Genomic DNA, 46,737 nt, shown 5'->3' with positions numbered 1-46,737 from the left:
TAATCTGGCTAACATTTAGAGGCGGCTTTTCTACCAATCCAAATTCAGCCGCAGTGGGTTGATGTTGGGGAGGATTGAGTAACCAACGACGATGAGATTCTAACTTTTTGATTTGGGCGTAACCATAACCCGAATAGGTTTGTTTGATGCGTTTAGAAAGAAATAATTGTCGATGTTGCTGCAATATTTTTCCTACTTCTGTCAGGTGAACATAGTCTTTAAACCAGAATAATTCTAAAATATTGGGATTATTATCAATCGCTAATTTTAAGAACTTTCTGAGTTCATAGATACAGGTATCTTTGGCTAAATAAGGAAACGTTTGAGATGGGGTTGTATCCCAGCCTTTATCCTGTTGTTCGATGTGACTTAATCCCAAATAATAGGGTTTTGTCGCAATAAAAATGCCGCGATAGTCATAGTCAGAGGTAGCTGTTTCTAACCCATAACCTCGTGAACCTGTTAAGGCAATTAAAACCGTTCTATTTTCAATGTCTTCACGATTCATTAATTAGTTAAACGAACAACTTCTGCTGATCGTTCCTCACTTGTATAAAACTGTATTATGTTTGTAGTATATCACAAGAATAACGAACCTGCAACTATTCCACATCCACCAATGTAGGGGTTATTGTGTAGAAATCTATGTTTTTGAGGCAGAAACCTGAATCAACCCACCCCACTTGTCTCAGGTTAATTTTTTCGGGTTAAAACAATTCCCGCTAAAATCAGGAAACCTCCGATCAAAAAAAAGCTTATATCGTATATAATAAAGTTGGGAACTTGGCGAATATGATGCAATCTCAAGATCGCATGAAAAACAACACTATCAAATAAATTAAATCCTCCCCAACCTATTAGATTCCAGCCAATAAATGCGCGAGTTGACAGTGAAAAACTGGGATTTTGCTTAATACTTTTCCACAACAAACCTAAACCCGCTACAGTAATTGTAAACATTCCAGCATTAAAAACACCATCCGCAACAGTATTTGTTTCTAATCCGGCGAGGGTATTTGTGGGGACGAGATTGGCGATCATGTGGTGCCATTGCCACAACTGATGCAATACAATTCCATCGATAAACCCGCCCAAACCAAAGCCGAGTAAAAAACTTGCAAAAATTAACATTTTACTTTCGGAAGTAGTCGAGTCTAAGTTTTGCTTGCTTGTTTCATTTGTCATTATTTTATAACTCCTTGTCGCCTAATTTCAGTGAGATTCGGATGAATTAATGATTGTTTGAATGTTTAGAAATATAAGTGATTAAAAACTCCTTCATTTGCGGAAATGTATTGCAATCAAAACCCATTTCTTTACCCTGTTCTAGGATGGTATCTGCCGATATATTTTCTTTAATCGCAATATACATTAACCCCATTGCACCCGAACGCAATCCACTTTTACAATGGAGTAAGACAGGTTTCGGAAGGTAATCAATTTGTTGTATAATTTTATCGGCAAGTTCCTCTGTAATCCCATTAGGTTTGACGGGAAGATTAACATATTCTAATCCGGCTGCTTCTGCTTGTTTCTCCTCATCACTGAGGAAACCTTCTTCTTGAGGAGATCGAAAGTTTAGCACGGATTTAAACCCGGCTTGTGCTGCTTGTTGCAATTGGGTCGGTGTAACTTGATTAGTCGCAATTGAGAGTTGCTCATTAATTTTTTTAAGATTTTCCATGACTGTACTTATCCTTTGTGACTTAATCCCCTAAATATAATACTCCCCCGGAGTTAACCCGAGGGAATCTTCTTTCTACGATTCGACTTTCAATATATCGAGCGTTCAAAGTTAAAGTGTGTGCTAGTTCTTTTAGTTAGAAGACTCAGAACCCCGTAGACGTTCTAACTCGAGTCGCAAAGCGGCAATTTGAGCGGTGAGTTCTTGAAGGTCTTCAGCCGAGTCAGGTTCAGAAACCGAGACTGGGGTTGTAGTCATAGACGATGAAGACGTTGAAGTTGTCGTCTCAGTAGCACCAGAATTGCTTTGTTGCTCTAAGATTGTATCAACAAACTTGCGAGCTTCTTCCTCGGTTTGTTCTCCTTTTTCAGCCCACTCCTGGGCAAGCTGACTCCATTGAGACTGAATTTTTTCTAGATTCTCATTTCGCTTGTGCGAATCTTGTAGCATTTCAATCATAGAGGAGGTTGCGCCGAGTGTGACGCGGAACCCTTGGTGTAAAATTTGAGTTAAGTTATCGGCATTCATGAGAATCAGAACATGAGTGGATAAAAAACTGACCGTCTCGTTAGAAATCAGTCAAGTTGGGTGAACATCTTAACACTAGGTCGCTCATTTGAGCTATAAACTCATTATCTTTTTAGCAGACCTGCTCGATATACTGATTGACATCTTCAATAATCCGAGTCAATTCAGCTTCACTGTTCACCTTAATACGGTCATCTCGGACTGTAATCAGTAACTTCGCAGCAAACGGACTCGGCCAAATATTGGGATTACAAAATACTTCTAAAAATACATCTCCCGTATGTTGATATTCCATTGATTTTTGTGGGGTGGGCTTCCCCGTTGTACCGGAAGTAGACTTCATCGCAACCGCTTTGAGTTGCTGCATCAACTCATCAAGGGCTGCTTTTAAGCCCAGAGCCGCTTCTGGAGTAAAACTAACGGAAACTGAGCCTTGAATTAAATTTAACGTCAGGGGAGCAATGGGCATAAACACAGAATCGAACACTTTTCACAATTGCCCTCTGATTTTACCTGTCCGGCTCCACCTGAAATTTTCACCTCTGGGTTCTCTAGGAAGCCTGAACGCTTACTATCAGGCTATTATCAGCCTCAACTGGGGATACAAAACTTAACGTCTAATAGCGAATCTGCAAAGTAACGGAGGCTTGAACTTGCTGTTCTCCCCCAATAACAGGCGTGTCTGCTTGTTCGGCGACCATATTCGCCTGACGCATCATCAGCGGGCGAGGCGGTGGTGCGCTGGCGTTATTAACTTGAATACCGACAATTTCCCGTTTGGTTAAATTCAGCGTATCGAGAACGGCATCGGCTTGACGTTGGGCTTCTTGAGTCGCCTGTTTCAATGCTTGTTGTTGAGCCGCTTCTATGGCATTATCGGCCGCAACAAAGCTAATCCGATCAATACGGGTTGCTCCGGCTTTGACTGCATCATCCATCAAACTTCCAACTTTGTCGGTGGGCATACGGAAACTAACGGTATTGGTTGCTGAGTATCCCGTTAACTGTTGTTGGTCGTTGCGATAACTATAGTTTGGGTTGAGACGAATTCCGGTGGTTTCTAGTTTCTCAACATTACGCGATCGCAATAACTCTACCACGGCTGAGGTGCGTTTGGCGGCAAATTGTTGAACTTGATCGGCTGTTTTTCCCTGCACTTCTACACCCAGTTGAACTTGAGTTAGAGACGTCGGAATATTAACAGTACCTTGACCACTAACAGTTAATGTTCTCATTTGTTGTTCTTGGGCAATAACGGGCGGGGTTTGGGAAAAATTGACTAAACCAACAAGGCCTATACCCAGTGATAAAGCGGTAAATAGACCCCAGGAAGAAGAAGATAGACGAGCAACGGACATAGTAGGTTTTCTCTCAATCAAATTATCAAGTGAGGTGAGTGGCAAATCTCAGTCTCTGCATCACTCATCTGTTTCAGTTTGCCCTCATTGAGTTCAGGATCTTTCATCAACTCAATGCTGTTTAAAGTTTGGGCAATTTCTTCATAAATAGACGGAAAAAGAACCTGAAAAGATTCCGAATTGTGACAGTTTTTACAGTGACCCGTATAGGGAAAATTTATGAATTGTCCGTACCACTGACCTTACCCAAAGTTAAATGTGGCAATCACCTCTTGGTCTTCCATATACCATTGGCTTTCGTGAACGTATTTAGCACAATTAATATTGAGTTCGCCATAGTCTTCTTTTTCAGAGGTTTGAACGAATGCTTTGAGTTCCTGAAAATAAACTTCACCCACGGGATCAAGAATTCGTCCGAGGGAGATATGTCCGAGATTAGATTGTTGGGGAGAAGCCCAAGGGATTTGTTGAGATAATTGTTCTCGTAGTTGATCAAATTTGACCTATCCTTTGACAATTATGGTGCCATCGGGTGTGATTAAAAATCCCCGATAAGACATTTTAAAAGGTTGAACATTATTTAAGATGGCTTGTATAATTTCTGGGGTTTGAGTCAATAACGTGGGTTCTATTTCTGACTGGGGTCGTTTGATAATAAACAGTTCCCAGTGATAGTTTTGTGGCTGAACTTGATAAAATCGAGTAGAATTAGGAAGCAACTGAATAATTTGATTAAACAAAGATTGAAATTTTGTTGTTAGCGACGGGGGAAGGGGAAGCCCGACTAAGGTTGTCCAAACTTCAAACCGCTTAGGAACAATTCTTCGGTCATTGAAGTCAAAGAGATTGCGAGACGTTTCTAAAAACTCTAAGGGAAAATCATCAAGGTCTAGAAATCGTTGTTTAAGAGTTTGATAGCGTTGATTCAGTTTCATTGTTTAATGTGGCTTTGAAATGATTGGCATCCACTGATTCAATTTTGATAGTATTGTAACTCGTGTATTCCCATTTTAGATGTCTTTTTTTTTAAATTATTTAAACATGACAGAATCTTCTTTATCCTTAGATAGTCGGCGTCGTTCCCGAATTGTTGTTTCTACAAATAACCCCAATGAACCTCGCTCACTTATTCAACCCGGAACAGGTTTTGATGGAGTTGTCGCATGGGGAATGAATGGAGAGATTGACTGTACCGGATCATTGCTCTACACAGGTCGTCATATTCTCACTGTTGCTCACTGTTTTAACAATATTGATGATACACCCAATCTTAATCCTAATAAGAGCGATTATACCGTATTTTTTGATTTACCCACAGGTCGAATTTCTATCCCCGCTAAACAAATTTTTGTTCATCCCAATTGGCGTTCAGACTATGACAATAACTCGGATATTGCTATTATTGAACTCTCTAAAACTGCGCCAATAGAAGCAGATCGTTATCAAATTTATACTCAGTTTAATGAAGTGGGTCAAGTCTTTGAAAAAGTTGGATATGGGACAAGTGGAACCGGATGGACAGGAGAAAATTTTAATGATGTCAATCTAATTAAGCGCAAAGGAAAAAATCGCTATGATGCTTTTAGTGATATTTTTAATGATGATCCTCAAAGTAATATTGTACTCGGATCTCAACTCGCTTATGACTTTGATAATGGTTCGTTTTTCAATGATGCTTTTGGGGTAGAATATGGTATTGTAGACTTAGGATTAGGTGTCGAAGAAGTTGGAATTAGTGGCGGAGATTCAGGCGCACCCGCTTTTATTGATGGAAAAATAGCAGGAATAAGCTCTTTTGGTCAAAGTCCATTTGATCCGACAGTTGACGTTACCGATGAAAATGATACCAGTTTCGGAGAGTTTTTTAGTGATACCCGAGTCTCAATTTATTCAACTTGGATAGAGGAAACGATCGCGTTATCAAATAGTGAAGAAGATTTGATTCAGGGAAGTCAGGAAAGTGATCTTTTAAATGGAAACCAGGGAAATGATCAACTCGAGGGTTTCAGTGGAGAAGATACGTTATTTGGGGGGCGAGATCATGATACCATTAATGGTGGGAATGGCGATGATTTGATTTATGGAAATCGGGGAAATGATAGCCTAGAAGGGGGAAGTGGAAATGATAACTTGTTTGGTGGTCAAGAGGATGATATCCTCAGTGGAGGTGAGGGTCAAGATACGTTGAGTGGAGATAGAGGACAGGATATTTTAACAGGAGGAAATGGTGAAGATTTGTTTATTTTATCCACCTCAACCGCAGTCAGTGGTCTAGCTGAAGTCGATATTATTACTGATTTTAACTCTGGCGATCGCATTGGACTCACAGCCGGATTAACAGCAGAAAACTTAAGTTTAGAATTCTTGGAATTCGCCGGAAATTCAGGTATTTTAATCCGTAATACTTTAGAAAATACAGTCTTAGGATTTGTCCAGAATACCCCCGAAGAAATACTTGTGGATGCTTGGATCTCAATCTAAAATCTCAATTAAGTCTTGATCGGCTTCTACAAATAAGAACACCAATCACTCCAACTTCCCGCATAGAGTTTTCCCTGATGAATTCCAGCCATTTCTAAAGACCATAAATTCACACAAGCAGTTACCCCCGAACCACAATAAACCATAATTTCTTCTGCATCTTTAATTTGAGTCCAACGTTGAGCTTGTTCGTCTATTTTAGCATATCCATCCGGGTCAGAAACCTCTTTCCAAGGATAGTTAACAGCGCCCGGAATATGTCCAGCAATCGGATCAATGGGTTCAGTTTTTCCCAAATACCGATCCGGATCACGAGAATCAATTAAAGCAACTTGAGGCTGATCTTTTCTCGCTTTCACGGTGTCGATATCAACCACTAATTCTGAATTAATTTTCGGGTTAAACTGACCCGATTTAGGAGTGGGTAGAGTATTATTAACGGGATAACCTTGATCTTTCCACTGACCAAATCCTCCGTCTAAAATAGCGACCTTTTCATGTCCCATGTATCGCAATAACCACCACAAACGAGCCGCAAACGCAAAGCGAGAATCATCATAAGCAACCACAAAGGTATCAGAATGAATTCCCATTTCGCTAAAAGTTTGAGCTAATTTGGAGAAATTGGGAAGGGGATGACGACCGCCATGTTGAGCAACAGGACTGGAAAGATCTCGGTTTAGATCAAGATAGTATGCTCCGGGAATATGACTTTCTTGATACTGGCGTTGTCCGAGTTCGGAATCAGCTAATGAAAAGCGACAGTCAACAACAACAATATTAGGATTATCAAGTTGATTGGCTAACCCAGAAGCAGAAACGACTAAAGCATTATCCGTCATATTTTGGTCTCAATTCTGAAGAAAATTAAGGTTCTCAGTTCAGAAACTCCTGATTCGACTTTAATGAGAGTCTAAAATTGCTTTTTCAAATTCCATACGTTGTTTAGCACTGTAGAGGAAATAACCATTCATCATCGCTGAAGCGAGAAGACGACCCAACTGTTGACGATTTGTATTGATATTAACATCAAAATGGTCGGAGGGTAAACCGCCTAAAAGTTGAGCAAGACGATGTTCCATAATTTGAGCAACTTCAGGATCGGGTTGAGAAAGGTGAGAGATAGTTTCTGGGTTCATCGACTGAAGGTATTGTAACAGTTGATTTCCGTCTGATGAAGCGTCTTTGAAAAAATCAGGAACTCGATTCGATACATTTTTATCGTGCATTTTAAATCCTTTTTTGTATTCTGTAAAATTTTAGGCTGACTTGCTTTCTACTCTAGCCACTGATCCTATCCTGTTCTAGTGAGTAAAACCGAACCAAATGGGGGGATGTTTCGACTTTTATCTTTCGTCTTGATTTGATGCTGATGGACGTTGAATAAATTGTTTTAAAATAGTTTGCGGAGAACGATCCCAAGTATCTTCGTGGCGATAGATGAGGGCGTGTTCGGTGAGCTTGTAAGCAGAAGAACCGTTAAAAAATATTTGCGGTTTCCACGGAAGTCGTAGGGTTCCCCGTACTGTCCAGTCAGCGGAAATCAGATCCACTGCGGTTTGTTGAACTCGGTGTAAATCAAAGTAAATTTCACTAAAAAATAAGCGAGCATGAAATCGGAGTGTCCAAAAGATAATTCTGTAGTTAAATTTCCATTTAAATGTATTCACGGGGTCGGTAAAGTAAATATTTGAGGTATAGATATTGTAGGAAATATCTTTTTCAAATAAGGTAGGGAGGTCATTTTTTAGGGTTGTGATCACCGTTTCTATTTGAGCTTGATATTGTTCGGGTGTTAGTTGGGGTGAGGTTGCCGTCATAATTTGCGCTTGCCAAAACAATCCAAAAATAAGCTGTAAAAATAGGGTAACATTTTACTTGAATTTTGGAAAGATTGGGAAATATTGAGTAGACAATTCCCCCTTGAAAACTCAAAAAGGAGGGAATTGTAAGACTTGTTGATTTTTAATCGATTCTACTGATTGTTACATTTAACTCGTTGCTTTTCGATATCCTTATTTCGAGGAATTTCGGAGAGATCAACTCCGGGTTGATAAATGGTTCTAGCATCCCAAAGTTTTGCACCCTCTAAGTTCGCTCCTGCTAAGTTGGTTGTATCATCTATAATGGCTCCACTCAGGTCAGTTTTACTCAAATCAGCACCACTTAAATCGGCTCCACTGAGGTTCGCATCAACAAAGTTTGCGTAGGGAAATTCAGCATTTTCCAGTTGGGATCGGGTGAGATCCGCACAGGTAAAATAAGCGCCTTCAAAATAACCATCACTGAGATTGGCTTCAGTTAAATCTGCTTGGCGGAGTTGAGCATTAACGCGCCGGGTATTACTAAGATCTGCACCTCGGAGATTACATCCTTGACAAGAACTGGCTTGTCCTTTGAGAAAAACGTCAGGATCGTTGGTATTAAACTGAGCGAAACTCGGAGCAATCGCCACCAGGGGAATAAGTAACCCCAGTATTCCTAGTAGTTTAGACTTCATTTAATGTTCCTCCTATTCCTCGGATCAGTTGGTTCTGATACTTCGAGATTTTAACATATTTATTTTGTCGATAGAGAAGCCTAAAAAGTTTCTGAACATGAGAGTATTCTTAAGTTTTAGAAGTTAGTTGATCTCCGTAGTCCGCCCGTTTTATCCTCGAATCAAAGTATCAATTTTTGTAAATAAAATGCACTGTATTCTTATCCCAATCAAACTGAACTCGGGTGATGAATCTATCTGGAGATAGATGTCAACTGATTTCCAAATAGATCCACCTGAAAATTATCACCGCTTTTAATTCGCTTTAATTGTCGTAAACCCGAGCTTCAGCAGCATCTGGATTTTCTTCACAAAAAGCCTCAAAAGCTGTCTTCTCAATCCGTTCTGCTTTTTGGTGCGCTGCTTCTGCTTGTAATTCTTCGACAATATCCCAAGCCGCAGCACATTCTTTTGAAGTTGCGCCTTTTTCTGCACAGGTGGCGCGAGCGTCTTTAATAGCTTCTTGGATACGTTCTTCGAGGAGAATACTTTTCGGTTTTTCGACAAAATCGCCTTTTTTGAGGATGTCATCAATTGAAATCATCCCCATCAACGTTTCTTGAATAACAGGTGCTAAATGAATGTGAGTCTGAGCAAACAACCGAGCAACATATTCTACACCCAAATCAGGGTTAACAACGATGCAGGGTTTGGTCATAATTTCATAAACTCGCATTTGTTTGGGATCTTTACCGAAAGCGGCAACTTTGTAAATGATGTCCGTTTCGGTGACAATACCATAAGCATCCTGTTCGTGACGACGTTCGACAATTAAAGCACGGACTCCGCAATCGTTTATTTTCTTAACCGCTTCAGCAACAGTAGCTGAACCCCGAATGGTGACAACATCAGTCGTCATAATATCTTTGGCTTTGAGCATCATGGCTCTTTCTCCATTAATTCACTGCAAATTCTAGCTTGCCTTGTTATGGGATCAAAAGAAAGGATTGTTAAATTAATTCTAAGCTGTTAAAATATAAGATTTAAAATCTTTAATCTTTTGGGGACAGTCAAAGATTACTCCGCCGTAAAACGACGGAGCCTGCATTGACCGTTGGTGAGGATGACAATTAGCACTTATATGGCACACAAACTCCATTGAGAATAGAGAAAGGCAACCCAACTCACTGAAGGTCTGAAAAGTCAGTTCGATTGCTCTTTAATTCCTCATCAATTCTCAACAAAAGTCAAATAAAATCAATCATAATTGTGAGTTCACAAATCCGAGAATCTGTAGACATCAAATCAACCTTTTCTGGAGTGATTCACTGGGCTGCATTCAAGTCAATCCGTTGATATTGATAGGATTGATCTTCAGCGCCCCAAATCTGATTTCCCTTTTGATCATATCCGCGATCAAAAGTCTCCATACTTTGAGCATCTAAAGTAATCCGATTTGTGATCGTGACTGCACCTTTATAATTGGCAGGACATCCTTCGGGTTGAGTTTGACCAATATATTGAGAACCCGCAGGTTGGAGAAAAACACTACAGCGATAATCTCCAATGTCCTCAATTGTAACCAGACGTTCCGACTCAGGCTGACTACAAAAATTCACCAAAGCCCTGAGGTTAGGAGGAACAAAAGTCGCCGACTCCACCTTTTGGCCATCAGCACTCGGAGAAATCTGTAAAAAACGCTGGCGATAGGGTTTTTGGGGATTACTCGTCATCGCCTGTTCTTGATACAGAAAAATAGCAGGAGATCGCTGGGTAATTTCATCGGCATCAGCAACTTTGACGACACAGGTTGTCATCCGAACACTCGGCGCCCCGGTCACCGCTTGGGCTTGGGCGCTGGTTTCCATCACACCTGTGAGATAAGAGACAACCTCTAGGACTTGACGGGGAGTTGAGTTGAGGATCAAGCCACATCCAAATAAACTAGCAGTAGTGATCAACGTGACGATCGCATAGCCTGTTTTCAGGGGATAACTCACCTGCACCTCCATTGCATAAATTCCAACACCGTTGTTTCTACTATTTGCAACTACTTTAATAAATTTGTCAACATGATCAGGTCAGCCTAATTTTCAGTTAGACCGGAATAGATTTTCAGTTTACCGTTGCAAAATACTATGCCAACTTACACCGGAATTTCAAGTGAAGCGTTTCGCCATCCTCTCGATCGACAAGCAGAAGAAGCCCTCCGCAGCGTTCCAGGGTTTGATCTGATTGCCAGTAAGTTTGTAGAATTTGTCTACGAACGGCCTCAGTACGTTTATCTGATGGGGAATAGTATTCAAGTCGGGCCACGTCAATACGCCAGTATCTATCATCTTTTTCGTGAATGTATTCGAGATCTCGATGTCTTGAATGAACCCGTTTTATTCGTGGCACAAAACCCCCAAGTTAACAGCTATTCTCTGGGACAGGAACGCCCCTATATTGTTCTGAATACAGGTTTATTAGATGTTGTTGATCAAGCCCAATTACGGGCGGTTTTAGCCCATGAACTCGGTCATATCAAATGTGGTCATCCGATTTTAAATCAAATGGCGATTTGGGCGATGGGTGTCGCTTCCACCATTGGAGAAATGACGATGGGGCTTGGAAATTTAGTCAGCAGTGGATTGATTTATGCCTTTTATGAATGGCGACGTAAAGCGGAACTTTCGGCGGATCGGGCGGCGTTGTTGGTTACAGATGATTTGAAATGTGTTATGCACTCAATGATGACGATGGCGGGGGTGAGTGGAAAATACGCTTCCCAATGTTCTCTTGATGAGTTTATTCGCCAGTCTGAACAGTATCACAATCTCGATAGCGATGGCTTGAATCAAGTGTATAAATTTTTGCTGTATAACGGGGGTCAAGGAATGATGCTGACTCATCCTTTCCCGGTGGAACGAATTCAATATTTACGGGAGTGGGCGACTTCTGAAGAATATCGACAAATTCGTTTAGGAAATTATAAACAAAGGGTTTCCGAAGGTGCGGTTGAAGTCGAAGTTGAGGAGTCGAATGATGAAGTCGAGGCGTTACAGCGTCAAATTGAGGAGTTACAGCGAGAAATCAATCAAGTTAAATCGAGTCAAGGAGAAAGCTAAACGGTAAAGGATGAGGAGGTAGCCGAAAATCATTCCTGCGTCCTCCTCGCTTTTTTTTGGATGTTTCACAATTTCCGGAATTGACTAACTCGGAAATGAAGGATAATGTTAAGGTAAAGGATTAAAATCGGGAAAAACTCTAACATGATAGGCACTTTTGATCGGAAAAAAAATAATTCTGGCGGATTTAAACCCAACTGGGGCGATTTTTTGGGTAAAGGCGCAATTGTCTTAGCGATTTTGGCGGGTACTATGTATCTGACTAATCCTTCACGAGAAGAATATTTGAATTATGCTTCCGGTAGATTAGTGACAGAAGCTCAGGAAAAATGGTGTACAAAGTCTAATATACCTGAGTTTTTGAATGGAATTTCCGAATCATTAGTTGATACTTGTCAATCGCTTGTGACGAATAGACGAGAATGGATTCAGGAGAATATTAATCAAGGAACTGACCGTCATAATGCAGTATTGTTCAGCATTTATACGACGGATTTTGATTTTGTAGATAAGCGCTATCGCACGATCGCAGTTTTTGGTAATTTTCTGAGTTTTTATTCAGAAGATCTACAACAAATCGAAAACACAGAAAACACAGAAAACACAGAAAACACAGAAAACGTTAAGCCTATTTCTAAGTAACTCAGTTCATTTCTGTGGTCTGTGAAGTTTTTCTTTTTCTTCACCGTTAGACGGTATTTTTTTGTTTTTTGAGTATAATTGCTTGTTTTCCTCTCTATAAAACCCATCGATAGACACAAAATTATGGGTATAAATTCTATAAATATTGACTTTAAAAATCTAGTTTATCTTTAAAAAATAAGGATGGATTAATAATAACTTAATCCACCCTAAAAACTTGAATTGAACTGAAATTTAACCGAAATAATTGGGTTCTGAACCTGGATGCCATTTAATATTACAGCCCATACTGGCTACTTGATCCAGACTCACCGCTTGATCGCCTAAAACCGCATCCAACGCCGCCCGTAAATCTTTCCCTGTAACTGGTTTTCCATTACTCGGACGACTCTCATCGAGTTGACCCCGATAAACTAATTGGCGATCGCCATCAAATACAAAAAAGTCAGGTGTACAAGCGGCTGTATATCTCTTGGCAACTTCCTGAGTTTCGTCATAGCAGTAAGGAAAATTAAAGCCTAATTCCTGCGCCATTTCTTTGAGTTGATCGGGTGCATCACCCGGATGAGTTTGAACAGAATTAGAACTAATTGCTACAATACCAACTCCTTTGGGAACATAGTCTTTGCCAATTTTTGCGAGTTCATTTTGAACGTGTTTGACAAAGGGACAATGACGACAAATAAACATCACTAACAACGCTTTTTTGTCCGCAAACGTCTCTAAAGAGATCGTTTCCCCTGTGGTGACATCCGGGAGTTGAAAATCCGGTGCCGGGGTTGATAGCGCTAACATCGTAGAAGCCGTTAAAGACATTGTTAAACTTTCCTTAATTACAATCAACAACAAACAGACTTATTGCTATTATCAGGTATCGAGGGGAGATCTTTCAAACTAATCCTTGATTCAACCCACAAAATGCTGATTAAGTTGGAGGGGTTGCCAAGCGGATTGCTAGACTAGAGTTTGCCTTACTTCAGTTGATATCACCATTCATGCACAGGCTGTTAACAGGTTCACTTCGGGTTGAATATCTGACCTTGGCAATAGCCAATCTTCCCGCTTCATTAGACGGAATTCGACTGGTTCAGTTGAGTGATTTGCATTATGATGGGATGAGACTGTCAGATCGTTTATTAGCAGAGGCGATCGCAGAAACAAATCACGCCAAACCTGATTTAATTTTTTTGACAGGGGATTATGTCACCGATGACCCCAAACCCATTCATCGCTTAGTTTGGCATCTGAAACTATTGCGAAGTCAAGCTGGAATTTATGCGGTATTAGGAAACCATGATTATCATTATCCCGACTCCCAAGGGATGATTACTGAAGCATTCACAAAAATTGGCATTCAAGTTTTATCCAATCAAGTTGTTTATCCGTTAGGATATCAGTTAGCAGTTATTGGATTACCGGATATTTATTCAGGTCAATTTAACCCCGAATCAGTGATGGATTTAGTTGACCAAATGACACCCCGAATTGTTTTATCTCATAGCCCAGATACTGCCGAATTGCTCAAAAAATGGCGAATTGATTTACAATTATCAGGTCATACGCATGGGGGTCAAATTGTGCTTCCGGGAATCGGGCCTTTACCGGGTTGGATGCAAGAAGTTCAGCGTCAACTTCCCCAGTCTCTAAAATTTTTAGTGCCGTTAAAATCGGGCTGTAAAAAGGTCTTTAAACATTGGGAATGGGCTTCTGGTTTGCATTCTGTTGGGGCAAATTTTTTATATGTTAATCGAGGGTTAGGAACTTACCCACCCGGACGATTTAATTGTCCGCCTGAAGTCACAGTTATTACTTTAAAAAGCTCTTAGTTGTTGGGTTTCAGCCCTTATTTTCTGCGCTAAAGCGCAACTACAAACTATCAGTTAAATTCGGTCAATTTGAAAATTACTTAAACCAATGGAAGAACTACTTACTCTTAAAGAACTCCTACATCAAGGCAATATAACAGAGGCTCTGTTAATTGTAGAAGAATTAGAAGAAATGAGCAAATCAGATAAACTGAATAAAATATTTAGTTATGGTATTATTTTGCTCCTGCACCTGATTAAGCAATCTGCTGAAAGCCGCACCACGAGGTCTTGGAATCTTTCAATTCGCAATTGTGTCAAGCAAATTCAACGCACTAATTCTCGCCAGAAAGCAAAGGGAACTTATATGACTGAAGAAGAATTAGCAGCAACCCTAGAGGATGCTTATGATTTAGCATTGGAAAAAGCCGCGATAGAAGCTTTTGAAGGAAAATATGAAGCTGAAGAATTAAGTCAATTCGTCCAACGAGAGGAGATTATAAAAAAGGCAATGAATTTAATCTGGGAACGATAAATATAGGACTTGCATAACTGATTGCGAGTCTTTATTCCCGGCTATGTGGTAAGATTAGAATTAGGATTTATAATTAGCAAGAGATTTTTAGAGAATGTTGGCGATCGTGCATTGTTCTAGTTTCCCAAGAATGGCGAGTTAAATTAGGTCAATTATAGCGATGAAAAGAACAGATGAAGTTTGGAAAACAGCCCAACTCGCCCAAACGTTTTTAGAAGGGGTTCGGGGTGCAATTCCTCTGGCGAGTGAACAGTTAGAGATGATGTTGCGAATTATTCAAAGGGCGAAGTCTCAAGTGAATACAGTCTTAGATTTAGGCTGTGGCGATGGGATACTCGGACGAACAATATTAACTCAGTATCCTCATGCAAAAGTTGTATTTTTAGACTTCTCAGAAGCGATGATTTCTGCGGTCAAAGATAAGCTGCAAACACCCGAAAATAACATTGAGTTTGTCTTAGAAGATTTTGGTCAAACAAGTTGGGTTAATTCCGTTCAAAATTTCGGTAAATTTGATGTAATTGTTTCGGGTTTTGCTATTCATCATCAACCGGATGATCGAAAACAGGAAGTGTATCAAGAGATTTATAACCTATTAACTCCTAGAGGTATTTTTCTAAATTTAGAACACGTTAAATCTACTTCTAATTTTGGTGAATTGGTTTTTAATGAAATGTTTATAGATTCGCTGGTAAATTATCATCATCAACGGGTAAATCATCAATCAAGAGAAGAAATTGCCCAACAGTATTATAACAGACCCGATAAAGAAGCGAATATTCTAGCACCCGTTGAACTGCAATGTCAGTGGTTAACAGAGATGGGCTTTCTTGATGTTGATTGCTTTATGAAAGTGTTAGAATTAGCGTTATTTGGGGGAATAAAACCTCAAAACTGAGTCAGTTAATCTCAAGTTTTTCTATTCTCCAAATCGATATCCTTTTCGGTAAACGGTATGAATCAGTTGTCGTTCTTTGGGATCTTCAATTTTGCGTCGGAGGAGTCGAATTTGAGCCGCTAAAACGTTACTACTAGGTTGATCTGAATCTACCCATAAATGTTGATAAATTTGTTGATGAGTGAGTAACTGACCGGAATGACGCATAAAATATTCCAGCAGTTTACATTCTTTTTCCGACAATTCAATCATACGTCCGTTTCGATAAGCCAGTTGATTTTCAATATCTAATTCTAGATCAAAAATTTGCAGCCGAGAATTCGCCGTTGGAGATTCTAATGTGGGTGGACGCCGTAATAAAGCCCGCACCCGTGCTAATAATTCTCGCAGTTCAAAGGGTTTAACTAAATAATCATCAGCCCCGGCATCAAGTCCTTTTACACGGTCATTTAAAGTGTCTTTTGCTGTTAGAAATAAAATGGGGATTTGATTGTTTTTTGATCGCAATTTTTGACACATTTCAATTCCAGATTGATGCGGTAACATCCAATCCAAAATCAATAAATCATAGTGATGTTGAATGGCTAAATTGTACCCGGTTCCCCCCTCATCGGCTACATCAACCGCATACCCTTCTCGGGTTAAAGCCCGACTCAAGGGTAGGGTGAGTTCAACTTCATCATCGACGAGAAGAATACGCATATTTCTGATTCGTAATTTGTTGTTAACTCCAACTCAAAATTAATCGTGTGAATGGGAAAGTCGATCCAAATATTCTAACTCAACTGCTGCTGCATCTATCCATGTATTAATCGCAGGTAAAGACCAGATAGCATCCATATAAGCTTGTTCAACTGAACCTAACTTGACACCATAGGTAATAAATCGAGAAACGACTGGAGCAAACATCGCATCAGCAATACTAAATTCCCCAAACAGAAGATCACCATTTCCCCCATATTTTTGACGACATTCTCGCCAAATTGTAGAGACACGATCAACATCAGCCTGCACGTCTGGCTTCATTCCCTCACCAGGATAGCGACCCCGACAATCCATTGGCATTTGAGAGCGTAAATTGAAAAAGTTAGCGTGCATTTCGTGACTGACTGAACGTGCAATTGCTTTTGCTTTTCGATCTTCTGGCCACAAATAAGGAGCGAAATTCTCGGCAATATATTCACAAATGGCTAAAGATTCCCAAATCGTTAAATCATCATCAAGCAAGACTGGAACTTGTCCGGATGGAGAATATTGACGAACCTGTTGGTAAAAGGTAGGTGTACTTAGGGGAATGCGAATTTCCGCAAATTCTAGTCCGGCTTGTTTCATCGTCAGCCAAGCCCGCAACGACCAAGAAGAATAATTTTTGTTGCCGATAACCAGAGTAAGTTTACTCATAATCTGGTAAATATTATAGATGTGGTTGTAAATTGTTATCCGTCATTTTTGATGTAACCCTAAATTGTTAACAACACAGATATTCAGTTTTGATACCTCTATCTCTGAAGTCTGGAAAAACAGCCATTGATAACTTTTCGATGATTCCTAAACGAATATGATTACCGTAGCACTTCCCAAAGGCGCCCTATTAGAAGATAGTATTCAGCTTTTACAAGAAGTTGGATTAGATTTTAGCGCATTTCTCGATTCTAGTAACCGACAATTACAAATTGATGACCCCACACATACCGCTAAAGGTTTACTGGTCAGGGCGCAGGATGTTCCCGTCTATGTCGAATATGGTCAAGCTCAGTTGGGAATTGTCGGCTATGATGTGTTGCGGGAGAAAAAATCGCAAGTGGCTTGTTTAGTTGACCTCAAATTTGGAAAGTGTCGGATGTCGGTTGCTGTCAAACAATCGAGTCCTTTTCGCAGTCCAGTTGAGTTACCGCTTCATAGTCGAGTTGCTTCTAAGTTTGTTCATTGTGCGAGTGAATATTTTGAGAGTTTAGATCTTCCTGTAGAGATTATACCGCTTTCGGGTTCAGTCGAACTTGGGCCGATTACGGGAATGTCGGAAGCTATTGTTGATTTAGTTTCTACAGGTCGGACGTTAAAGCAAAATGGTTTAATTGAAATAGAGGTTTTGTTTGAAAGTACCGCTCAGTTAATTGTTCATCCGTTGAGTTATCGGGTCAATACAGGGGGATTAAAAACGGTGGTTGAAAAAGTGCGATCAAAAATATTAGCACTTGTGTAATATGATTCTATAAATGTTGTCAAAATGACTGTTCAAGACGACCGTCGCGAAAATGAATTAATTCATATTTTTGAGTTAAGAAAACCTGATCTACCGACTCGAAGCGGTGTTGATGCGGTTTTAGATTGGAATCACCAACAAATTCCTTAGCTTCGGTGACAACCGTTCGAGATTTTGGTCCCGAACATATTCGCGCATTGGGAAGATAAACAGTGGTTATTTGGTTTTTATAGCTCAGACGGTCGTCAATTGCAATATTGTTTGTATGCTTCTCCAAAAATGAGACTTGAGCAATATTTAATTAAAAGAGGTTTAAACTCGAAGTGCTCAAAGAGGAATGAACTACAAAATTTGTTCAAGATGGAGAATAAAACCCTGTAGAACTTCTTCGCCTGATAAGGTTTGCGGAGCGTCTAACACCTGAATATATTGATTTTGGCGATAAATTTCAACTTGACGAGATTGGGGATTAATTAACCAACCTAGACGAGTTCCATTCTCAATATATTCTTTCATCTTATCTTGTAGAATTTGTAAACGGTCACTCGCCGAACGTAATTCAATCACAAAATCGGGACACAGAGGAATAAATTGTTTTCGTTGTGTAGTCGTTAAAGTATTCCAACGTTCTAAGGTTATCCAAGACACATCAGGAGAACGATCTGCACTGTTGGGAAGTTTAAAACCCGTAGAAGAATCAAACACTTTACCTAATTTATGTTCTTGATTCCACAGCCAAAGTTGAGCAGTTAATCCAGCATTATAGTTTCCTGTTTCTCCTCCTGTGGGTGACATAATCACTAAGTCTCCATTGGCATTTCGTTCAAATTTCAGATCACGGTTATTCTGACAAAGTTGAAAGAATTGTTCGTCTGTTAGAGCAATTGATTCTAGGTTCAGAGTGAAGTTTTTCATGAGAGTGAATCAACTCAACGCTATTTATTAGTATAAATCAAACCAGAAGTGAGTGTCTATTAAGTCGTGCTAAAAATTTATATTTTTGGGTTCAGAGAAGTGGGATAAAAGGTTCTACCGAATGTAGACTATAAAACCAATTCCTGATTTTATCTTATCATCAATTATCACTAAAAATCAACCAGAAATCTATAACTTTAACCAACATCTGTCCGTTTACTGAGAAATTTTCAGCTAAAAATGCTACATTAAGAACGTTTAACCTGTTCGACTATTAGCAAAAATCAGATATTTTTTGAATGACTAGCCTATTTCCACAAAGCAAAACTCGCAAAAATCAACCCGGTCGGGAGACAGACTGGCGACTCATAGCCCGTCTAGGAGGATACGCCAAACGGAGTAAAGGAATCCTCGTCCTTTCCATGATACTGTTAGTTCCCCTCTCTATCTCGGGCGCGATTCAACCTCTTCTCATCGGACAGACAATTTCACTAATTCGAGGTGAACCGACTTACGAATTTCTCGATGCAATGTCGCAGTCTGAGGGATTAAATTTTCTGGCTTGGTTGTTGTTAATCACGATTATTCTACGTTTCATTTTACAAGCGGTACAAGGGTTTTTAGTACAGAAAGTTGGGCAAAAAATAACTGCTGATATTCGCAATGATTTATTCCATCATGTCACCTCATTAGCTGTGCGATTTTTTGACCGTACACCTGTCGGAAAATTAATCACTCGTCTCACCAGTGATATTGATGCGTTAGGGGACGTTTTCTCCACAGGTGCAATAGGGATTATTAGTGATTTATTTTCGATTGGGGTAATCGCAGTTACGATGTTTACTCTACAATGGAAACTGGCTTTAATCCTGGTTTTCTCTATTTTTCCCGTAACAGCCGTCATTATTTACTTTCAACAACAATATCGTGTCGCCAACTACAAAGCCCGAGAAGAACTCTCTAATTTAAACTCAAAGTTACAAGAAAACCTCACCGGAATTAACGTCGTTCAGCTTTTCCGTCGGGAACCCTTTAATGCTGATTTGTTTCGTTCCAACAACAATCGCTATATCAAAGCCGTTGATAAAACTATTTTTTATGACTCAGCCGTATCTGCAACATTAGAATGGATTGCCCTCGTTGCAATTGGTGCTGTTTTGTGGTTTGGTGGACAGCAAGTTGTGGGAGGAACTCTCAGCTTTGGTGCGCTTTCTTCTTTTATTCTTTTTGCCCAACGTTTGTTTGACCCGTTGCGACAATTTGCAGATAAATTTACAGCTATTCAAGCCGGGTTAACTGCGATTGAACGAATTAATAATCTTCTGAGTGAATCTGTAGAAATTCGTGACCCTGAAGACCATCATCGTCAATATTTTAGCACCCAGAAAACCAAAGTTACAGGTAAAATTAAATTTGAAAATGTCAATTTTGCTTATAAACAAGACGAATACGTTTTAAAAAATTTGAATTTTACCATTCACCCGGGAGAAAAAATCGCCTTAGTCGGGCCAACTGGTGCGGGAAAAAGTTCAGTTATTCGTTTATTGTGTCGCTTGTATGAACCGAATAAAGGACGAATTTTAGTGGATGGAATCGATATTCGAGATTTACCTCAAGCCGAACTTCGCCGTCATATTGGAGTGATTTTACAAGATGGTTTTATCTTTGCTGGAGATGTCAAAAGTAATATTTCTTTGGGTGAAACCTACAGCATGGATGAAATAAGAATCGCGGCAGAAAAAACTAATATTGCTTCTTTTATTGAGAAATTACCCCAAGGTTATGACACAGAACTTCGAGAGCGAGGAACCAATCTTTCTAGTGGTCAAAAACAGTTACTCGCCTTTGCGAGAGTCGCCATTCGTAACCCGAAAATATTGGTTCTTGATGAAGCTACAGCTAATTTAGATGTGATGACAGAAGCGTTAATTCAAGAAGCCTTAGAACGACTTTTAGAAAACCGCACCGCTATTATTATCGCTCACCGTCTGTCAACGATTAGAAATGTAGACAAAATTTTGGTGTTAAAACAGGGTGAAATCATCGAGTTTGGCAGTCACGAAGAATTAATTGAACGTCAGGGGGTTTATGCTCGTTTGTACCAGTTGCAAATGTTAGGAAGTTAAGACTAGACTTGCTATAATTTGCCCAATCTATGATAATAGTAGAGTAGAATTAAAAGATCTATGAAAGGACTTTGGCTCGAAAATCAGCAGCTTCAATTTAGAGATAATCTTCCCGTTCCTGAACCCCCAAAAGATGAGGTGAGAGTACGGGTTTTAAGAGCAGGAATTTGCAATACAGACTTAGAATTAATTCGCGGCTACTACCCATACAAAGGAATTTTAGGTCACGAATTTGTAGGAATTATTGAACAAGGGCCTGAAGAATTCATCAATCAACGAGTCGTGGGTGAAATTAACGCCAGTTGTGGAGACTGTTGGTTTTGTCGCACCGGACAACCAACCCACTGTGAAAACCGCACGGTTTTAGGGATTGTTAACCGCAATGGTGCCTTTGCTGATTATCTCACCTTACCGTTAAAAAACCTACATTTAGTGCCTGAAAATGTTGCTACAGACGCGGCAACTTTTACCGAACCCGTAGCCGCAGCGTTGGAAATTCAGCAACAAATTTCGATTCAACCCAATCAAAAAGTTTTAGTGGTTGGAGATGGCAAACTCGGTCAATTAATCGCCCAAACGTTAGCGTTAACAGGTTGTGATTTATTAGCTATTGGTCGCCATCGGGAGAAGTTAGAAAACTTAGAAAAACGAGGAATAAAAACGGGGTTTTCAGATGCAGTTAAGCCAAAAACTTTCGATATTGCCGTTGAATGTACGGGCAACCCCAGCGGTTTTGAACTCGCTCATCAAGCCTTACGTCCTCGGGGAATTTTGGTATTAAAAAGTACCTACGCCGGAAAGTTAACTTTTGATGCGTCCGCGTTAGTTGTCGATGAAATTACTTTGATAGGTTCCCGTTGCGGCCCCTTTGCTCCAGCGTTAGAATTATTAGCTGAAAATAAAATTGATGTAGAGTCACTAATTCAAGCGCGTTATCCGCTGAGTGAAGGTTTAGAAGCGTTCAACCATGCTCAACAAAAAGGCGTGATGAAGATATTATTAGAGATGAGTTAATCTTGCATTTCATTCTCAATCGAACTTTGAATGGGTAAAGTGATTAGAAATTCTGTTCCTTCATGTTCTGAAGAATAAACTTGAATTTTGCCCTGATGTTTTTCAATGATTTTGTAAGAGATAGCCAAACCCAATCCGGTTCCTTTTCCAACAGGCTTTGTTGTAAAAAAGGGATCGAATAGTTTCCCTAAAATCTCGGCTGGAATTCCGCCCCCATTATCAGAAATTCTAATCATGACTTGCTCCTCTTGACTTTCGGTGAGAATCATAATTTTTTTGTCAAGTTGATTTTCTCGCTCTAACAGTGCATCAATTGCATTGCTGAGAATATTCATAAAAACTTGATTAATTTGAGCCGGATGACAAGCAACTTCCGGAATTTTACCATAGTTTTTAACGAGATCAATTTGAGAATTTAAACGATGATTTAAGAGTAACAATGTACTTTCTAATCCTTCATGTAAATCACAAGCTTTGACTTGGGCTTCATCCAAACGGGAGAAATTTCGCAAAGAGAGAACAATTTCACAAATTCGATCTGTTCCCATTCGCATAGATTGTAATATCTTAGGAAAATCTTCACGAATAAAGTCTAGATCACTGTCTTCAATTAAATTTGTAACTTCCGGTGGAATTTGTGAACTATGTTTTTGAAAAAGTGTAACCACAGTTAAAAGTTCTTCTGCATAAGATTCAATGTGATTAAGATTCCCATGAATAAAGCTGATTGGATTATTAATTTCATGGGCAATTCCTGCAACCATTTGACCTAAACTTGACATTTTTTCCGTTTGAATGAGTTTAGTTTGAGTATCATTTAATTCGCGTATATAGTGTTCAATCCATTCAATTAATTGATTAAAAGAAATTGCTAATATACCCACCTCATCTGTACTGGTCACAGGAACTCGTAAATCAAAATCTTCTGTACCTGTTACTGTTTGTGCAACTTCAGTGACTTTTTGAATCGGACGAGCAATTGTTCGACCTGTATAAAAAGCTAAAATTGTTGCAATTATAATTGAAAGTAATAAACTGGCTAAAATCACAAAAGTTCTAAATTTATCTGCTTTCACTAAGGCTTGTTCGGCTTGGTCAATTTGTTGCTCTGAAGATTCAATTAAAGTTTTTAGTTCATCAGAATAACGACTAAATTTAACCGCAGGAGGACTATTTGAAAACCGATTAATTTGTCGTTCTGTTCGAGAAAAATCTGCTGTTTCCCACTTGTCTTTCGCCAATAAATTTAAAATGATTCGCTGACGTTGAGCATAATCATCAACCACCTGTTCATACACTTCTAGAAAAGGCTGCATAGGAGTGATTTGATCTGAAACTGTTGTGGCTTGGAGTTGAGTCAGTAAGGTTTTCATTTGTTCAATTCGACGATCAAAATCGGTTTCTGCTTGACGAAATAAAGGTTCATCTCTTAAGACTGGAATAAATTCTTTTTCCGGTCTAAATTCAACAGATAAAAGTTGCAATTTGCCTAACAGTGAACCTTGAGTTCGAGCAATTTTTAGTTGTTCTTTTGCAGTTTGATGATAGTGATTTCCTAACCCCAAACCTACTAAGACCCCTAATACAGCAATTCCTAGAGAAATACCATATCCCCAGTAAATTTTGTGAACAATGCTAGTTTGTTTTAATTGACAAAAAAAAGATTGATTGTGACTGGTGTTAGATTTGGTGAGATTATCCATAGAGTTTAACAAATTTTTTATAAGGTAATGACATAAATTTTTTGAAAAAATCTAGTCAACTGAAACTTCAAAAAAGATTCAACTTTATTTTAAATAGTTCAACCTCTCACCTGTTCAATTGTGGTCTAATTATCAAGATGAAGTAACAGATAACTACAATTATAAGACGACAGCATTTATGTCAAGCAGAAAGAGGATTTGCATTCGGGCTGAAAGACTGTCTATTTATTTAATTCTCTATTATAATCTCTATTCGAGCCAAAGTTGAGAAAGTTAAAAATTATGTGAACAATCAGGAAATGAAGAACATCTTTGTACTTGCTCTGTGTCGTTTTATCCTAGACAACTCATTTTAACTTTTGTTGTGTATTTATGCCCGTTCAGAATTTCGATCATTCTTACAGTTTAGGCTCAAAAGAAATCCCTCTAACCCCGAATGAGGATGGACAACTTTACCTTTGGATATCATGCCAAGTTTTTGAGCGAGCTGAAGACTGGCTATATTGTTCGGTGCCGAATAAGCTCTAATTTCTGAAATCCATTCATTTGCTTTAAGTACATCTAATAATGCTTTTGTCGCTTCGTAAGCGTAGCCTTGTCTGCGATACTGAGAATTAATGCTATAATAAATTTCAACAGAATTTGCCTGATCCGGTGCAAACCCACAAGAACCCACATATTCATTGGAATGATTGAGCGCAATTGCATAAGCATGAATGATCTGATCTGATTCATAGCTAGAACACACAAAATTGAAAAGTTCAGTTGCACCTTCTAGGGTTTTTTGGGAATCTTCAAATGCTAAATATTCAGTAGACTTTGGATCAAGCATAAACGCTAAGTAGCCCGCTAAGTCCTGAGAAATAAACGGTCTAATCAGTAAACGAGAAGTTTGAATCGGTAATTGTATAGAAAGATTTTGAAATTGCATGATCATTTCAAAAGGAGTTTATCAAAATCATTGTGAAGCGTGTCAAGAATTTTTTAGAGAGAGCAGAACAGCCAAATCTGACCGGACATTAACATTGAATTCAAAAAGACTTTTAAAGAATGATTTTATAATTAATTCAATCGTGAGTGAGCTTAATAAAAAAAGGTGAGGAGCTGATCAAAACTAGAAAAAATCTCTAAAAACGTTGCCAAAAATGATTCGGCTTGAGTTGAAATTTTAGTTCAAGAATACTGAACCCGTTCCTGTAATATTTAAAGATCGGGTGTCGAAAAAGAAATTACCCGTTGGTTGAAAACGAACCTCTAACACGCCTGGTTCCACGGCTTTCGGAACCACCAGCAACAATCCACCATCCTGACGCCGATAAGTCAAATTTAACGGAATCGGTAATCCTTGTAATTCCACCTGAGAACTTCCCTCTAAAGTTCGTTCTCCTGTTCCCTCGATCACTTGATAAGCAATTGTTGCATCTGTGGTATTCACAAGCTTAACAGTCACCGATTGACGACCATTCAGGGACATCATCGCACTGGGTTCAGGAAAACGAGGGGGAGGTTCAGAACTTTGGGGTTCTTCTTGCTGTTCATCTCGCAGAGGTTGAGCCGGAGTGGTTGTCGGTGCCGCAGGAGTCGCTTCTTCGGCCTCCATTTCTTCCTCCTCCTCCTCCTCCGGTTCAACTACCGCAGGTTTTCCTTGTGGTCGGGGTGGCCCCCCGGCTTGAGCGATCGCCGTGAACCCGATCAAAAGACTGCAACACAACAAACCCCAAAATCGGACGGAACTTTGAGACAATAAATTGAATCGAATCATCTAGATCTACTCTCCTCGTGGTTGAAATCCACAAATATTAGATGAGATGTTATCTAGTGTACTGGACACTGCTTCAACCGAGAGGAACGAATTCATTTTTTGAGTTGTTTCTACTGAGCCTCCTGAGAAGCTATCCTGGGAAAAGAAAACCAATCAATAGACCTATTAGACTCTTATCCTGGTTATGAAACTTTTAAAACTCCCCCGCATTTTGGCTTTGGCATTGACGGTTATTTTAGCTTCTGTCGTTGCGATCGCGCAGACGGTGCTAGGTTTACAGTATACTCCTCGTTTAGTCGCTCAACTGATTGGCACTTCTCACTCAACCTCTGTCAAACACCAAAACTCAACCCCATCTGTGAGTCTAAACCAAATGTCGGCTGAGTTGAGTCAATACGCAATAAATTCAACCTCTTTCAACAATAACCCCTTAATCGCTCAAACTGACTCTCATCAATCCGAAAATCCTTACTCGGGTTGTAACTGTCCTCAATGTCAGGGGGTTAGCGTTTAGTTCCTCTTGACATAAATTTTGTGATCAAATCGGGAGAGAGTGGAAATCCCCTTCATTCTACTTTCTCCCTTTTGCTGATTTTTCCGATTTTTCCCCATCAATACAAGGCAGAAGTCAAAAGTCAGAAGTGTTTTCGACTTTCCCGATCTCCCTTGAGGATCGAAAAGGATTAACACCGATCACAAACTGCCAAAGATATCGCTTTTTATTTGGCAAACTATAACGGCTAATTCCTCGAAATATTCCCACTCACCACCTTAGAAAATTCTGTGGGAGTTAGAGACTTTAGCACACTCAACGTATAGGGTGCTTCCCCAATTTCTTGACCATAAGCCGCTTGCAGATAGGGTTTGTATTCTAAATCTTCAGTCACATAGGTTCCGAAAAACGCCACACTCAAAGCATTCATATAGTTGCGTGTGACTTCAACTCCTGGCGATAATAATCCGCCCATTCCAGGAATTTCACTGACGTTTGATTGATTGACATCAAAAAAGTGACTATCGCCGCGTTTGATCACTAAATAACGATTAGATGTTGTTAACCAAGTAAAGGTTTGAATTTGTTCTATCACAGCAGGTGCTAATAAATCACCACTACTGGCCCCCATCATCACCGGAATCGAAATTTGACTTAATCCTAATTGACCTAAAACCCCACTATTAACTGGGTTAAGAACAACAACTGCTTTGACACGCGGATCGCGGAATTGATACTCACTTTGAGGCAATTCTAAGGCACGACATTGCAAAAACATCGAAGGGTTAACAATTTTATTTTCGAGTGTACAATCGGCTTGTAATTTCTCAAAATCAATGGTTGCTCCTGCTAACGCCAGGGCTGTGTATCCCCCAAAAGAATGACCCCAAACCCCAACTTGTTCTAAGTTTAACTGATTTTTGAGTTCTTTTTTGTTTAACCGTTCTAGGTGATTGAGCAAGTAGGAAATATCGTGAGGGCGATCAATAAATTGATTCACTTCAAAGATATCGTTTCTCTCACCTGCGAGTAGTTGTTGTAGCGCTTGATAATCACTACCCGGATGTTGAGGAACGGCAACTGCAAACCCATAAGAAGCGAGATGTCTTGCTAAGTCTTCAAAGCGAGAACGTTCAGAAGCTAAACCATGAGAAATAACAATAACTGGAGTTGATTTTTCGGTTGCGATATTTTCTGCAACCTGATTGGGGAGATAAAGATCCGCCTCAAATTGACGATTTCTCTGCCAATCAAATAAAGATAATGTTTGTTTGGAAACCTCAATTGATCCGCGTTGGCGTAAGTCAGGCATCTGATTAAAATCAACCCAACTAGAAGCCGTGACTTCAGATAAAGCCAATTGTTCTAAAGAGGTAATCACGGTATCTGTTTGACGAACTAAAGAAACCACTCGCACCATTGTATCGAGGGCTTCTTCGAGATCGAGATGAATACTTTCTGCGGGGAATTGGCGCAAAATCTCAATAATATTGAAGCCTTCCGGATCGGTAGCGGTTGCTGCAATTATTGCATCATAAATCGCCTCTGAACCGTTTTCTCCAGACTCACTTTGAATCAAACCCCCCAGGTATTCTAGAAAAGAAGCCACCATCGGAGATTTTAAGAGTTGGGCTGTCGCTTTGGTATCAAAAGAGTAACGAGTTCGTAATAATTCTCTGACTTGTCGTTGTTCACTCGGGGTGAACCAATTGAGATAGGTTTCTAGAGGTTGATTATCTGGGAGTAAACCAGTTTCAGCATAATTTTCTAAGGTGTTGAGGGAAATCTCTAAATTCATTTTCCCGACTGGAAACACAATCGTTTCAGCAGCTTTTACAGGTACAGGTAAGGCAACCAATACAGCAGGCACAATACTTAAGGCGAGAGATTTTAACCAACCCATAGTTTTAAGCTCTTATTTGAGTCTGATAGCTTATATCTTTAATCTTAATTGATTGACTCGTAGAAAATTGTGAACTATAACGTTTGGTTTATCTTTCAATAATAAATATTTAATAATGGTATCTAAAGTCACTATTTGAGTCGGATTTAAAGCTCTATTTTTCTCCGAATAGGTTTAAATAACTATTTCAAATTGTAAGTTTTTACTTTTGATAAAATCGTAACTGAAATGATCGACAATATTTGTATTACTTAATTCTAAATTGTAGAAATCTATCTGTTCATCGTCAAAATACGGCCCGGCGTGCCAAGTTCCGACTTCTAGCTTAATAAAACAGTTGCCAGGGATACGGAATGCCTTGAGTTTGTTGACATCGGGTTCATTGCCCTCTGAAGGGGGTGCAACCGCCATTAACCACTCTTTTCCTTCTAATGACCCTAAACATTGAGTACATTCAATATGACGGGTAATTTTGTTAAATTGGCGACCTCTTTTGTGGAGCCGCATGATGTAAAATCGAGGTACACCATTTTTGAGATTCAGTTGAGCATCGGTTTCATCGTAGGTTTTGCCATCTGTTGATGCTGAAATAACTTGTCCGTAGGGTTTAAATATTTCTGGGGTAATCCATTCAGCAGTGAGTTGTTGAACGGTAATTGATTCACTCATTAATTTTCCTCTAACATTTAATTGGATTGATCAGAACTCGATTGATATTCAAAACCGTTTTCTTCTGCGTAACGGTTTAAAAATCGCATGACTCGTTCAAAGATATTTTCCGATTCTACTTCAAACGTACATTCAACTTTGGAAAGTTCATCATCTCCGACATAGAAAAATTTTACTCCGGTTGGGGTAACTTTAATGTCACCTTCTTCATCCCGCAACCATAAATTTTTGATTTCTTTGCGATAAGCCCGCAGTTGTTCGACGGCTTGTAAACGCTCAAAGGTTAACACCACAATTTTTTTATCGGAGTTCCGCACTTTGCGAAGACTGACTCCACTGATTTCTTCGTCGAGTCCTTCTATAAATTGGATGGATGTAGACACATCTAATCACCAGCATAGACTTACTACTTTTATTTTATCAAAGTTTCCCAGAGAGATTCAATAGCTAAAGTGATAAGTTTTAATAAGTTCTGTCTCACCGAGATTGAACAATAAAACCCCTTTTTTATAATTCTAAAGAGTCAAGCTATTGACGTATTGTTTGATCGCGGGTTGCAGGCTTAAAGCCGGAGATTTTTCGAGTAAATTCCGTTTTCTCAGGGATTGTATCGCTTTAAAAAAATCGGAGTCTGATAAAAGTTCGGGGGGTTTATGGCCGATATCTACGGGTTGGTCTTGGTTTGCTAACCAGTCGATTAGGATTTTCTCGGATTGTGATAGACGTTGATAATGTTGTTTGAGGATTGGTTCTAAGTCTCCTAAAAATAGGGTAGAATAGGAGAGAAACTGTTGAACGCTACCGTTAAATAAATCGATAATCGCGGTGGCAATTATATTTAACCATAAAGGGTTGCCGCTGTAAAAGTCGATCAGCCGCGACCATTGATTTTTGTCTTGGAGTTTTCTGGCGGTTAAAAGTTGGCTGGCTGACTTCCCCAAGCCGGCGAGTTGTAGAGTTTTGCAGTAAATATTTTCAGCTTCTAGAGTCGCAATTTCTAATGGTTTTTCCCAACTGAGGAGAAGTAGACAACTGTTGTGGTTTAATTGTCCAATTTCGTTGAGTAGTTGACCATAGTTTTGATATTCTGGGCGATAATGTCCGACGAATTCACCAGGGGTTAATGTTTCTTGTAAGTCATCGAGGATAATTAAGCAACGGTAATTTCTCAGATGTTCTAAGATAGAACTACGCGAGTTGAAGTAATTAATAATTGATCGGTTTTGACTGGGTGCGGGTGAGGCGAGAAATTCGATGAGATTAGTTTGTAAAGCGTTGAGAGTGGGAAATTTGCGATGACTGCGCCATAAAATGCGATCAAAGTAATCTTTTATTTGTTCAACCAGTTGTCTGGCGAGGGCGGTTTTTCCGATACCAGATAATCCGGTTATGGTGACAATGCGGCTCTTTTCTTCTAATATCCATTGTTTGAGAGTAGCCAGTTCGTCAGTGCGGTTGTAGAATAGAATATTTTCTGGAGCTTGGCTGAGGTCGTGGCGGGGTTGAGATTCTTTTTTTGTGGTGGAAGGCGATCGGTTTTTGGGTTTTTTTGAGGGATTGTTTAGGTCGTTACAGACATTTATATTATTACCAATTTGTACCCCGTCATTGTAATAAGAAAATACCCCATTTTCAACCAGCGATCGCACATTCTTTTTTTTAACATCTTCTCCCAAAATATCTGACAGGAGTTTCCATAATTCCGATGCGGATTTTTTCACATGATCGCCACTACAGTGGTATTTCTCAGCGATATCCTTATATCCTTTCCCTTCCCATACCCCCTGCAAAATAGCCCGTTGCAGCGAGTCCAGATGCTTCCCTGTCGTGGTAAATATCAGATGGTCTGTCCACTGCAAAGCTTCTTGCATCTCCATAGCTGTAAATGGGGTTGTAGTTTTGCCTCCTGTAACTGTTAATTATCCCACATTATCCCCCTTTTCACCACCAAATCCCACATTATCCCATTTTTTTAGTTTTAAACAATTGATAAATCCCCCCTAAATCCTACTTTTATAGGGTTGCCAAAGTTGGAATAAATTCAGACAATAATAGACATGGGGAAATACAACTCTGCATCAATTAATTAGGATTAAATCCTTTTAATTTTAACTGTCAATTTGAATCAAAACTTGCTCCGATTCAGGCGAACGCGCCGTGAATACAATCACGGATGAGACGAATTGATCTGGGCTTCATTAAATATTGACTGTAATGTAATTATTGATTTTCAGCCGAGTACCGATCAACTTCGGTATAAATACGATTGTCCTGAAAACCAATAAATTGCAGACTGTCATAAAAGTCAACTCAAAACATTTTCATCATCACAACCACAACTAATAATTATGTTAAAAACAAAACTGCTCTCAGGGTTCATCACCGTAACTGCTGCCACAATTTCAATCGTCGGCTTCGCAACAGAAGCGATCGCATCGACACTCTATCTAACTCCGGGCGAAACCAGCACAATTAAATGGTCGTATACAGCCGATTCATTTTGGGATTCGGAACACGAAGACGCGCTCATCGAATTTCAAATTGTCGATTTCTACGGGGGTTCGGTACAGTTTGCACAAGACTCGTTAATGGAAGAATCCGGCGACGGTACGCAGTACGCTATTACCAACGATGCTATCTCTGACTTTGGCATCCGAGAAAACGGACAAATCAATTACCGTCCCCTGTCGGCTCAAGACACTCCCGGCGGTGAAACGACAGCGGGTTTTGCGAATTGGTTAAATGGGCAAACGATCAATATTTACACCGGGTTGCAAACTTTGGAACTAGACAGTTTGTTTGAACGAGTTACCTTTTTTAATGAAAATTATTGGGGCGATTATTCGATCACTTCTGTCGAAGATATGGATAATCTGTACCTGGGAAATGTGGTGACAAAATTATTTCTCGGAGAAATCACTTCATCTTATCGGATGGAACTTCGCCTCGACTTATCAAATTACAATCCATCCGCCACAGATAACTCGCAAAGCGTCCCCGAACCCGCTAGCGCGATCGCACTTTTCGCACTATCCATCGCGGGTCTAACTAGAGTCAAAAAGAATAGTTGACACGCCATTATCTATCCAGTCTTTTGACTGTTGTAAATTCTTTAAACCCTCAAGGAAATACCATTATGCTTTCTGATATCATCACCGAAAACGGATTGGATTTGGGTATAGCTACGACTGGGAACGACTCTATTATCATGTCTCAGCTTCCCCCCGACCAAATTGCCAATTTCAGCGCCTCACCTTTTCCAGATGCGATCGCACTTTTGCAGGGAGACGATAATTTACTCAACGACAATACAGGAAGGATTTTCTACGGAAACCAAGGCAGTGACACCATTATTGGCGGGGGGGGAAATGATACCCTCTTTGGTGGTCAAGATGATGATTTCCTAGAAGCTGGTGGTGGGAACAGTATTTTATTTGGTAATTTCGGAAATGATACTTTAATTGGAGGTCCGGGAAATGACAGTCTGTATGGCGGTGCGGGTAATGATGTGGTGATTGGAGGGTCTGGAAATAGTATTGTCTCTGGTGATAAAGGATTAGACACCTTAACTGGTGGCGGTGGTGCTAACCAATTTATCCTAGCATCATCGGGCGCTGACGGGGATGTGATTACTGATTTCCAACCCGGTATCGATAAGATGCGTCTCCCTAATGGCATTTCATTTAACAACTTGCAAATTTTGAGTGACGGGTCATCTTTATCGACTCGAATTGAATCGAATGGCGAAACTTTAGTAATTCTCGAAAATGTATCGCCATCTTCTATTACCAATAATGACTTCATTGAAACCGGAGAAGCATCCGAACTACCCACAACCCAGCTACCCATTGAGATTGAACCGCCAACTCCAAGTCTCCCGCCAAATCTTCCTAGTTTGTTGGATTTCCCGCTCCCAGCTACTTCACTAACCGTCAATACCCAGAGAAATTCGTTGTCGGCAGGGCTATCAAATAGCCGTCAAGCTTCACCAGATGTCAACGAAGTTTTGACGGCCGGATTAAATGATGCGATCGCCCAACTTCAAGATATTTTAGTCGCTCCTGATTTTGACAGCAAGATTGTGATGGCTTTCGGGGAATCAGCCGATGTAGAAGCTGCACGCTTTTTGATTCAACAATTATCCAATGGTCAATCTCTACCAACGTTTAAAATTATCTCCATCGATGAAATTGCCGGAAACTTGGGAGCATTTGATCAACTGACGAACACGGTTTATATTTCCCAAGATTTTTTGAGTCAAAACGCCAATAGTCCCGAAAATATTGCCAACGTCCTCCTGGAAGAAATCGGTCATTCTATAGATTCTCAGATCAATACTACAGATGCTCCCGGAGATGAAGGAGCAATTTTCTCAGAATTGGTTCGCGGTAACACTTTGAGCGGCGAAGAATTGTCAACTCTTAAAAACAAAGATGATATCGCAACTTTGACAGTTGACAATTCTAGCATTTCTGTGGAATTAAGCCAGCAAATAAATCTATGGAATCTATGGGTTTATGAAGTGAATCCTTCTGGACAGACGGATTTTCTATATGATGCCCGAGTCCCATCTGAAAAGTCTGAAGAAAATGGAATTTATCTAAATTGGGGTTTTGATTCAGCAGACAGGTATGACAACATCTATTTTGGAGATCGGCGAGATGATTTTATGGCAATTGCGGGAAAATATTTTATGTTCGATGCGGGAACAAATTATACATTTCAAGGAAATGCAGATGACGCTTTTTTATTAGCAGCCCAAAATTACGAAACTGGCGATAATACTTGGATTACACCTGAGTGGGATTTTGATGGTGGTGTGTATACCTTTACTCCCGAACAAAGTGGTTGGTATGCAGTGTATACCTTCTTTTATGAAAATGAAGGGAATGCTTATTTAGATGTCAGTTGGGAAGCGGAGGACACTTCTCAAGATGGACCTTGGACTGAAATCGCATACAAAGATGGAGAAACAATTGATATCACACTTGAAGCGATCGACGGTCAACCGATCACTGACAAACCAACCTGGATAGTAATTCACGGAAATCAGAGCAATGCCGATAACATGAGCCATTTAGCTAATGCAATTAAGAGCAATGACCCAAACTCTCAAGTGTTGACTCTTGATTGGGAAGATGGTGCCAGAGATGGGTTTTTGGTGAATAGTCACTGGATGCAGCCAGTCGCTCAAGCTGCACGAAATGTTTTGAAAGATTTAGGAATTTCCAATGACAATATTAATCTTGCGGGTCACAGTTTGGGAGCTTATATTTCGTATTATATTGCCGAAAGCACTCCAGGAGGCATCAACAATATGATTGCTTTAGACCCAGCTACTCAAATTCCTGCGGGCGAGAGAACAAGTGATATTGATTTTTCTGACTATTCCAATTGGTCTTGGGGTTTTTATGGTAGTAGCTCTGGTTCTAACGTTAAGGCGGCTACTGCTGACGAATATTTTCAAATGTTCTTTCACAAGAATGATGGTATATTATCTTATCTGAATCCCATTAATTGGGTCACGGACAATTTCTACGACAACCATGGATATGTTCATCAAGGATTTGCTGATATACTCAATCAAAATAATGAATCCTATCATGAATTGTGGAGTTTAGATGAAATGCAATACTCTGACGATAAGCAATGGTATATTGATGATGGAAGTCGGCCAGAAGCACAAATATTTTTGAGGAAAAATGGTGCGGGAAAGTGGCAAGTTGATGACTGGGAATCCTATGTAAAAATTGCTTATTAAACTATTAAAAAACCGACAATATTCCCGTTCAACGCGGAGATGAGCAAGGAAGCTGAAACGTCCCCAAAATGCTATCAACTCCCGTCCCCCGGCTGTTCTCTCCGTCTGACACATAATCCCCATCAACATCAACCAAACTCACACCGACCTAGAAGTAACATTGCAGCCTGGTAGGTTGGGTTTCGTTACCTCAACCCAACCATCACAAATATTTACCGACCTAAAAACTCAACAATTCCCTGGGAAATGTGAAAGCAATCGCACAAATTCTCTAATGGTTTCAGCATAAATATACAAACTGGGTTTTGTGTGGGAAATTTTGTATTCTCATCGAGATTTCAACTAGAAACCCGGTTAATCAACACACTGACTCTTTTAGCTCTTATCCTGGGATGACTTCAAAAGCATCTTGATCATATAATCGATAAACATAAAAATCACTATCTAGTGTAAAGATCCGCTTAATCTTTTGACTTTCTGCCACAGCCACCAGAGAAGCATCTGCTAAATCCATAGGTATATCTTGATATTTTTCCATCAAAACTTTCATGCGTTGACATTCTGCTTCATTAATGGCGTGAAGATACAAGGCTTTTCTATTGATAAACTCCCATAGGATAGCCTGTGCTGACCAACCTCGCAATTCTGATAAAAAATACATAGCCTCAGTAAAACAAGGCCATGTTGTTAAGAGAGAACCTGTTAGTGTTTTGTAAGTTTGAACACATTTAACATGGGCTTCTCCCTGGCCTTTATCCAATCAGATCAATAAGAGGCCCAGTGTTAACTAAAATGATGGTCGTCGCAGTCCTTGTTTAGATAATTTGGTGGCAATCTGTTCGCCAAAATCAGTTGGCTTAAACTGATGATGAGGTTCAACTTGACTATCAATGGCCCCAATTAAATCCCCTATTTTTTCCGATAAAGGTTCGGTTTCCGAATGAGACCGATAAAGTTGATTTAAAATCCAATTTTCAGGGGTTAAGCCTTGTTTTTGGGCAACTTCTAGGAGAGCTTGGTAAGTTTTTTCAGATAGGGTAATGGTATGTTCTGACATAATTTTACTAGGATGTATTGATACTATTTTAATACCGCTCAATGTTAATGTCGGTTATTTATAATAAATCAGATTACGGCGATCGCGTAAATTCTCCAAAGGTTGTAACATAGATGTATAAACTGGGTTTCTCTTGGGGATGCTACCTCTTGATTTGATCGAGGTGGAACCAGAAACCTGGTTTCTTTGCACTTCAAACCTGGTGCTACAATAGTTTGAAACCCTAGCCACTTTTTTAAATCGATGACAACCAACACGACCTTAGAAGAACGCATGGCAGCAGTAGAAGCGGCTATTACTAAAATTCAACAACAGATTGCCCATCCTCAATCGAACAATTGGTTACAACAAATTACCGGCTCTTTCAAAGATGAACCGGCTTTTGAAGATATCCTCGCCTACGGACAAGCCATTCGCCGAGGCGATGAGTCTGTATTAAACGCACCAGAAATGGAATGAGATATTTATTAGATACAGATCACCTGAGCATTCTTCAACGTCAATCTGGGACAGATTATAACAATCTTGTGGCACGAATGGCTCAATATCCCCTCTCTGATTTTGCCATTTCAATTATCACAATTCAGGAACAAATGCTAGGCTGTCATGCCTATATTAACCGCGCTCGTCATCCCAATGAACTGGTTAAAGGCTATGAGATCATGGTACGGCTAGTAGCGGACTTTCAGCGATTACCCCTTCTCTCTTTTGATGCGATCGCAGCCAAAACCTTAGAGCAGTTAAACTCACAACGGATTCAACTGGCTCAGATGGATGCTAGAATTGCAGCGATCGCACTTTCTCGGCAAATGATTTTATTAACCCGTAATCATCGAGACTTTAGCAAAGTGACAGGATTAGCAATAGAAGATTGGACAATTTGAAGTCTTAACATTTAAGTTGTGTTTTAAATAAAAACCCGGTTTCTCAAAGAAACCGGGTTTTTGAGTGTTTCTCAGAATTCACCGAGTTTTTGAGTAATCGGATAATATTATTATGGAAATACAGGAGTTAATCTTTGATTTTTTGCAATGACTAAAACGTTTATTGATTTGTTTTCAGGTGCCGGGGGAATGTCCTGCGGTTTAGAACAAGCGGGGTTTGAATGTTTATTAGGAATTGACCAGGATAAAGCCTCCTTAGAAACTTTTCAAGCCAATCATCATCATGCTAATATTATCTGTGGAGATTTGCGAGAAATTACTCTAGAAGATATTTACAAACAAATTGGCAATCAAACCATTGATTTAATTTGCGGTGGGCCTCCCTGTCAGGGTTTTTCAACCATTGGGGCGAACGATAACAGTGACAAACGTAACTTTTTATTCTTTGAGTTTCTGCGAATTGTTGCGGCTTTTAAACCCAATTATTTAATCATGGAAAATGTCACGGGGTTACTATCGCGTAAAAATGAACCCACGCTTTCATTAATTCTTAATTCTTTTGCTGAGTTAGGATATACAATAGAAGTGAGAGTTTTAGCGGCTCATAATTATGGTGTCCCTCAAGCGAGAAGACGAACAATCTTTCTTGGAAATCGCTTTGGTGTTCAAAATATTTATCCCGAAAAACAGTTTAAAGATTCTCCCAAAGATGCTGAGAATTTACCCGCAGCGAGAACGGTTGGTTGGGCGTTTGAGAACTTGTTAACCTGTCAAAATACAACGTTTAACCATAATATTGAAACCGCACAAATCCCCAACGAACTCGAACGAAAACGAATTCATCATATCCCAGAAGGACAAGGAATTCGCTATCAAAAAGATGAATTAGCCTATCTTCCCCGTGAACTTTGGTTTAATGTAGATTGGGATAATTTACGCGAACAACGGTTTCGAGAAACGAAGTTAAAACGATTAGATAGAAATGCCGTTTCTAACACGATTAACACCAGTCGCACCACTTACTATCATCCCACAGAAGATCGGTATTTAACTGTTAGAGAAGCAGCAGCTATTCAATCTTTCCCCCCCGAGTTTATCTTCAAAGGCAGTTTAACTCAACAATGGCGACAAATTGGCAACGCAGTTCCGCCCCTGTTAGCAAAAGCTATCGGAGAAGCGATTTTAAGCTTAGATGAACAAAAACATCAACTCGAAAAAATAGACTTTATTCAAGATATTTCCGAAATTCGATCCAAAGCATTTGCTTATCGAAAATCAGCCAAGTCTACCCTTATAAATTAATATCCGTTTTCTGGGGACGCGGACGCCTCATTCCTTTAGAAATAATCGCCAAAAATAATCCTGTTAAAATTGATAATTCCCAATGAGTCTGAACCGTTGTCAACGTGAGTGAACCCAGAATCAGTAAACCAATGGGTGTATATCGAATCCATTTTATTTTAGACATATCCTTACCCTTCCTTTTGAAAATTGCGATCGCCTCAATCTTATTATGATAACTTTTTTAGCTTTCTAGCGATCGCCAATCTCCCGGTAAATTTATAAGGCTTGTTGATCAGACTGTAACGCTTCTTGAAACTGCTGAGTTTTGCCTTGTTGAATCCCTTGTTATAATAATCTATCTGCTTCAGCTTTGGGTTCATTGGGGGTTTGTGCGAGAACTGGAAACTCAGAAAGAGCGTTTATCGGTATAATGTTTGCCGATATAGCAATCACCACCGCCAGAGTGACAACTTTTAGACTCAGCATAGGAGTTGATTTAGGGTAGATGTTGATTCCCTTCTAACATATTTATGGGGTCGAGTTCCTGATGCAATTTTAGTTTAAACCGGGAAAAAAAAGGGTATGAATCAGTCAAATTAGATTTTATTGGGGAAACGCATCGGGATAAGCTTGCCAAACCTGACGAATAAAAGTACGCAGTTGTTGATGTGCGGTTGTCGCCGCCTGGGAGTTTTTTCCGTCAGGTGAGTCTAACTGAACCAATAAGGGAATCACTTCTGTATCTATTGCGGGTTGAAATAATTTTAGCGGCCAAATGAGGTCAGAACTGTCTCGCAAATTGTATAGATTTTGGGGCGGTGGACTTGCCCAAAACGGAGGTTCAGGAGAATGATCTTCACCTGAAAATTCGACCAACATTAATGGCCTAACCCAACACACTTGACGAGTCGTGACGACTTGAATTACTTCTGCATAGAGACAATGATGATCATGGTCGAGTTTAACAATTTGACCAGATTGAAAGGGAGAACTAGAGTCCATTGTTACTCGGGTAAACAAAAAAAGATCAACTTGGTCAATTTTGGATAAAAATCTCAGCACTGATCAAGTTCAGTCATTGCAGTGGTCAAATCAGAGATCAAATGTTTAGCATTTTGTTTAGCTGAACCCTGACAATAGTTGCTGACAGATAGTGGAGTGCCAATATTAACTCTAACCCGACAACGCCAGCGAGGAACAATCGGAGTGTAATGCAAAGAGATGGGTACAACTTTAACATTGAGATTGGGTTGACTGGATTCGGCTTGGACGGCTAAACGAGCGAGTCCGGCTTTGAGAGGATGAACTTCATTATCCTGAAAAATATTGCCTTCGGGAAAGATCACCATCATTTCTCCCTGACGTAGCAATTCTACCCCATAGCGTAGAGTCGCGATACTCGGATGTCGAGGATTGACTGCAAATCCTCCTAAACGCCGGATAAACCACCCCTGAACACCCTTAATTTCGTCTTCTGTCACCATGAATCTTAAATCCCGTCCGGAAACACAACGGCCTGTAGCGTAGGGCATCATTAAGGCATCCCAGCGAGAACGATGGGTTGGTGCAAGAATCACAGGCCCAGTTCTGGGAATATTTTCCTGGCCGATGACCTCAATTTTGCGAAAGTAAGATGGCAATATCAGGTGACGACCAAGCGGATAAGATAAAGCCGCTAACCAGGGAGATACCCTAGAGATTGTGAATTTTCCCTTTGGAGAGGTTGGCATTTTGAGGGGTGATGCTTTTAAGTCAAGTGTCATCATAAGTGGATTGGTGTTGCATTGATTTCTTGACTCTAAGGTAAAATTTTTATCCCTTGCTGTCGTTCATCTCAATGACACTTCTTACACTGTCTTGGGTTGAATTGCGAGGCGGTGGCTTTGGGTCTCTTGTGAGACGACAGCAGATATTAATCTTTTTTTAACTTTTGACCCTTGAATGATCCTCACGCCGTTGAGCAAACCATGATTGTAATTGTTGACGACAAGCCGACTCCAATATTCCCCCCAAAACCTGTAAACGGTGGAAGGAATAAGCACTATCAGGAATATTGGCAACTGTGCGAATTGTACCAGTCTTGGGATCGTCTACTCCATAGACGAGAAGCTGAATTCGGGCTTGCACAATTGCCCCGGCACACATGGGACAAGGCTCTAAGGTAACGTAAAGGGTACATTGGTTTAAATGCCAGTCTTTTAACTTTTGGCCAGCTTGTCGCAAGACTAAAATCTCGGCATGAGCAGTGGGATCATTGTCCCGTTCTCGTCGATTTTCTGCCTCAGCGAGTAACTGACCTTGAGAATTAATAATCACGGCTCCGACGGGGACTTCTCCGGCTTCTCCGGCAGACTCAGCGAGTTCTAAGGCTCTTTTCATCCAGTGACAGTGAGTGGTGTAGCTATTCATATTTTTTTTGAAAAAATCAATATTTGATCAAGCTGAGACTCTCTGAAAATGATAGATAAGTCTCTAAAATTCCATCAAGTTTTACTGTTATATACTGATTTTGTTGGAGAGTATAATGATTTGGGGAAAGTGGATCTAAATTTCTCCAAAACTGAGTGAAAATTCCTACCAGTATCATCAGTTTTTTGAATTAATCAAAACTTAATCTTAAGCATCAGACAAAATTTTTAAAATAGAAATAGATAGGCTGTTGTTCTTTGAGTTGTGAGTGAGCCGTTCGATCAAAAAATAGCCTGAAAGCTAGCTGCTAGGGAACCTAGTTTCAAAAAACGGATGATTGGGTGAGGAAGTGAGTATAAATTGTTACCTGGAGAAAGGGTGAGGTGTAACTTTTCTCTATTTATTCTGAAGTTTTCACTGCATTGTAGAACATCAATAGAACTTCTCAATTAAAGAGTTAGGAGAATTTCATGCTGAATTTTTTTGAAGATGGGTTTTTTTTAGAAGACGAAGCTAATCTATTTAGGGTTGACTCCGGCTTATCTACCCATATAGAAAGTTTATCTATTAGCAATGATGATCATTGGATAGCGAGTTCAATTATTCCTGAGTTTTCAGTAAATAATATAGGAAATGATGATCTTGTTGGGAGTGATTTGAATGAGACTTTGAACGGCGGAGAAGGAGATGATCTTCTTACTGGAAATGGGGGAAATGATGCTCTTTCTGGGGAACTGGGTAATGATACATTGTTAGGGGGTTTTGGGGATGATTATCTCGTTGGACAAGAGGGAAATGATTGGTTAGAAGGGGGTGTAGGGATAGATTTTTTGGTCGGAGGTTTAGGAGAAGATACTTTGGTTGTTATGGATGCAACCGCAGCGAACTCTATGCCTTTTGCTGATTTAATTGTTGATTTTGATCCGTTATCGGATTGGATTAAACTACCGGATAATTTAGCAGAATCTAATCTATTTTTAGAACCTGTATTTACAGAAACTGGAGAAATTAATACTTTAATTGGAAATCGCCTTAACAATACCATATTAGCTTCAGTATTAAACACGATACCGACACAATTAGAAGGTCGTTTGATCGCTACAGCTACCGCATCGGATTCTACTTTAGGTCAAGCCACAGACTTAGGAATCTTAGGAAATATTACCATCAGTGAATTTGTTGGAGATTTAGATCCAGAAGATATTTACCGTTTTCAGCTTGATATTGATAGCGATGTTAATATTGTCCTGAATGGTTTAAGTGCAGATGCAGATGTAGCATTATTGCAAGATATTAATAATAATCAAGAGATTGATGTGACTGATATTATTAATACTTCTCAGAAACCTGCTAACTTCTCTGAATCTGTGTCGATTAATGCTTTATTGGCGGGAACTTATTATGTTGTAGTTTATCAATATGAGGGTGATACTGCTTACAATTTAAGTGTTTCTGCAACACCCAATCCTCAATTTAATAATCCCGAAACACTCGAAAGTTTTGATAGCCGTTTTGGGTATGGTTTAGTTGATGCTTCAGCAGCAGTTTCTCAGAGTGCTGGTGTCCCTGATTTTCCAGAGATTCCCGACTTAGGTGGAAATGATTGGGGACGAGATTTAATTCAAGCCCCAGAAGTTTGGACGCAGGGAATAACTGGAGAAAATGTAGTTGTAGCCGTGATTGATAGCGGTGTTGATTACAATCATCCCGATCTATTTTCTAATATTTGGAATAATCCGAGGGAAATTGCTAATAATGGGATTGATGATGATAATAACGGCTATGTAGATGATAGTCGAGGTTGGGATTTTGTCAATCAAGATAATGATCCGATGGATTTTAATAGTCACGGGACTCATGTCTCCGGAATTATTGCAGCCACTCCGGATGGAGTCGGAATTACAGGAGTTGCTCCTAATGCTACAATTATGCCTGTACGAGTCTTAGATAGAAATGGTTTTGGTAAGATTAATGATGCTTTAATGGGGATTCGTTATGCAGTTGAAAATGGGGCTGATGTGATTAATCTCAGTTTAGGTGGAAATGATTATATCAGTGAAGTTTTAGAGACAATGAGTTGGGCGGTGGAACAGGGTGTTGTGGTTGTGGTTGCAGCCGGAAATGAAAGCAGCAGTTTTCCCTCTTATCCGGCACGTTTTGCGAATCAATTTGGGATTGCTGTCGGATCAGTTGACCGTAAAAATCAACTTTCTAGTTTCTCAAATCGAGCGGGAATTTTACCCTTGAATTATGTCGTTGCACCCGGAGGAGATGGAGGGTTTTCAGATGTTGGTGATATTTATTCAACGATACCTTTAGCATCTTCTGCGGTTCCCTATCGATTTCTTTCTGGAACTTCTATGGCGGCGCCACACGTTGCGGGCGTGGTAGCATTGATGTTACAAGCCAATCCTAATCTAACACCCACTCAAGTTGAAGATCTGCTCACTCAAACGGCAGATCATTCTACAATTGCGGTTTAAACAAATCATAAAATTCCCCTAGTAAAATAACCAGGGGAAATTAGGGGAACTCAATCAACCTTTGATCGTATTTTCGGTGAAAGAGGCTGTTTGTGGCTTCATCCTAAAGGATTAAATTTTCTGAAGTGTGATTAAATTTCATCCCAACCGCCTACTCCGGAAGACATGACATAACTCGTGACGCTGGCTTCAAAGAAGTTCGCTTTGGTGTGGGCTTCTTTTTTGGTATCTGAAAATCGTTCTAGATGAGTGTAAGGGCTTTTGCTATATCGAGGGTCAGTATAGAGCGGTTTTAAACCAATTGAACGCAACCGAGCATTGGCGAGATATTTGGTATATTGTTCGGTGCTAGTCTCAGTAATTCCTAAAATATTACGACCGACAATGTGATTGGTCCAGCGACATTCATGTTGTACTGCGGTGTCAAACATTTCATAAATTTGTTCAACGGAATGAGGAAAGGTTTGCATGGCTTCAGGAATCAATTTTTGGAACAAACGAACATGAGAGAGTTCATCACGGTTGATCATTTTGAAAATATCTGCTGATCCCGGCATTAACATTCGAGAGGCTAAGTTATAGAAGTAGATAAACCCATTATAAAAGTAGAGTCCTTCGAGTAAAAAGTCTGCCATTAATGCGACAAAATAGTTCTCTGCGGTGGGATGATCGATGTAGTTTTGGTAGAATCGGGCAATATATTCACAGCGATTATGTAAGACTGAATCAGTGCGCCAAAATTCATAAACAAAACTTCTGCGATCTGAGGGAATAATGGTTTCTATCATGTATTGATAGCTTTGGTTGTGCATGGCTTCTTGAGAAACTTGTTCTGCCATACACAAACTAATTTCGGGCGCAGTAATACTACTTTTTAGATGAGGAATATTGCAGGTTTGAATGGAATCTAAAAAGGTTAAGTAAGATAAAATTCCATCAAATGCCCGACGTTCATCTGTGGTTAAATTCCCATAATCTACGACATCTTGAGTAATGTCTAATTTTTCTGGAACCCAGAAATTTTCACGCATTTGTTTGTACAAACCAACCGCCCAAGGATAGCGGACATCATTCAATTGCATCAGGTTGGTTGTATCTCCAAACCAAATTGAACGGTGTTCGACCTGATCGTTACCCTCTGGATTAAAGATAGGGTTAATCGGCATTTTTGAGGTAGGTTTGGTGTTGAAAGTGTCTAGGGTGCTAGTCATTTTGTGAGTTAATTTTAGTGATGTTCGGGTTGATAGCTTTGAGTGAATAGTCGTTAGCTGTTTGAGTTCAGAACCGTGACAACTAACGACAAATGGAAACAGATTTTGATCAGGAAAAACGGATTATGTTTATTCAAGGACGCATAAATTTATGCTTTTTACAGACGACTTAATCCGTTCTTCCACTCAGTATCCGTTTCTCTTTTTACGGATTAATTTGCACAAGCGGTACAAGTTTCGTCGGCTTCTTTGAAGCTATCACGCTGTACCGTTCTAATATAATAGATCGCTTTACAGCCTTCTTGCCATGCCATGACTAAGGTTTCAAAAATTTCCTTAGCTTTGATAGAACGTTCGGGTTCATCGGGGAAATAAACGCCTTGATTTAAGTTGAAAATCAACTCCATCGAAATTCCGGTATCAATCCATTTTTGAATGGTTGCTACAGCTTTAACTACAGTTTGTTGATTTAAGGTTTTATTTTCGGGATAAAACCAGAAACTATCTCTGATAAAAGGGGGTGCAATCGGAACAGTTCCTTTTGCCCATTTATCATAGAAAAAGCGACTATAGCAAGGTAAAATACTGGCGGTACAGCCTTGAACTAAAGACGAGGACGTATTGGGGGCAATGGCGGTAATATGAGAGTTACGAATGCCGTATTTTTGGATATCTAAACTCAGTTGTTGCCACCGTTCTTTAGAGTGTGCATTCTCTAAAAACCATTCTACAGGTTTCGCCCCAATTAACTTTCCTTCACTCCAAGAACTTCCTGCAAAAGCTGGATATTCACCCCTTTCTTTGGCGAGTTCCATTGAGGTTTTTGTGCAGTAGTAGCCAATATCTTCAAACAGGTGACTGATGGTGTCTAAATCTCGGTAATACCGTTTATTTTTGGCTAACCAATCGGCTAAACCCATCGCACCAACACCAATTGTTCGGTATTTGAGATTATGAGTTTTACTGTCTTCAAAAGGAGGACAAGTTAACTCAATTGTGTTATCTAACAAACGCACGGCAATTACACAAAATTCGGCTAATTCTCCGTCTTCAAGATTGGCTAAATTTAAACTATTGAGGTTGCAGGTATGGGCTTCTTTTCCAGGAGAAACATTTGACCAACTTTCTTGACACAAATTTCCCCCCGGAATATAACCTTCATGGGAATTTGGGTTAGCGCGATTTGAAGTATCTTTAAACCAGAGATAGGGCATTCCGGTTTCAACTTGCGATCGCATCATTGTTTTAAACAGTTCCCTAGCATTAATTTTTTTGTAGAGTGTTAAGGTTTTTTCTAAGTTTGCTTCAATTTCTTGATAAGCACACTCAAACTTTTCACCCCACAATTCTGCCAGTTCAATTCCCAATTTAGTTCGCACCTCAAAAGGGTCAACCATTGTCCATTCTTCTTTAGCAATCACCCGACGCATAAACTCATCAGGTATCACTAATTGGGGAAAAATATCATAAGCTTTACGACGTTGATCCGTTAATGTTCATCTTGATTCGCGACATCAAGACTGTCTTCATTGTAACTTCTCTGTGAGATCAGAAGTTATGATTTTGTAAAGCTTAAACTCAGGCAGATTGAAGACCACTTACACTTTCATGTAAGACCAGACTATATCTTTATCCTGTAATAATTTAGATATTTTACTACAGGATACCTCCTACTTCCACTCGCTTGAGTGTACTTCCGTTTGGAATAGTCGTTGAACCTGATTCATTTAACAGAATCTCGGCTGCTGATTGCCCATTGTTTCATCTGTTTTATTTTTAAACGTTCACACTGACTATTTCTAGTTATGTTGTCGTTAAAACAGCTTTAGGGTTTCCCAGCAATTCAGGAGGTGCATTTATATCATTACTGATATAAAGGGCTAAAATTAACCATTTTCCGTCTGCATTTCTAGAAATTCTGGCACGTCTAAATGCCACACATCTAAACTAACCGTAATTGCTCCGGCACGACGTCCGCCTTGATTAACTGCGATCGCGGTATCATTTAATAATTTAATCCAAGGAATCACCCCACCTGATGTATTTTCTTTACCCATAACCCAACTTCCAGTGGCACGAACTCGGCTCACATTTGTACCGACACCGCCCCCATTTTTAGAGATTCTAGCTGCATCTTTGATGGTATCAAAAATACTCTCTAAGTTATCATCCATGCTGGTAATAAAACAGCTACTTAAAGAACCGTTTGGAATTCTTAGGTTGCCTAAAATCGGTGTCGCTAAGGAAATTTTGCGCTTGGCAATTGCTTCATAAAATTGTCGCGCCCAAAATAATCGATTTTCCGGTTTTTCCACTACCGCTAACAGCAACGCACAAGTTAATAGAGCTTCTTGCGGCAATTCATTGGTCAACAAATATCGTTTAGTCAGCAACACTGCCCCAGCATAATCGTAATCTTTATCCCATTGCGGATCGATCCAGGTTCCGGCTTGTTGGAGTTCTTCTGGGGTATAAGTTAAGATTCGTGAATCATATTCGTGATTCTTGACTTTAGATTCAACGGTGCGGGCATAGTCTTCGTAGCGATAGCCTCGGTTGGCGAGTGTATCTTTCCACAAACTCCAGATGTGTAACCTCCCCGCCACGTAACGCCAGTCGGGTTCTGAGGGGCTACACAATTCTAATGCACAGTTAATCAGGTTGTCTTGAATTTCGCGGGTTGTTACCCCATCTCGCAGACGAGTGGTTAGCCCCGCCTCGAGGGTAATCGGGTTGGCGTCTAAGTCCACACAAGCCCAATTCACGACAGCACGGATTTTTGAGATGTCCAAGTCAGCCCGTGATCCATCTCGCCGGATCACCTGAATTTCACTCTTTGTTGAGGGAATGGCCGTTGGGTATAAGGTCTGCATACTCAAACTTCTTCAATTTAATGACATTTTTCCAATGTACTGCATAATCCAGATATAGTGATAGCCATTGACAAACTAAAATTTTTCCGCTATATTTGGTGTTATTTAGACTCTAACTAAAGATAGATTTTTTTAAGGTTCTGTATATTCATATACGTGACATCCTCCTACACTGAATCTTCGATTCAGTGTAGGCGATCCTCACCTCACGGCTTGGTTTTCCTGGTTTTCCCCTTACGGGATTTCGACACTTGCCTAGACTGATTTTTAACAGCCCCCGGTAGAACGTCTGCACAGGCAGTTTCCTTTCCCGTCTGTCCAACGGTACTAATTAGCTTAATTCCTCGGTTTCTAATGTTTTGACCTGCGGCTATATCGCGGTCTGTTTTGTATCCACAACGAGGACAATCATGGATTCTCACACTCAGGTCTTTTTTAACTTCACCACCACATTCAGGACACTCTTG

The 46,737-nt window shown here is 39.9% G+C and carries 52 protein-coding genes and 2 pseudogenes; 18 read left to right on the top strand and 36 right to left on the bottom strand.

All coding sequences use genetic code 11. The features are described 5' to 3' along the window. The 8 genes from M595_RS19160 to M595_RS32435 form a co-directional block, all read right to left on the bottom strand. Positions 1–508: nucleotidyltransferase domain-containing protein (locus tag M595_RS19160; protein WP_023068050.1), on the bottom strand; the 508-nt coding region annotated here is incomplete at its 3' end. 185 nt (positions 509–693) lie between these two features. Next, positions 694–1,185 carry a DUF2243 domain-containing protein gene (locus tag M595_RS19155; RefSeq protein WP_023067806.1) on the bottom strand — a complete coding sequence of 164 codons (492 nt, stop codon included), beginning with the start codon at positions 1,183–1,185 and terminating at the stop codon, positions 694–696. A gap of 46 nt (positions 1,186–1,231) precedes the next feature. Then, entirely contained in the window at positions 1,232–1,684 is a 453-nt protein-coding gene (locus tag M595_RS19150) for a protein tyrosine phosphatase family protein (RefSeq protein WP_023067812.1), read from the bottom strand. Positions 1,685–1,816: 132 nt separating this feature from the next. Next, complete coding sequence (locus M595_RS19145; RefSeq protein ID WP_023068013.1) at positions 1,817–2,212, bottom strand: hypothetical protein; 396 nt, start codon at positions 2,210–2,212, stop codon at positions 1,817–1,819. Positions 2,213–2,324: 112 nt separating this feature from the next. Next, positions 2,325–2,681 carry a hypothetical protein gene (locus M595_RS19140; protein WP_023068045.1) on the bottom strand — a complete coding sequence of 119 codons (357 nt, stop codon included), beginning with the start codon at positions 2,679–2,681 and terminating at the stop codon, positions 2,325–2,327. Positions 2,682–2,829: 148 nt separating this feature from the next. Next, on the bottom strand, positions 2,830–3,570 hold the full coding sequence (locus M595_RS19135) for an SIMPL domain-containing protein (RefSeq protein WP_023068003.1): 741 nt from the start codon (positions 3,568–3,570) through the stop codon (positions 2,830–2,832). A gap of 242 nt (positions 3,571–3,812) precedes the next feature. After that, positions 3,813–3,968, bottom strand: a complete 156-nt coding sequence (locus tag M595_RS32440) for a hypothetical protein (protein WP_023068014.1) — start codon at positions 3,966–3,968, stop codon at positions 3,813–3,815. A gap of 105 nt (positions 3,969–4,073) precedes the next feature. Beyond that, entirely contained in the window at positions 4,074–4,505 is a 432-nt protein-coding gene (locus tag M595_RS32435) for a hypothetical protein (RefSeq protein ID WP_023068037.1), read from the bottom strand. A gap of 106 nt (positions 4,506–4,611) precedes the next feature. On the opposite strand from M595_RS32435, the gene M595_RS19125 reads away from it, so the two are divergent. Next, the gene (locus M595_RS19125; RefSeq protein WP_023068029.1) at positions 4,612–6,051 is read left to right on the top strand and encodes a trypsin-like serine protease; all 1,440 of its coding nucleotides are present in this window, start codon (positions 4,612–4,614) and stop codon (positions 6,049–6,051) included. 26 nt (positions 6,052–6,077) lie between these two features. Here the strand turns inward: M595_RS19125 and M595_RS19120 are convergent, their stop codons facing one another. The 6 genes from M595_RS19120 to M595_RS19095 form a co-directional block, all read right to left on the bottom strand. Further along, on the bottom strand, positions 6,078–6,893 hold the full coding sequence (locus M595_RS19120; protein WP_023068054.1) for a sulfurtransferase: 816 nt from the start codon (positions 6,891–6,893) through the stop codon (positions 6,078–6,080). 60 nt (positions 6,894–6,953) lie between these two features. Beyond that, positions 6,954–7,280 (bottom strand): DUF760 domain-containing protein, encoded by a 327-nt coding sequence (locus tag M595_RS19115; RefSeq protein ID WP_023068005.1) that lies wholly within the window; start codon positions 7,278–7,280, stop codon positions 6,954–6,956. 117 nt (positions 7,281–7,397) lie between these two features. Then, entirely contained in the window at positions 7,398–7,871 is a 474-nt protein-coding gene (locus tag M595_RS19110; RefSeq protein ID WP_040484357.1) for a C6orf136 family protein, read from the bottom strand. Positions 7,872–8,026: 155 nt separating this feature from the next. Further along, a complete protein-coding gene (locus tag M595_RS19105) occupies positions 8,027–8,551 on the bottom strand; it encodes a pentapeptide repeat-containing protein (RefSeq protein WP_023068034.1) in 525 nt (174 codons plus the stop codon). Positions 8,552–8,855: 304 nt separating this feature from the next. Beyond that, entirely contained in the window at positions 8,856–9,473 is a 618-nt protein-coding gene (locus M595_RS19100) for a CP12 domain-containing protein (RefSeq protein ID WP_040484356.1), read from the bottom strand. A gap of 382 nt (positions 9,474–9,855) precedes the next feature. After that, complete coding sequence (locus tag M595_RS19095; RefSeq protein WP_238987105.1) at positions 9,856–10,530, bottom strand: chromophore lyase CpcT/CpeT; 675 nt, start codon at positions 10,528–10,530, stop codon at positions 9,856–9,858. Between the two features lie 138 nt (positions 10,531–10,668). On the opposite strand from M595_RS19095, the gene M595_RS19090 reads away from it, so the two are divergent. Both M595_RS19090 and M595_RS19085 read left to right on the top strand, forming a co-directional pair. Then, positions 10,669–11,640 carry a M48 family metallopeptidase gene (locus tag M595_RS19090; protein ID WP_023068011.1) on the top strand — a complete coding sequence of 324 codons (972 nt, stop codon included), beginning with the start codon at positions 10,669–10,671 and terminating at the stop codon, positions 11,638–11,640. Between the two features lie 144 nt (positions 11,641–11,784). Next, positions 11,785–12,282 carry a DUF4359 domain-containing protein gene (locus M595_RS19085; protein ID WP_023068044.1) on the top strand — a complete coding sequence of 166 codons (498 nt, stop codon included), beginning with the start codon at positions 11,785–11,787 and terminating at the stop codon, positions 12,280–12,282. 234 nt (positions 12,283–12,516) lie between these two features. Here M595_RS19085 and M595_RS19080 read toward each other — a convergent pair whose 3' ends face one another. Beyond that, entirely contained in the window at positions 12,517–13,098 is a 582-nt protein-coding gene (locus M595_RS19080; protein WP_023068010.1) for a thioredoxin family protein, read from the bottom strand. Between the two features lie 179 nt (positions 13,099–13,277). On the opposite strand from M595_RS19080, the gene M595_RS19075 reads away from it, so the two are divergent. From M595_RS19075 to M595_RS19065, 3 genes are all read left to right on the top strand, one after another. After that, positions 13,278–14,108 (top strand): metallophosphoesterase, encoded by an 831-nt coding sequence (locus tag M595_RS19075; protein WP_023068028.1) that lies wholly within the window; start codon positions 13,278–13,280, stop codon positions 14,106–14,108. 88 nt (positions 14,109–14,196) lie between these two features. Beyond that, positions 14,197–14,622, top strand: coding sequence for a DUF29 family protein (locus M595_RS19070; RefSeq protein WP_023068016.1), 426 nt, complete (start codon positions 14,197–14,199; stop codon positions 14,620–14,622). Between the two features lie 160 nt (positions 14,623–14,782). Then, on the top strand, positions 14,783–15,520 hold the full coding sequence (locus tag M595_RS19065) for a class I SAM-dependent methyltransferase (RefSeq protein ID WP_023068015.1): 738 nt from the start codon (positions 14,783–14,785) through the stop codon (positions 15,518–15,520). A gap of 21 nt (positions 15,521–15,541) precedes the next feature. Here M595_RS19065 and rppA read toward each other — a convergent pair whose 3' ends face one another. Next, a complete protein-coding gene (rppA, locus tag M595_RS19060; RefSeq protein ID WP_023068043.1) occupies positions 15,542–16,222 on the bottom strand; it encodes a two-component system response regulator RppA in 681 nt (226 codons plus the stop codon). A gap of 39 nt (positions 16,223–16,261) precedes the next feature. Further along, a complete protein-coding gene (locus M595_RS19055; RefSeq protein WP_023068020.1) occupies positions 16,262–16,921 on the bottom strand; it encodes a glutathione S-transferase family protein in 660 nt (219 codons plus the stop codon). Between the two features lie 157 nt (positions 16,922–17,078). Here M595_RS19055 and hisG point away from each other — a divergent pair, with 157 nt between their 5' ends. Together hisG and M595_RS32760 are read left to right on the top strand one after the other, a co-directional pair. Further along, positions 17,079–17,723 (top strand): ATP phosphoribosyltransferase, encoded by a 645-nt coding sequence (gene hisG / locus M595_RS19050; protein ID WP_023068018.1) that lies wholly within the window; start codon positions 17,079–17,081, stop codon positions 17,721–17,723. A 24-nt stretch (positions 17,724–17,747) separates the two neighbouring features. Continuing rightward, positions 17,748–17,873, top strand: coding sequence for a hypothetical protein (locus tag M595_RS32760; RefSeq protein WP_023068008.1), 126 nt, complete (start codon positions 17,748–17,750; stop codon positions 17,871–17,873). Positions 17,874–18,065: 192 nt separating this feature from the next. Here M595_RS32760 and M595_RS19045 read toward each other — a convergent pair whose 3' ends face one another. Further along, positions 18,066–18,638 (bottom strand): Uma2 family endonuclease, encoded by a 573-nt coding sequence (locus tag M595_RS19045; RefSeq protein ID WP_023068032.1) that lies wholly within the window; start codon positions 18,636–18,638, stop codon positions 18,066–18,068. A gap of 299 nt (positions 18,639–18,937) precedes the next feature. Between M595_RS19045 and M595_RS19040 the strand changes: the two genes are divergently transcribed. Both M595_RS19040 and M595_RS19035 read left to right on the top strand, forming a co-directional pair. Next, positions 18,938–20,764 carry an ABC transporter ATP-binding protein gene (locus M595_RS19040; RefSeq protein WP_023068023.1) on the top strand — a complete coding sequence of 609 codons (1,827 nt, stop codon included), beginning with the start codon at positions 18,938–18,940 and terminating at the stop codon, positions 20,762–20,764. A 60-nt stretch (positions 20,765–20,824) separates the two neighbouring features. Further along, positions 20,825–21,778 (top strand): MDR/zinc-dependent alcohol dehydrogenase-like family protein, encoded by a 954-nt coding sequence (locus M595_RS19035; protein WP_023068006.1) that lies wholly within the window; start codon positions 20,825–20,827, stop codon positions 21,776–21,778. Here M595_RS19035 and M595_RS19030 read toward each other — a convergent pair. The 3 genes from M595_RS19030 to M595_RS19020 form a co-directional block, all read right to left on the bottom strand. Beyond that, the gene (locus tag M595_RS19030) at positions 21,775–23,481 is read right to left on the bottom strand and encodes a sensor histidine kinase (protein ID WP_023068022.1); all 1,707 of its coding nucleotides are present in this window, start codon (positions 23,479–23,481) and stop codon (positions 21,775–21,777) included. The two genes, M595_RS19035 and M595_RS19030, sit on opposite strands and share 4 nt — an antisense overlap. A gap of 370 nt (positions 23,482–23,851) precedes the next feature. Continuing rightward, positions 23,852–24,412 carry a GNAT family N-acetyltransferase gene (locus M595_RS19025; protein ID WP_023068051.1) on the bottom strand — a complete coding sequence of 187 codons (561 nt, stop codon included), beginning with the start codon at positions 24,410–24,412 and terminating at the stop codon, positions 23,852–23,854. 237 nt (positions 24,413–24,649) lie between these two features. After that, on the bottom strand, positions 24,650–25,243 hold the full coding sequence (locus M595_RS19020; RefSeq protein ID WP_023068038.1) for a hypothetical protein: 594 nt from the start codon (positions 25,241–25,243) through the stop codon (positions 24,650–24,652). Between the two features lie 184 nt (positions 25,244–25,427). On the opposite strand from M595_RS19020, the gene M595_RS19015 reads away from it, so the two are divergent. Further along, complete coding sequence (locus M595_RS19015; RefSeq protein ID WP_023068041.1) at positions 25,428–25,757, top strand: hypothetical protein; 330 nt, start codon at positions 25,428–25,430, stop codon at positions 25,755–25,757. Between the two features lie 226 nt (positions 25,758–25,983). Here the strand turns inward: M595_RS19015 and M595_RS19010 are convergent, their stop codons facing one another. From M595_RS19010 to M595_RS18995, 4 genes are all read right to left on the bottom strand, one after another. Next, positions 25,984–27,639, bottom strand: coding sequence for an alpha/beta hydrolase (locus tag M595_RS19010; RefSeq protein ID WP_023068056.1), 1,656 nt, complete (start codon positions 27,637–27,639; stop codon positions 25,984–25,986). Between the two features lie 174 nt (positions 27,640–27,813). Further along, on the bottom strand, positions 27,814–28,308 hold the full coding sequence (locus M595_RS19005; protein ID WP_023068055.1) for an ureidoglycolate lyase: 495 nt from the start codon (positions 28,306–28,308) through the stop codon (positions 27,814–27,816). Between the two features lie 17 nt (positions 28,309–28,325). After that, complete coding sequence (gene psb28, locus M595_RS19000) at positions 28,326–28,691, bottom strand: photosystem II reaction center protein Psb28 (RefSeq protein ID WP_023068036.1); 366 nt, start codon at positions 28,689–28,691, stop codon at positions 28,326–28,328. A gap of 132 nt (positions 28,692–28,823) precedes the next feature. Continuing rightward, positions 28,824–30,185 (bottom strand): helix-turn-helix domain-containing protein, encoded by a 1,362-nt coding sequence (locus M595_RS18995; protein ID WP_040484354.1) that lies wholly within the window; start codon positions 30,183–30,185, stop codon positions 28,824–28,826. 471 nt (positions 30,186–30,656) lie between these two features. On the opposite strand from M595_RS18995, the gene M595_RS18990 reads away from it, so the two are divergent. The 3 genes and pseudogenes from M595_RS18990 to M595_RS30215 all read left to right on the top strand — a co-directional run bounded on the left by M595_RS18990 (position 30,657) and on the right by M595_RS30215 (position 34,069). Beyond that, positions 30,657–31,379 (top strand): PEP-CTERM sorting domain-containing protein, encoded by a 723-nt coding sequence (locus M595_RS18990; RefSeq protein WP_023068040.1) that lies wholly within the window; start codon positions 30,657–30,659, stop codon positions 31,377–31,379. Positions 31,380–31,444: 65 nt separating this feature from the next. Further along, a pseudogene (locus tag M595_RS33100) lies at positions 31,445–31,964 on the top strand (calcium-binding protein); the annotation flags it as partial. A 2-nt stretch (positions 31,965–31,966) separates the two neighbouring features. Continuing rightward, positions 31,967–34,069: an alpha/beta hydrolase family protein gene (locus M595_RS30215; protein WP_445974342.1), complete on the top strand. Its 2,103-nt coding sequence runs from the start codon at positions 31,967–31,969 to the stop codon at positions 34,067–34,069. Positions 34,070–34,451: 382 nt separating this feature from the next. Here the strand turns inward: M595_RS30215 and M595_RS18980 are convergent, their stop codons facing one another. Next, positions 34,452–34,829: a type II toxin-antitoxin system VapC family toxin gene (locus tag M595_RS18980; protein ID WP_040484353.1), complete on the bottom strand. Its 378-nt coding sequence runs from the start codon at positions 34,827–34,829 to the stop codon at positions 34,452–34,454. Positions 34,830–34,856: 27 nt separating this feature from the next. Then, positions 34,857–35,126 carry a hypothetical protein gene (locus tag M595_RS18975; protein WP_023068004.1) on the bottom strand — a complete coding sequence of 90 codons (270 nt, stop codon included), beginning with the start codon at positions 35,124–35,126 and terminating at the stop codon, positions 34,857–34,859. A gap of 243 nt (positions 35,127–35,369) precedes the next feature. Here M595_RS18975 and M595_RS31585 point away from each other — a divergent pair, with 243 nt between their 5' ends. The 3 genes from M595_RS31585 (at position 35,370) to M595_RS18960 (ending at position 37,312) form a co-directional block, all read left to right on the top strand. Then, entirely contained in the window at positions 35,370–35,585 is a 216-nt protein-coding gene (locus M595_RS31585; RefSeq protein ID WP_023068052.1) for a hypothetical protein, read from the top strand. Beyond that, positions 35,582–36,010 (top strand): type II toxin-antitoxin system VapC family toxin, encoded by a 429-nt coding sequence (locus M595_RS18965; RefSeq protein WP_040484352.1) that lies wholly within the window; start codon positions 35,582–35,584, stop codon positions 36,008–36,010. The genes M595_RS31585 and M595_RS18965 overlap by 4 nt, the downstream gene beginning before the upstream one ends. Positions 36,011–36,157: 147 nt before the next feature. After that, positions 36,158–37,312 (top strand): DNA cytosine methyltransferase, encoded by a 1,155-nt coding sequence (locus M595_RS18960; protein ID WP_023068039.1) that lies wholly within the window; start codon positions 36,158–36,160, stop codon positions 37,310–37,312. Here M595_RS18960 and M595_RS31885 read toward each other — a convergent pair. From M595_RS31885 to tadA, 5 genes are all read right to left on the bottom strand, one after another. Then, positions 37,302–37,478: a hypothetical protein gene (locus M595_RS31885; protein ID WP_023068024.1), complete on the bottom strand. Its 177-nt coding sequence runs from the start codon at positions 37,476–37,478 to the stop codon at positions 37,302–37,304. The genes M595_RS18960 and M595_RS31885 overlap by 11 nt on opposite strands. 161 nt (positions 37,479–37,639) lie before the next feature. Further along, positions 37,640–37,780, bottom strand: coding sequence for a hypothetical protein (locus M595_RS31235; protein WP_023068017.1), 141 nt, complete (start codon positions 37,778–37,780; stop codon positions 37,640–37,642). Between the two features lie 117 nt (positions 37,781–37,897). Further along, the gene (locus M595_RS18955) at positions 37,898–38,296 is read right to left on the bottom strand and encodes a hypothetical protein (protein ID WP_040484360.1); all 399 of its coding nucleotides are present in this window, start codon (positions 38,294–38,296) and stop codon (positions 37,898–37,900) included. Between the two features lie 53 nt (positions 38,297–38,349). Continuing rightward, positions 38,350–39,060, bottom strand: a complete 711-nt coding sequence (locus M595_RS18950) for a lysophospholipid acyltransferase family protein (RefSeq protein ID WP_023068009.1) — start codon at positions 39,058–39,060, stop codon at positions 38,350–38,352. A gap of 157 nt (positions 39,061–39,217) precedes the next feature. Continuing rightward, complete coding sequence (tadA, locus tag M595_RS18945; RefSeq protein WP_040484351.1) at positions 39,218–39,703, bottom strand: tRNA adenosine(34) deaminase TadA; 486 nt, start codon at positions 39,701–39,703, stop codon at positions 39,218–39,220. 470 nt (positions 39,704–40,173) lie between these two features. On the opposite strand from tadA, the gene M595_RS18940 reads away from it, so the two are divergent. Further along, positions 40,174–42,186 (top strand): S8 family serine peptidase, encoded by a 2,013-nt coding sequence (locus M595_RS18940; RefSeq protein ID WP_023068035.1) that lies wholly within the window; start codon positions 40,174–40,176, stop codon positions 42,184–42,186. A 131-nt stretch (positions 42,187–42,317) separates the two neighbouring features. Here M595_RS18940 and M595_RS18935 read toward each other — a convergent pair whose 3' ends face one another. The 4 genes and pseudogenes from M595_RS18935 to M595_RS18920 all read right to left on the bottom strand — a co-directional run. Further along, a complete protein-coding gene (locus tag M595_RS18935) occupies positions 42,318–43,397 on the bottom strand; it encodes a ribonucleotide-diphosphate reductase subunit beta (protein WP_238987104.1) in 1,080 nt (359 codons plus the stop codon). A 212-nt stretch (positions 43,398–43,609) separates the two neighbouring features. Then, positions 43,610–44,872 (bottom strand): annotated as a pseudogene (locus M595_RS18930) (ribonucleoside-diphosphate reductase subunit alpha); the annotation flags it as partial. Between the two features lie 411 nt (positions 44,873–45,283). Next, complete coding sequence (locus tag M595_RS18925; RefSeq protein WP_040484358.1) at positions 45,284–46,270, bottom strand: ribonucleotide reductase barrel domain-containing protein; 987 nt, start codon at positions 46,268–46,270, stop codon at positions 45,284–45,286. 206 nt (positions 46,271–46,476) lie between these two features. Continuing rightward, positions 46,477–46,737, bottom strand: a 261-nt coding sequence (locus M595_RS18920; RefSeq protein WP_023068007.1) for a zinc ribbon domain-containing protein, incomplete at its 5' end; no start/stop codon positions are given.

Source organism: Lyngbya aestuarii BL J, from assembly GCF_000478195.2.
Taxonomy (GTDB): Bacteria; Cyanobacteriota; Cyanobacteriia; order Cyanobacteriales; family Microcoleaceae; genus Capilliphycus; species Capilliphycus aestuarii.
This window is presented reverse-complemented; position numbering and strand designations above follow the sequence as displayed.

Coding starts and splice junctions, on each gene's coding strand:
- M595_RS19155 (WP_023067806.1), bottom strand. CDS start 1,185: ATGACAAATGAAACAAGCAAGCAAAACTTAGACTCGACTACTTCCGAA.
- M595_RS19020 (WP_023068038.1), bottom strand. CDS start 25,243: ATGATTCGATTCAATTTATTGTCTCAAAGTTCCGTCCGATTTTGGGGT.
- M595_RS19070 (WP_023068016.1), top strand. CDS start 14,197: ATGGAAGAACTACTTACTCTTAAAGAACTCCTACATCAAGGCAATATA.
- M595_RS19030 (WP_023068022.1), bottom strand. CDS start 23,481: ATGGATAATCTCACCAAATCTAACACCAGTCACAATCAATCTTTTTTT.
- M595_RS18960 (WP_023068039.1), top strand. CDS start 36,158: ATGACTAAAACGTTTATTGATTTGTTTTCAGGTGCCGGGGGAATGTCC.
- M595_RS19005 (WP_023068055.1), bottom strand. CDS start 28,308: ATGAGTGAATCAATTACCGTTCAACAACTCACTGCTGAATGGATTACC.
- M595_RS18935 (WP_238987104.1), bottom strand. CDS start 43,397: ATGACTAGCACCCTAGACACTTTCAACACCAAACCTACCTCAAAAATG.
- M595_RS19040 (WP_023068023.1), top strand. CDS start 18,938: ATGACTAGCCTATTTCCACAAAGCAAAACTCGCAAAAATCAACCCGGT.
- M595_RS19140 (WP_023068045.1), bottom strand. CDS start 2,681: ATGCCCATTGCTCCCCTGACGTTAAATTTAATTCAAGGCTCAGTTTCC.
- M595_RS19025 (WP_023068051.1), bottom strand. CDS start 24,412: ATGCAATTTCAAAATCTTTCTATACAATTACCGATTCAAACTTCTCGT.
- M595_RS18955 (WP_040484360.1), bottom strand. CDS start 38,296: ATGGACTCTAGTTCTCCCTTTCAATCTGGTCAAATTGTTAAACTCGAC.
- M595_RS19110 (WP_040484357.1), bottom strand. CDS start 7,871: ATGACGGCAACCTCACCCCAACTAACACCCGAACAATATCAAGCTCAA.
- M595_RS18925 (WP_040484358.1), bottom strand. CDS start 46,270: ATGCAGACCTTATACCCAACGGCCATTCCCTCAACAAAGAGTGAAATT.
- M595_RS31885 (WP_023068024.1), bottom strand. CDS start 37,478: ATGTCTAAAATAAAATGGATTCGATATACACCCATTGGTTTACTGATT.
- M595_RS18965 (WP_040484352.1), top strand. CDS start 35,582: ATGAGATATTTATTAGATACAGATCACCTGAGCATTCTTCAACGTCAA.
- M595_RS18995 (WP_040484354.1), bottom strand. CDS start 30,185: ATGGAGATGCAAGAAGCTTTGCAGTGGACAGACCATCTGATATTTACC.
- M595_RS19055 (WP_023068020.1), bottom strand. CDS start 16,921: ATGAGTAAACTTACTCTGGTTATCGGCAACAAAAATTATTCTTCTTGG.
- M595_RS31235 (WP_023068017.1), bottom strand. CDS start 37,780: ATGCTGAGTCTAAAAGTTGTCACTCTGGCGGTGGTGATTGCTATATCG.
- M595_RS18940 (WP_023068035.1), top strand. CDS start 40,174: ATGCTGAATTTTTTTGAAGATGGGTTTTTTTTAGAAGACGAAGCTAAT.
- M595_RS19145 (WP_023068013.1), bottom strand. CDS start 2,212: ATGAATGCCGATAACTTAACTCAAATTTTACACCAAGGGTTCCGCGTC.
- M595_RS19065 (WP_023068015.1), top strand. CDS start 14,783: ATGAAAAGAACAGATGAAGTTTGGAAAACAGCCCAACTCGCCCAAACG.
- M595_RS30215 (WP_445974342.1), top strand. CDS start 31,967: ATGCGTCTCCCTAATGGCATTTCATTTAACAACTTGCAAATTTTGAGT.
- M595_RS18950 (WP_023068009.1), bottom strand. CDS start 39,060: ATGATGACACTTGACTTAAAAGCATCACCCCTCAAAATGCCAACCTCT.
- hisG (WP_023068018.1), top strand. CDS start 17,079: ATGATTACCGTAGCACTTCCCAAAGGCGCCCTATTAGAAGATAGTATT.
- M595_RS19080 (WP_023068010.1), bottom strand. CDS start 13,098: ATGTCTTTAACGGCTTCTACGATGTTAGCGCTATCAACCCCGGCACCG.
- M595_RS19135 (WP_023068003.1), bottom strand. CDS start 3,570: ATGTCCGTTGCTCGTCTATCTTCTTCTTCCTGGGGTCTATTTACCGCT.
- M595_RS19035 (WP_023068006.1), top strand. CDS start 20,825: ATGAAAGGACTTTGGCTCGAAAATCAGCAGCTTCAATTTAGAGATAAT.
- tadA (WP_040484351.1), bottom strand. CDS start 39,703: ATGAATAGCTACACCACTCACTGTCACTGGATGAAAAGAGCCTTAGAA.
- M595_RS19015 (WP_023068041.1), top strand. CDS start 25,428: ATGAAACTTTTAAAACTCCCCCGCATTTTGGCTTTGGCATTGACGGTT.
- M595_RS19100 (WP_040484356.1), bottom strand. CDS start 9,473: ATGATGCTCAAAGCCAAAGATATTATGACGACTGATGTTGTCACCATT.
- M595_RS19045 (WP_023068032.1), bottom strand. CDS start 18,638: ATGAAAAACTTCACTCTGAACCTAGAATCAATTGCTCTAACAGACGAA.
- M595_RS19105 (WP_023068034.1), bottom strand. CDS start 8,551: ATGAAGTCTAAACTACTAGGAATACTGGGGTTACTTATTCCCCTGGTG.
- M595_RS19115 (WP_023068005.1), bottom strand. CDS start 7,280: ATGCACGATAAAAATGTATCGAATCGAGTTCCTGATTTTTTCAAAGAC.
- M595_RS19090 (WP_023068011.1), top strand. CDS start 10,669: ATGCCAACTTACACCGGAATTTCAAGTGAAGCGTTTCGCCATCCTCTC.
- M595_RS31585 (WP_023068052.1), top strand. CDS start 35,370: ATGACAACCAACACGACCTTAGAAGAACGCATGGCAGCAGTAGAAGCG.
- M595_RS19125 (WP_023068029.1), top strand. CDS start 4,612: ATGACAGAATCTTCTTTATCCTTAGATAGTCGGCGTCGTTCCCGAATT.
- M595_RS32435 (WP_023068037.1), bottom strand. CDS start 4,505: ATGAAACTGAATCAACGCTATCAAACTCTTAAACAACGATTTCTAGAC.
- rppA (WP_023068043.1), bottom strand. CDS start 16,222: ATGCGTATTCTTCTCGTCGATGATGAAGTTGAACTCACCCTACCCTTG.
- M595_RS32760 (WP_023068008.1), top strand. CDS start 17,748: ATGACTGTTCAAGACGACCGTCGCGAAAATGAATTAATTCATATTTTT.
- M595_RS18990 (WP_023068040.1), top strand. CDS start 30,657: ATGTTAAAAACAAAACTGCTCTCAGGGTTCATCACCGTAACTGCTGCC.
- M595_RS19120 (WP_023068054.1), bottom strand. CDS start 6,893: ATGACGGATAATGCTTTAGTCGTTTCTGCTTCTGGGTTAGCCAATCAA.
- M595_RS19085 (WP_023068044.1), top strand. CDS start 11,785: ATGATAGGCACTTTTGATCGGAAAAAAAATAATTCTGGCGGATTTAAA.
- M595_RS19150 (WP_023067812.1), bottom strand. CDS start 1,684: ATGGAAAATCTTAAAAAAATTAATGAGCAACTCTCAATTGCGACTAAT.
- M595_RS19075 (WP_023068028.1), top strand. CDS start 13,278: ATGCACAGGCTGTTAACAGGTTCACTTCGGGTTGAATATCTGACCTTG.
- M595_RS19010 (WP_023068056.1), bottom strand. CDS start 27,639: ATGGGTTGGTTAAAATCTCTCGCCTTAAGTATTGTGCCTGCTGTATTG.
- M595_RS18975 (WP_023068004.1), bottom strand. CDS start 35,126: ATGTCAGAACATACCATTACCCTATCTGAAAAAACTTACCAAGCTCTC.